Here is a 57,247-nt window from a genome sequence, read left to right as displayed (position 1 = left end):
TGCGGGTGTAGCCGGACGCGGCGGAAGCGCTGGCCGCAGTGGATCGCGGCGTGCGCTCCTGAACTTTTTTACTGCTCATAGGTATAAAGGCATTGCAATGTTAGCGGTCAGGAAATGTTCCTATAGCGGTATTCTAAGGCATAAGGGCAACATCCGGCCCCACGATTCGTCCTGATTCCCTGCTTGCACTATAATCTTGTATTGCTTGCGTGATTGCAATAGCGACACACCTTGTCGCGCTTGCTCGCGCCCCCACATTCGGATTAATCCAACATTACACAGAAATACTGCCATGACGACTCCTAAACACGCCCGCGTATTGATCCTCGGCTCCGGTCCTGCCGGCTACAGCGCCGCCATCTACGCCGCCCGCGCCAACCTGAAGCCGATGCTGGTGACCGGCGTCGAACAAGGCGGCCAGCTGATGACCACCACCGACGTGGAAAACTGGCCAGCCGACCCGATGGGCGTGCAAGGCCCGGACCTGATGCAGCGTTTCCTGCAGCACGCCGAGCGCTTCAACACCGAGATCGTGTTTGACCACATCCACACCGTCAAACTGCAGGAAAAACCGATCCGACTGATCGGCGACAGCCACGAATACACCTGCGACACCCTGATCATCGCCACCGGCGCCTCGGCTCAGTACTTGGGCCTGCCGTCGGAAACCGCCTTCATGGGCAAAGGCGTGTCGGCTTGCGCCACCTGCGACGGCTTCTTCTACCGTGGCCAGCAAGTGGCCGTGGTCGGCGGTGGCAACACCGCGGTTGAAGAGGCGCTGTACCTGTCCAACATCGCCACCAAAGTAACCCTGATCCACCGCCGCGACAAGTTCCGCGCCGAAGCCATTCTGATCGACCGCCTGAACGCCAAAGTCGCCGAAGGCAAGATCGAGATCAAATACAACCACACCCTGCACGAAGTGGTGGGCGACGACGGCGGTGTGACCGGCGTGAAAATCCAGTCGACCGACACCGGCGCGATCACTGATGTGACCGTACACGGCCTGTTCGTGGCGATCGGCCACAAGCCAAACACCGGCATCTTCGAAGGCCAGCTGGAGATGCACAACGGCTACATCAAAACCAAGACCGGCACCGAAGGCATGGCCACCGCCACCAGCGTACCGGGCGTGTTTGCCGCCGGCGATGTGCAGGATCACATCTACCGTCAAGCGATCACCAGCGCCGGCACCGGCTGCATGGCTGCGCTGGATGCCCAGCGCTACCTGGAAGGTCAGGAGTAATTGCAATGAAAGACTTCGCAGACCTGAAATCCCTGGGCAAGCAGCTCAAGGAGCAGGCTGAGACGCGCGCCGTCGCCGAGGCGGAGCGCGTCAAACAGGAAAAAAAGCAGGTAGTGGAAGCCAATATCTTCCAGACCGCACTGGGCGGCGTGAAGCGCATGCCGGTGTCGGACCGCTACGTGCCGCAGAGCGTGCCGAAATCGGTCGCAACCGAGGCTGGGCCCAAGCGCAAGCTGACGCAGGCCGAGGACGATGCGGCCGTGCTGCGCGAGTCGCTGTCCGACCTGTTTGAAGTCGACCATTACCTGGAAGATGATCCGGCGCTGAACTACTCGGCGCCGGGCGTCGGCCCGGACGTTATGAAAAAAATGCGCAAAGGCCATTGGCCGGTGCAGGATGAACTGGACCTGCACGGCATGAACCGCGACCAGGCGCGCGATGCGCTGGGCGCCTTTCTGACCAAATCACAACAGCGCAACCACCGCTGCGTGTGCGTGATCCACGGCCGTGGCTTCGGCTCGCGTGGCCAGGAACCGGTGCTGAAAACGATGGTCCACAGCTGGCTGGTGCAAAAAGGCGTGGTCGCCTTCTGCCAGGCCCGCAACAACGAAGGCGGCGAAGGCGCCCTCATCGTTTTACTGAGAGCCGCGCTCCAGCCTTCGCGCTGACAAGTTCTTGTGTTAACCTACTGGCATTGCAACCTTGTCCATATGCCTAGATGAAGCACGTACCGGTACACGTCTCCCTGATCACCGTCATTGAAATCGTGGCGATATTGGTAGGCGCGCTATCGGGCTTCGTGGAAGCGCGCCGCAAGCGCATGGACATTGTGGGCGTGTTCACGGTAGCGTTCATTGCCGCATTCGGCGGCGGTACGCTGCGCGACATCCTGCTCGACCGGCGACCGCTGTTCTGGGTCATGCACCAGGAATACGCGATCCTGATCTTCGTGCTGGCCCTGCTCGCCACGCCGCTGATGCGCACCGTCAAGCAAATCATTTCCGAACGGGTGATTGTCGTGGCCGACGCCGTCGGCCTCGGCCTGTTTGCCGTGGCCGGCGTGGCGCAGGCACAAGCCGCGCACATGCCGGTGTTCATCGCCTCCATGATGGGCGTGATCACCGGTATCTTCGGCGGCGTGCTGCGTGACATCGTCTGCAATGAAGTACCGATGGTCTTCCGTGATGGCAAACCCTACGCCATCTGCGCCTTCTTCGGCGCCTGGCTTTACATCGGCCTACAATACACCGACATCTCAGACGACACGGCGCTGTGGACCAGCGCCGCCTTCATTACCATCCTGCGGCTGGTGACCTGGAAGTTCGAACTGCACCTCCGAAGCCACCATTAAACCACTACCTTAGAACGCGTAGGTTGCCAGCAGCGTGTAGCGCGGACCGCTCATGAACACCTGGCGGGTGAACTCACCCGAGTGCTGTTGCATGATCTGGCGCGTGTACGAGTTGGTCAGGTTGGTGCCTTCCAGGCCGACACGGAACTTGTCCGTGAAGTCATAGAAGATCGACGCGTCCACCTGGCCATACGCCGCCTGGTACAACGGCAGGCCGAATGCCTGGTCGTTGTTGGTGGTCGGGATCAGGAAACGATCCGCACCGGATGCCGGATTGGTGTTCAGGCCGTTGTTGCCACGGCTGCCCCACTGGTTCACACCCAGCAGGTAACGCGAACGCCAGTTGTAGGCCACCCGCATCGACAGGCCGTGCTGCTCATACATCAGCGCCAGGTTGACGGTGTTGCGCGACAGGCCCTGCAGCGGGGTCTTGCCGAACGCGCGACCATCGGTATCGCAACCGTTGATGCTGAGGTTGAAGTTGGACGAGGCATCGTTACCCGAGCACCATGCTTCAAATACCGGCTTGGTCAGCGTGCGCTCGCTCTGCACGTAGGTCCAGCTGGCCTGGCTGCCGATGCCGCGCAGCCAGTCAGGTACGAAGTCGTAGTACTGCTGGTGGGCGATCTCGAAACCGCGGGCATAGCCCTTGGCGCCGTTGACCGGGCCAGTCACCACGAAGGTCTGGTCCTTGCCGGTGACATCCTTCGCCTTGTATGCATAGTTCTGCGTAATGATGATGTCCTTCAGGTCCTTGTTGAACACAGCCAGGGTCAGCGAACCGGCCTTGGCGAAGTACCACTCGGCGGTCAGGTCGACGTTGGTCGAGGTGGTCGGCCGCAGCATCGGATTACCGTCGCTGGTACCGGTCAGGCTGGTGCCGTCAAAGCGAACTCCGGTCGTGGCGCCCGACGCGTCCTTGGTGACGGTCTGCAAATGCTGCGCGCTCAGCGTGGTCTGCACCTGCAGCTGGTTGAAGTCCGGACGCGACATGCCTTTACCCAGCGCAAAACGGAACTGCAGCTTGTCGCTGGCTTTCATGCGCAGGTTCAGGCTCGGCAGCCAATTGTCGTAGGAATTGCTGTACGACTGCGCTTCGGCAAAACTGGCGATGTTGATCAGCTTGTCCTGGCCAGTGGCGTTGGCGCCGACAGGAATGGTCGGTGTGGTTGGCGCCGTGAACGAGACATAGCCGCTACCGGAACCATTGGTCCGCACATAACGCAGGCCAAGGCTACCGTCGATCGGGAACTTGAGGTCATCCCAGCCGAAGCGCAGTTGCCCATAGGCCGCGTTGGTGCGCTCTTTCTGCGTGTTGGTAGCGGCAGGATCGTCGAAGGTGGCGGCCTTCCACTTGTCGCAGGTGCCCCAGCCCTGGGCCGCTGCCTGCTCGGCGCACAGAACGTCGTGATAAGCGTGGATCTTGCTCCATTCCTGAGGGAAGCCGCGCACCGTCGCCTCGTCGGCGAACAGCATCGCCGGCAGCGTGTATTTGCCGCCGAAGAAGTTGTCGATGGTCTGCAGCGAAGAGCCGCCGGCAAAGCGCGGATCGTTCAGGCGGGCCACGTGCGGAATTTGCCAGCCTTCCATCCACGGGAAGGTAATCGCCTGCCAGTTGTAGAACTTCTGGGCCTTGTTGTTGACGCCTTCGCGATCAGTGGTGCGGAAGCCAAAGCGGACGTCGCGCAGTACCGGATCGTCGAACGAGTACTTGAAGTCGGACTTCCATGCCTTCTGGGTGGCCTCGGCGTGGTCCAGCGCTTCCTGGGTGTAGGCCCAGTAGTAGTTTTTCGGATCGGCCATGTAAGCCGCCGAACCCAGAGTGATCTGCGGCACCCGGCCGGTCATGTCCATGGTCTGGTTCGGCAGGATGAAGCCAGTCGACACGTCGGCGTCGAAGCCTTCGGTGGTCGAGCGCACGTGCTGGAAATCGTTGGTCCAGGTCAGGGCCGGCGAGACGCGCCATTGGACATTCAGCGAGATATCGCGGGTGCCAGATTCACGGGTGTTGATACGCTGCGAGCTGTTGAACGGCGAACCGCCATACGTCGGATTCGAGATGGTGCCACTCTGGAAGGCGCCGTTTTTGTCGAACACCGCGTTGGAGCTGGCCACCTGCTGGTACCACTTGTCTTCCGACGAGGATACGACGTGCTCGTCCAGGTCTTCCTTGTAGCGGGTCTTGAAGTAGGTCAGCCCGGCCGTCAGGTCCTTGTTCGGGCGCCACTGGAAGGCAGCGTAGTCGCCACGGCGGGTACGCTCGAAATCTTGCGAGCGGTAGCCCACGCCCAGTGGTATCCATTGGGTCTTGGACGGATCGTACTTGGCCGGGTCGGTCGAGTTCACGTGCGGGAAATACGGATCGACGCCGACGCCGTCCGAGCGGCTCGGGCTTTCTGCGTGAGCGATATCGATCAGGGCGCCGAATTCGCCCAGCCCGGTGTTCCAGCGGTTCGACAGCAGCAGCGTGCCGGTCGGCGAAGGCTTGCCCTTGCGCAGGGTGGAATACGATTCCGAGAAGCCCAGCGAGCCCTTGAAGCCCTTGTAGTCGAACGGCATCGCCGTGCGCAGGTTGACCAGGCCGGCCACCGCGCCCTCGATCTGTTCTGCCGAAGGATTTTTGTAGACGTCAACGCCCGACATCAGCTCCGGCGCCACGTCGGCAAAGCCGAGCGAGCGGCCACCACCGGCCGAGAACGCATCGCGGCCGTTGACTTCCGAACGCACATAGGTCAGGCCACGCACCGACACCCCGGAGCCCTCGACCGACTGGCGGTTCGGATCGCCCGCCATATTGCGGTCGATGGTGATACCGGCGATACGCTGCAGCACCTCGGTGACCGAACGGTCTGGCAGCTTGCCGATGTCTTCGGCGACGATCGAGTCGACCACCTCGTCCGCATCCTGCTTGAGTTTCTGTGCCGATTGCAGTGCGGCGCGCTGGCCGCTCACCACCACCACATTGCCGGTACTGGCACTATCTGCCGTTTGCGCCCATGCCGGGCTGGCGTGCAGTACGACTGCTTGTGCGACCGCAGCGGCGATTGCTGTTTTCTGTAACTTGTTCAATTGTCTCTCTCCCCTTGTATAGGTGTTTTTTAAGTCGTCAGGCTGTTGTCGGTAATCGTAGAAAAGTTCATGCCTCCATCAGTTTTTGAATTCGATTCGCTGCGGCCGCCTGGCCAGCGACGTAGGCGCCGTGATCCGGCATGCGTTTCACGGTTTGTGCAATCATGTCGCGCAGCTCGGCGAAGTGGCCGTGCACCGCGCGGATGTCGAAGCGGTCGGCCAGCGGGTCATAGCGCTTCGGCGTCACGCCCAGGCCCATCATCATGGCCACGAACGAGGGTTCGGCGAAGCCGCCGCGATCGACGATCGCCACGCGCCCGGTCTCGCGGAACAGCTCGATCTGGTGGCGCAGCGAATCCGGAATCGCCATGTTGGCGCAGTAGCGCCAGAATTCGGAATCGTCACGCGTGGTCAGCTTGTAGTGCAGCGTGATGAAGTCGCGCACCGATTCGTAGCGGATGCCCATGGTGCGGTTGAATTCGTCAGCCAGCGCCGGATTGCAGTCACGGTCAGGGAACAGTTCCAGCAGCTTGCCCACCGCCGTTTCGATCAGGTTGATGCTGGTCGACTCCAGTGGTTCAATGAAGCCGGCCGACAGGCCAATCGCCACCACATTCTTGTCCCAGGACTTGCGGCGGCGTCCGGTGACGAAACGGATCTGGCGCGGCTCATCCAGCGCTTCGCCGTCGAGGCCGTCAAGCAGCACGCGGCGCGCCTGCTCGTCGGTGGTGAAGCCATTGCTGTACACGTGGCCATTGCCGATGCGGTGCTGCAGCGGGATGCGCCACAGCCAGCCGGCTTCCTTGGCGGTGGAGCGGGTGAACGGCGTCAGCTGCGGAGCCGAGGCGCACGGCACCGCCTGCGCGCTGTTGCACGGCAGGTAGTGGCTCCAGTCCTCGTAGCCGGCCTTCAGCGTGCCTTCGATCAGCAGGCCACGGAAGCCCGAGCAGTCGATGAACAAATCGCCCTCAACGCGGCGGCCGTCGCGCAGCTTCACAGCGGTGACAAAGCCGCTCTCCGGATGCTGCTCGACCTCAACGATCATGCCCTCGATGCGCACCGCACCGCGTTCCACGGCGTAGTCGCGCAGATACTTGGCGTACAGGCTGGCGTCGAAGTGGAAGCCGTAGGAGTAGGCGTCGGTCAGGCCAGGCTTTTCCTCACTCGGCGGCACGAACTTGTTATAGCGCGCCATCATCGACGCCAAAGACCAGTTCTCGATCGCCGGCATATTGTTGAAGGTCTGCGCCAGTCGCAGCCAGTGCTGGTGCGCGCCGAAACCAGCCAGCGGCGGGCCGAAGTCGCCGAACTGGTGGAAGAAGCGATTGCCGATGTGGCCCCAGTCCTTGAATTCGATTCCCAGCTTGAAGCTGGCCTGGGTCTTGGCGATAAAGTCGGCGCCATCCAGGCCCAAGGCCTGGTTGTAGACGCGGATCGTCGGCAGGGTCGCTTCGCCGACACCGATGGTGCCGATCTCGGGCGATTCCACCAGCGTCACTTCGCAAGGGACGTCGGGGTGGTTGGCCAGGCGCTGGGCCAGTGGCGCCGCCGTCATCCAGCCGGCCGTACCGCCACCGACGATGACGATCCGGCGGATCGCGCCGCCTTGGGTGTCATTGCTATTCATCTGGTTTCCTCAGAATGGACGAGCTATGACAACGTTTTCATTTTTGGGCGAAAAAGAGCCGAGTTTGGGCGCAGCCAACGCAATGGCCGTTTCTTGTGGCGTTCTCAATTGTATGTCTCCCATGTTTTTATATATCCGGCAACTTAGTGCCAGTAACTGAACGCTAACATTAATACGAACGCCGAACAAATGAATGTTTCGCATATGTCGCTGTTTAACCTCAGTTACTAAACTCCATCAACAAAAGAAAATCCCCGCCGAAGCGGGGATGACTGAACGTTAGTCGGGGATCCGTCCTCCCGGCGGAATGCCGTATCGATCTGCCTGCACATTACCGCTGACGCCATGTGTGCGCACATCGGCAGTAATTGGCAGCATTTCCTTGTCCCAGATTTCCCACTGGGCTTTCAGTTTAGTGAACACTTCGGGGTGGCGCTTGGCCAAATTGGCGCGCTCACGCTGATCCTTGACGACGTCGAACAGGAACTCGTTGCCGCCAATGCGCAGGTATTTCCAGTTGCCGGAGCGGATAGCGCGCTGGGCGTTGGCCTTGTAGCGCCACAGCAGCGTGCGCTCGTTGTTGGCTGCCTGCCCGGTCAGCACGGGCAGCAGGTTCTGGCCATCGGTCGGGTACTGCGGATCAGGCGCACCGCCGGCCGCTGCCAGCAGTGTCGGCAGCCAGTCCATGCTGATTGCCACTTGCTCGCTCACCTGCCCGGCTTTCACCTTGGCCGGCCAGCGCAGAATGGCCGGCACGCGGATGCCGCCTTCCAGCAGTTCGGTTTTCTGTCCAGTGAGCGGCCAGGTTTTCGAGAAGCGCTCGCCACCGTTATCGCTGGTGAAGATGACGATGGTGTTGTCCGCCAGTCCTTTGGTTTCCAGCGCCTTCAGCACGCGGCCGATCGAGGCGTCCAGCGATTCCACCATGCGGCCGTAGGTGGCCAGGTCGCCCCCGTCGTAGTGGAAAATGTTGTCGATGTCGCGCGAGATGGCTTCATCCCCCGGACCTTCCCATGGCCAATGCGGCGCGGTGTAGTGCAGCGACAGCAGGAAGGGCTTGCCGGCTTGCTGCTTGTTGACGAAGTCGACCGCGCGCGCACCCAGCAAATCGGTGTAATAGCCGATCTGGTGCACCGGCACTTCGCCTTCGTACAAGTCTTCCTTCACCAACGGGCCGACGCCCGGCTTGTGAGTGAAGTAGTCGATGGCGCCGCCGTAGTTGCCAAAGAAGCTGTCGTAGCCGCTTTTCAGCGGACCGAAAGTGGGCAGGTAGCCGAGGTGCCACTTGCCAATCAGCGCCGTGCCGTAGCCCTGCTTCTTCAGCAGCGACGGCAAAGTCGGATGCGACGGCGGCAGGCCGATGGTATCGGACGCACCAGCTATCGGCTCCTCCAGCCCGCCACGCAAGCGATACTGGTAGCGGCCGGTGATCAGCGCAAACCGCGTAGCCGAGCACACTGCCGAATTGGCGTAGGCCTGCGTGAAACGCACGCCTTGCGCCGCCAGCTTGTCGAGGTTGGGCGTCTTGTAATCGGTCTGGCCGTAGACGCCGAGGTCGGCGTGGCCCATGTCATCGGCCAGGATGAAAATGATATTCGGCTGTTCCTTCCCGGCCGCCAGCGCGGTCGGCAAGTAGTTGGCCAGCGCCAGCGCAGGAAGCGACTGAAGAATGCGGCGGCGGGTGTTATTCGTCATGTTGCGTGTCTCCGTTTTAGAAATCTGCCTTGGCGGTCAGGCCCAGGGTGCGCGGCGTGCCGATCACGGCGTTGTAGGCGCCGAAGCTGCTGTTCCACAAGCTGGTGTAGTACAGCTTGTCAAATGCATTCTTGGCCCACAGCGATACGTCCCACTTGGCGCCACCGGCCTTGAAGCGCGCGCCGGCCGACAAGTTGGTCAATGCGTACGCTGGAATCTTGGCATATTTCGACGCATCCAGCGTGCCGAAGACTTCGGTACGGTAGGAGGTGTTGGCGTTGAAGTAGCCTTCCACGCCATCGGCCACGGCATGCGCGAACTGCGCGTTCAGGCTGCTGGTCCAGCGTGGCGCATTCACCAGCGCGGCGCGGCCCGACAGGTTGCACGAGGTGGTGGCGATTTCAGGCGGGCACGGCGCATTGGTGTACTTCAGGTATTTGACGTCGTTGAAAGCACCGTTGGCGCCCAGCGTAAAGCCGCGCGCGACCAGGAAGGTGGTTTCCAGTTCCGCACCACGGCTGCGCACATCGCCGGCGTTGGTGATGTACTGCGACTGGGTGGCCGCATCAAACGCATTGTTCTGGTAGCCGCGCACGATGTTGGCGAACAGGCTGGCGTTGACTTGCGCGCGGCGTTCCCAGAAGTTGCTCTTGATGCCCAGCTCGGCGTTGTTGGCCTTCTCGTTGTTGATCTTCAGCGAGGAGATGCCGGCTGCGCCCGGTACAGTCAGGTTGATGCCGCCGGATTTTTCGCCGTGCGACAGCGTGGCGAAGCCCAGCACGTCGGTATCGAATTTGTAGGCCAGGGTCAGCAGGCCGGACGGGCTCAGGTTATTGAGCGCGATGTCGCCGGAATTGAAGGCGCCGTAGCGGGCGTTACGCGATGCCAGTGCGGCGCCAGTAACGTCCGCGCCGCCAGTTGGTGCGTAGCGGATTTCGTAGGCGCGCTTGTCTTCATAGGTGGCGCGCAGGCCAGCAGTCAGGTCCCACTTTGGATCGATGTGCCAGATCGACTGGCCGAACAAGGCGTAGCTGTTGACGCGCAGGTGGCCGTCGGCAAAGCTGGTCAGGTTGGCCCAGGCGCCATTCGGCGTGCCATTGAATTTGTCGGTCAGCGGACCATTGTAGCTGAAGTTGGTGTTGTCGAGGTTCTGGTAGTAGTAATACGCGCCGACCACCGATTCTACTTCGCGGCCTTGCGGCGTGGCCAGGCGCAGCTCTTGCGTAAACTGGCGGTGACGGGCCAGCGCGCCGATGTTAAGGATGATGGGTACGTCGAGGCCGTCGTCATTGCGCGGCGTGAAGTTCCAGAAACGGAAAGCACTGATCGAGGTGAATTTGTAGTCGTTGTCGAGCTTCCAGTTGACCTCGGTCGACAGGCCGCCCTGATGCACGCTGACGTGTGAACCGCTATCGAGGTTCACTTGATACGCGCCCGGATTGTAGATCGGATGCGCGCCCACCGCAGCGGCTTGGGTCAGCCATTTGCCGCTCGGGCCGACGCTGTACAGCACCATGGTGCCGTTGTTGGAATCTTCCTCGTTGTAGTCAGCAATCACGCGGGCGCTGAGCTTGTCGCTTGGTTCCCACAGCAGCTGGGCGCGCACGCCCTGGCGGTCGCCGCCCTGCACGTCCTTGCCGGTGTAGACGTTCTTGATGTAGCCGCCCTCATGGGTTTTGTAGAGCGACAGGCGGCCGGCCAGCGTGTCCGAGAACGCGCCCGAAATGCTGGCCTTGCCCTGCCCGTACTTGTCCTGCCCGGCCGATACCGAGGCCGAGTTCTCGCTGCGGAAAGTCGGCTGCTTGGTGGTGATGTTCAGCACGCCGGCAGTGGTGTTCTTGCCGAACAGCGTGCCTTGCGGACCGCGCAGCAGTTCCAGCTGCTGCACATCCAGCGCGTCGAACGCGGCCATGCCGGGACGGGCCAGGTAGACGTTATCGAGGTACAGGCCAACGCTGCCCTCCAGGCCGTCGCTGGCGGTGTTGTTGCCGAGGCCGCGCACAGCAAAGCTCAGCTGGCGGGCATGCACGAAATTGACCGTGGTGCTGGGCAGCAGCTGCTGCAAATCCTGCACGCGGTAGACGCGGTTGTTTTCCAGCGTCTTGTCGTCCAGCACGCTCATGGTGGTGGGCACGCTTTGCGAGGTCTCGTTGCGGCGGCGGGTGGAGACGGTGACACTGGCAATGACTTGCGACACGTCGGCCGCCACCGCTGCCGAGCCCGCGCCCTCTTGCGCCGCTTCGGCGGCTTCGACAGCGGCGGCACTGGCCGAAACGGCAGTGTCCGAAATTGCCGCCACGGCCAGCGCGGCGGCGTTTTGTGCTTGCGCCGATGGCGCGACAGCCAAGGCGATGCCATAAGCCGCAGCGATGGCGACGGCGAGTTTTTTCTGTTGCATGATTAGTCCGAAAAAAAGTGTAGGAGATCCCGCACGCCGGCTTGGAGGCCGGCGCGTGTTTATAGTTTTAGGAGGAGCGAGCGCTTAGTTGGTAGCTACGCGGAACTTGCCTGGCTCCGGCGGGGTCACCGCTTTTTCGGAACGTGGCGTGCCTTCAGGCACCCAGTTGTACGGCACCGGTTGGGCGCGGTACAACCAATTGCTCAGCACTGGCTTGCCGGCGCCGGCTACCGGCGTCGCTGCAAAGTAAGGGCTGATGTATTCCCAGGCGATGTCGCCTTGCTTCGTGACCTGGAAGATGCGGCCGTTCATGCCTTCATCGATCAGAGTGTTACCGTTCGGCAGGCGGCGTGCGCTGCTGATGAAGGAGCTGTAGAAGCCCCATTCAGGACCGTTCGAATCGCCGCCGGTGTATTCCCACACGATCTGCTTTTTCACCGGATCGATTTCCAGCACGCGCGAGCGCGGCTGCACACCGACGCTGACGCGCGGATAACCAGCCTCGCCCTGGTTATCAAACACCAGAATGTTGCCCGCGCCCGGCAAGCCCGGTTCGATCAGGTGCGCATCATGCTGGCCGATGATCTGGTCCACCGCACGCGGCAGCACACGCGGGCCGCGCGCCTGGGCCGGATAGTCGGGACCGAGATTCCATACGACCTTGCCAGTCTGCTTGTCGATGATGACGATGAAGTTGGCTTCGCGCGAATCGATCAGGATGTTATCGGGATGGAAGCGCTTATCGCCCGCATCAAACCATTTGTTCGGGCCGAGCACGGACATGTTATTGATGTGCAGGTAGTCGAACGGCGCGTTCTTGCCGCGCGGCGAACTACCTTCCTTCACCAGCTTGAGCGAGGCAGCGGTAAAGCCGAATTCATTGAGATGCTCGGACGCTACCCACTTCCACACCACGTCGCCCTGCTTGCTGACTTCATAGATCACGTCATCCAGTACCTGCGGCGAGCCGAAGCCGGCCAGCGGATGCACCAGGTTGGCCAGCACCAGCGTATTGCCGTTCGGCAGACGACGCCAGTCATGGTGCTGCTTGGCACTGCCGCCGGGCACTTGCGCATTGGCCTTGCCCTCTACCGGCGCCGAGTACGCGTCCTGCGCGCTGGCCGCTGCCCCCCACTGCCACACCACGTTGCTATTCCAGTCCAGTTCACCAATCGCTTGATTGCGCAGGCCGTTGCCTTCGTTGGAGGTGCCGGGTGCGCTGGCCAGCTGCACCAGCACATTGCCGCGCTGGCCGCCGGTCAGGGCCGGATCGAGCAGCACCGGTGGGAAGCCTTCGGCATTCCAGCTGTGCACCTCGTTGCCATTCATGTCGATCAGGTGAGTCTTCTTGTCCTGCCCGCTGAAAATCACGTAGCTGTTGTAGGCAGTGGCGGTGTCGTAGCGCGTAACGCCGGTAGGATAAACACTGGGAGCCGCGCTCAAATTGGCGGCGAGGGACAGCAGGGACAGTGCGACGATCTTATTAGTATGCTTGGTCATGACACGAGCTCTCACGGGATGGACAGTGTGTCTATATTACGAAACAGCCTAGAAAACTAGAACTAATATAACCAAGCAAGGATATAAAAAAAATGCCGGATAACCCGGCATTTTTGAGTAAGGCGGAAAACGTTTTAGCTTAGACGGCGTCTGCGCCGGTTTCACCGGTACGGATACGGATGACTTGCTCAACGTTCTGCACGAAGATTTTGCCATCGCCGATTTTGCCAGTGCGCGCAGCCTTGATAATGGCATCCACCACTTGCTCGGCTACGCCGTCATCAACCACCACTTCCACTTTCACTTTCGGCAGGAAATCGACCACGTATTCAGCGCCGCGATACAGTTCGGTATGGCCCTTCTGACGGCCAAAACCTTTTACTTCGGTGACGGTCAGGCCAGTGACGTTGACTTCAGCCAGGGCCTCGCGCACTTCATCCAACTTGAACGGCTTGATTACAGCGGTGATCTGTTTCATGACTTCTCCTGTGAGCTAAAGGTTTATTGTAATCGACAGGCGCGCGCTGTCCATTCACATAAGCTTATTCATTTACTCTTGCACTGGAATGGAGCGTAATTCCTCCAACCATACAACGCTTTGGGCATCGCTAGGCGCGCGCCAGTCGCCGCGCGGCGACAGCGAGCCGCCGCTGCCAACCTTGGGCGCATTCGGCACGCAGCTGCGCTTGAACTGGCTGGTGCGGAAGAAGCGGTCGAGGAAGATGCCGAGGTTTTTCTTGATCGCGCCGAGATCGTACTGGTTGCGCGTGACGTGGCCACCTTCCGGCCAGCGGCCCTGCTCCTTGTCTTTCCACGCCGTGTGCGACAGGAACGCCACCTTGGATGGATTGAAGCCAAAGCGCAGCACGTAGTACAGGTTGAAGTCCTGCAGCTCGTAGGGGCCGATGGTGCTTTCGGTGCGCTGCTCGGGCTGGCCGTCGGCCGTACCGGGCACTAGCTCCGGGCTGATCTCGGTACCAAGTATGTCCAGCAGCACTTGCGCATCGTTGCGGCCGATGACGCCAGACTCGGCAACCCAGCGCACCAGGTGCGAGATCAAGGTCTTCGGCACGCTGGCGTTGACGTTGTAGTGCGACATATGATCGCCCACACCGTAAGTGCACCAGCCCAGCGCCAGCTCGCTCAGGTCGCCGGTGCCGATCACCAGCGCAGCGTTGTGGTTCGCCAAACGGAACAGGTGGTTGGTGCGCTCGCCGGCCTGCACGTTTTCAAATGTGATGTCGTACTGCTCCTTGCCTTCCGCGTAAGGGTGGTTGAGGTCCTTCAGCATCTGGATGCAGCTTGGGCGGATGTCGATTTCCTGCGAAGTGCAACCGACCAGCTTCATTAATGCATGCGCTTGCTTGAGCGTGCGCTCGCTGGTGGCAAAGCCCGGCATGGTGTAGGCCAGGATGTTGGTGCGCGGCAGATTCAGTTTGTCCATCACGCGCGCGCACACCAGCAGCGCGTGCGTCGAGTCCAGCCCGCCGGAGACGCCGATCACCACCTTCTTCAGGCCGCTGTTGGTCAGGCGCTGCGCCAGTGCTTGCACCTGGATGTTGTAGACCTCGTTGCAACGGTCATCGCGGCGGCGCGCATCGGCCGGCACGTATGGGAAGCGTTCGACGCAGCGTTTCAGCGCCAGCGGCTGGTCGCGCTCGATTTCAAGGTGGAAGAACACGGTGCGGAACTTGCCCACTTCCGCCGCATGGCGCTGCACCGATTGCGCGAAGGTGTTCATGCGCATGCGCTCGCGCGACAGGCGTTCCAGGTCGATGTCGGCAAAGGTCAGCGATGGCTCGTCGGTGAAACGCTTGGCTTCGGCCAGCAGTTCGCCGTTCTCGCAGATCACGCCCTGCCCGTCCCATGCCAGGTCGGTGCTGGATTCGCCGCCGCCGGCCGAGGTGTACAGGTAGGCCGCAATGCAGCGCGCCGATTGCTGCGACACCAGCTGGTTGCGGTAGTTGGCCTTACCCACCAGCGCATTCGAGGCCGACAGGTTGACCAGCACGGTGGCGCCAGCCAGCGCGGCAAACGAGGATGGCGGAATCGGCACCCATACGTCTTCGCAAATCTCGACGTGGAATTTGAACAGCGGCATATCGCCCACTTCAAACAGCAGGCCCGAACCGAATTGCACGCGCTCGCCCAGCAGGTCGATTTCGGTGGTGGTGGCGTAATCGCCGCTGCGGAACTGGCGCGCGTCGTAGAACTCGCCGTAGTTGGGCAGGTAGCTCTTCGGCACCACGCCCTGGATCTGGCCGTTGGCGATCACCACCGCGCAGTTGTACAGCTGGTGCTCTACGCGCAGCGGCGCGCCGACCACGATGGCCATTTTCCATTGCAGCGAAGCGTCCAGAATCGCGGCGAGGCCGTCCAGCACGCCGTCCAGCAAGGCGCGCTGATGGAACAGATCGTCGCAGGTGTAAGCGGACAGGCCCAGCTCCGGGAACGCCACCAGCGCCGCGCCTTGTGCGGCGGCCTGCTCGGCCAACAGGATGGTCTGCTCGGCGTTGTAGGCTGGATCGGCAATGCGGCACACCGGCGCGGCAATGGCGACGCGGGCGAAGTCGTGGGTGTACAGATTGAAGAAATTCGAGGCCATGTCAGCTCTTTCGGCACGCAAAATCAAATTATCGCACGGGCAAAGCCGCGCCGCATGCGCTAGACTGGCACAACATTCAGCAAGGAGGCAGTGTGGCGGCAGCAGAGTTTATGATCATCGATTCGATCGCGGATATCGATCCAGCGCAGTGGCAGGCGCTGGCCGGCGACAATCCTACACTCAGCTACAGCTTCCTGCATGCGTTGCACGAGACCGGATGCGCCGCGCCGGACACCGGCTGGGCGCCGCGCTACCTGATCCTGCAGCGCGATGGCGAACTGCACGCGGCCATGCCGCTGTACCTGAAAGACCATAGCCGGGGTGAGTACGTTTTTGACCACGCATGGGCCGACGCCTTCCACCGCAACGGCATCCCCTACTATCCCAAGCTGTTGTCGGCGGTGCCGTTTACGCCGGTAACCGGTGCGCGCCTGCTGGCGCGGACCGCCGAAGACCGCGCACTGCTGGCGCAAGCCGCGCTGCAAGTGGCGCAGCAACTAGGCACGTCCTCGCTGCACATCCTGTTTCCCAACGACGAGGACAAGCAAGCGCTGGCCGAGGCCGGCTACCTGCTGCGCGAAGGCGTGCAATTTCACTGGGAGAACCAGGGCTACGCCGATTTCGACGCCTTCCTCGCCACCATGAAGATGGAAAAGCGCAAGAAGCTGCGGCAAGACCAGCGCCGCGTGCAGGAAGCCGGCATCCATTTCGAGCACCTGGCCGGCACTGCGATCACGGACCAAGTGCTGCGCTTCTTCTACCAGTGCTACGTCTCGACTTATAAGGCGCACTACTCCAGTCCATATTTATCGCTGCGCTTTTTCCAGCGCCTGCTGGCCGAAACACCGGACAGCCTAATGATCGTGCTGGCCAAGCGCGGCGATGCGCCGGTGGCGGTAGCGTTGAATCTGGTCGGCGGCAACATTATGTACGGCCGCTACTGGGGCACGCAGGAATTCGTCTCGGGCTTGCATTTTGAGACCTGCTACATCCAATCCATCGCCTATTGCATCCAGCACGGCATCGCCAGTTTCGAGGGCGGCGCGCAGGGCGTACACAAGATGTCGCGCGGTTTGGTGCCGACACCAACCTGGTCCGCCCACTGGATTGCGGACCAGCGCTTCGCCGACGCCATCGCCGACTTCCTGGCCCAGGAAACCGCGTCGATGAACGACTATATCGACGAGTTAAGCGAGCACATCCCCTTCAAGGCTACCTGAGCCGGCACGGCAAAAAATCAGCTTGATATTTTTAGAGTTTCATGGTAATCTATTTTTAGATGTTTTAAAACCTCTAATTTTGGATAAATATGCCGCTCACCTTACGTAAGCAGGCCGAAGCTGACACGCCGCCGGCCACTCCTGTCAACCACCTGCTGCATGGGCCGCTGCTGCCAACGCTGGCCAAGCTCGCGCTCCCCACCGTCGCGGTGCTGTTCATGACCACCTTGCTGAGCGTGGCAGAAACTTATTTCGTCAGCTCGCTGGGGCTGGACGCGATTGCCGCCGCGTCGCTGGTGGTGCCGGTCATGCTACTGATGACGATGGTGTCCAACGGCGGCATCGGCGGCGGCGTTTCGGCCGCCATTGCCCGCGCCGCCGGCGCTGGCCACCAGCAGGAAGCGGAAAGCCTGGCGTGGCATACCGTGGTTATCGGCGCCGTGGCGGGCGCCCTGTTTTCCGTGGTGTTGCTGGCGGCCGGGCCGGCGCTGTACCGGATCCTGGGCGGTCATGGCGCTTCGCTCGACCAGGCCATCTTGTATTCGAATATCCTGTTTGCAGGCGCGATCCCGTTCTGGATGCTGATGCTGCTGCAAGCCGCTTTGCGCGGCACCGGCAATGTAAAAATACCCGCCCTCGTCATGCTGGGCGGCGTGGTCGGCGGCCTGATCTTGTCGCCAATACTGATCTCCGGCTGGCTCGGTGCGCCGAAAATGGGTGTGGCCGGCGCCGGTGTGGCCCAGGTGCTGTGCAATATCGTCGCGCTGAGCGTGGTGGTGCGCTATATGCGCTCGCCGTCGTCGACCCTGCGCTTGCGGGTTCATCCGTTGCAAGGCCGGCATTTTGCCGCGATTCTGCGCGTCGGCTTGCCTTCGGCTGTCAATGCCGTGATGTCCGCAACAGCGATCACGGCGCTGACCGCAGCAGCCGGCGCCGTCAGCGTCGCCGCCATCGCCGGCTACGGCATCGCCTCCCGGCTCGACATGCTGCTGGTGCCAGTGATGTTCGGCTTTGGCACGGCAGCGCTGACCATGGTCGGCACCAACCTCGGCGCCGGCCAGGTGGCGCGGGCGCGGCGAGCGGCCATCGTCAACGTCGCCGTGGTCGCCGTCATTGTCGGCGCGGTGGGGCTGGTGGTCGCCTTGTTCCCGCAGCTCTGGCTTGGCTTGTTCACCACTGATCCCGCAGTGCAGGCGATCGGCGCCGATTACCTACGCATTGTGGCGCCCTTCTACGCGGTCATCGCCGTCATCTTCGAATTTTACTTTGCGGGGCAAGGCGCCCAGCGCATCTTCTGGCCCATGAGCGCCAGCGTGGTCCGCCTGGGCTTCGCCCTCGCCGCCATGGTACTGGTGCGGCAAGGCGCCATCAGCCTGCGTACCTCCTTCATGCTGGTCGCTGCCAGCCTGGTGGCAGCTGCCGTCATCAGCGGGCTGGGCTTCCTGCGCACTCGCTGGGAACGCTAGTTGCGGCAACAGGCGTTGCGTTGCGTACCATCGCGGTCACCGACGCCTGCGCCTTGCCCAGGATGGCAGTGGCGGCCTCGGCATCTTCAGCCATGCGCGACAGCGATACCGCTCCCACCAGGCACAAGACGATGGCCTCGGCCAAGATGGCATCCTCGCTTACGTGCAGGCGCTGCAACAGCGATGCGATCAGCCTGACCAAGCTGGCATAGCCTTCGGCGGCAGCCACCTTCACCCGAGGGCCGGCATGCCGTAGCTCGCTGGACAGCGCCGCCAGCGGGCACATACGGGAAGGATGCTCCGCCTGCATCTGGTGCAGGTAGCGATACACGATGAGATCCAGCGCCGCTTGCGGCGCCATAGCGGCGGTAACGCGCTCGAACATGGTGTGCAGTTCGCGAAACGCTGCTTCGTTTGCCTCCGCGATCAGCTGCTCCTTCGATTCGAAGTGGCGATAAAACCCGCCTTGCGTCAAGCCTGACGCTTGCATGATGTCGGCCACGCCAGTCGCGTCCAGCCCCCGCCGAAGAAACATATTGGACGCCACAGCGACAATGCGCTTGCGGGTTTCGGCGGTATCGGCTTTCGACTTTCTCATGGGGTACTCCCGGTTTCACTATCACTCCAATATAGATTACGCACGAACTCTATTATTGGCAAGTTCTTTTAATTTTATAAAATCTCCTTGCCAATTTTAGAGTATGCTTGTAATCTATTTTTAGCGTTATGCGATACTCTAAATCCCAACCTTCGAGGCTCCAATGAAACCGATTCCCCTCCCACTGCCCCGCCGCAGCATCATCGGCGCCACGCTCATGCTGGGCCTGGCCGCTTGCAACCACCCGGCGCCGGCGCCTGAGCCACTGGCCAAGGTCGCTTGGTTCACCGCCGAAGCCGGGCAAACCGGTCAATCCACGTTCACCGGCGTGGTCCATGCGCGTACGGAGAGCAATCTCGGCTTCCGTGTGGCTGGCAAAATCGTCGAGCGCCTGGTGGATCCCGGCCAGACGGTGCATAAAGGACAGGCGCTGATGCGTATCGATGCGGTCGACTATGAGCTGGCCTCCAGCGCGGCCCAAGCCGCCGTTGAGGCATCCCAGGCCAAGCAGGTCCAGGCTGTCGCCGAGGAAGCGCGCTTGCGCAAGCTGCTGGCGACCGGCGCCGTATCGACGCAGGCGTATGAACAAGCGAAGGCTGCAGCTGATGCGGCGATTGCCCAGACCCGCGCCGATGCCGCCCGCGCACGCCAGACCGACCATCAGCGCGACTATGCCGTGCTGATCGCCGACATGGACGGCGTGGTGCTTGAGGTACCGGCCGATGTCGGCCAGGTCGTGGCCGCCGGCCAGACCATCGTCAAGCTGGCCCGCGAGGGCGCGCGCGAAGCGCTGGTGTATTTGCCGGAGAACGCGCTGGCACTGGCCAAGCGCCCAGCCACCGCCGCCCTGTACAGCGACGCCGGCCAAGTATTCCCGGCGACGCTGCGCGAACTGGCCGCCGTGGCCGATCCCCAAACCCGCACCTATCTGGCCCGCTACACGCTGGCCGGCGAGGCAGCGCAAGCGCCGCTGGGCGCCACCGTCACCATCCGCATGAATGGCGGTGCCGCTGCACAGGTCGGGGTGCCGGTCAGCGCGCTGGTGGATCAGGGGCGCGGCATGGGCGTGTGGGTGATCGATAGCAAAACCTCCACCGTCACGCTGCGCGCGGTCAAGGTGGCGCAGCTGGGCGAAGAACAGGCGCGGTTGTCGCAAGGCCTGGCGCCGGGCGAACGCGCGGTTGCTTTCGGCGGCCATTTGCTCAAAGCCGGACAGAAAGTTGAATTGCTGGCGCCAGTCGCCACCGGGAGCGGATTATGAGCCGCTTTAACCTCTCCGCCCTGGGCGTGCGCGAACGCGCCATCACTCTGTTCATGATTATCGCCATCGTTGCCGCTGGCGTGTTCGCTTTCCTGCGGCTGGGCCGCGCGGAAGATCCCAGCTACGTCGTGAAAGTCATGACCATCACTGCCGCATGGCCCGGCGCCACTGCGGAAGAAATGCAACGACAGGTGGCCGACCGCCTTGAAAAACGCATGCAGGAACTGGAAACCTACGACCGGGTGGAAACCACCGCGCGTCCCGGCGTCGCCATCATGAAGCTGTACCTGAAGGACAATTCGACCGCCCAGGCAGTCGAAGACAGCTTCTACCAGGTGCGCAAAAAAATGGGCGACGAAGCCTTCAACCTGCCGCGCGGGGTGATCGGTCCCATCGTCAACGATGAATACTCGGACGTCTACTTTGCCCTGTTCTCGCTGAGCGGCAAGCAGCTGCCGCACCGCCAGCTGGTGCTGCAGGCGGAAGATATCCGCCAGCGCTTGCTGCACGTGCCTGGTGTGCAGAAGGTCAACATCCTCGGCGAGCAGCAGCAGAAAATCTTCGTTGAAATTTCCCACCAGCGCCTGGCCACGCTCGGCATCAAAGCGCAGAACGTGATTGACGCTCTTGGAAAACAAAACGATGTGACGTCGGCCGGTTTCATCGAAACCCATGGCCCGCGCGTCCAGCTGCGCCTGGACGGCACCGTCAGCAGCGTGGACGCCATCAAGCAGATCCCGATCGCTGCCGGTGAACGCACGCTCAAGCTGGGTGACGTTGCCGAGGTCAAGCGCGGTTATGAAGATCCGGCCAGCTTTGTCATCCGCAACCAGGGCGAGGCCTCGCTGGACCTGGCCGTCGTCATGAAAAAGCGCTACAACGGCCTGGAGCTGGGCAAGGCGCTGGCCGCCGAACAGAAAAGCATCAGCGCCGCACTGCCGATGGGCCTGGAACTGAAGCTGGAGTCCGACCAGTCGCGCGCCATCAAGGAATCGATCGATGAATTCATGATCAAGTTCGTGGTCGCGCTGGCAGTGGTGATCGTGGTCAGCCTGCTGACGCTCGGCTTCCGCGTTGGCCTGGTGGTGGCGGCAGCAGTGCCGCTGACGCTGGCGGCGGTGTTCGTCATCATGCTGGCCAGCGGCCGCGACTTCGACCGCATCACGCTGGGCGCCCTGATCCTGTCGCTCGGCCTGCTGGTGGACGACGCCATCATCGCCATCGAAATGATGGTGGTCAAAATGGAAGAAGGCTTCGACCGCATCGCTGCCGCCACCCACGCATGGAGCGCGACGGCGGCACCGATGTTGTCGGGCACCCTGCTGACCATCATCGGCTTCCTGCCGGTCGGCTTCGCCCGCTCCACGGCTGGCGAATATGCCGGCAACATCTTCTGGGTGGTGGCGTTCTCGCTGATTACCTCGTGGGTGGTGGCGGTGTATTTCATCCCTTACATGGGCGTCAAGCTGCTGCCTGAGATTCCGGTCAAAAGCGGCGGTCATGATGCCATCTACAACACGCCAAACTACCAGCGCCTGCGCGCGCTGGTGCGCTGGTGCATCGATCACAAATGGCTGGCTGCCGCCACTACTGCCATCGTGTTCGTTGCCGCAGTGCTGGGCATGGGCGCAGTACAGCAGCAATTCTTCCCGGACTCCGAACGTCCGGAACTGACGATAGAAGTGAGCCTGCCGCCCGGCAGCGCCTTCGGCGCCACCGATGCCGTGGTACGCAACATCGAGGCTGCACTGGAAAAAGAACCGGAAGCCAAACACATTGCCAGCTACATCGGCCAGGGCGCGCCGCGCTTCCTGCTGACGATTAATCCGGAACTGCCCAACCCTGCCTATGCACAGATGATCGTGCTGACCGAGAACGCCCAACAACGCAACATCTTGAAGCTCAAAATGCAGAAGATGATCGCCGACGGCCGCTTCCCGCAAGCCCGCGTGCGTGCTACCCAGTTTGTGTTCGGTCCGCCGGTGCCTTACCCAGTGCTGTTCCGCGTGGTGGGACCGGATATCGGCCAGGTGCGCAACATCGCCGAGCAGGTGCGCGCAGTGATGGAACAAAATCCCAATACCCATGGCGCCCATCTGGACTGGGGCAACCGCACGCCGACCGAGCATCTGGTGCTGGACCAGGAGCGCCTGCGCCAGGTGGGACTCAATCCACGCGACGCCGCCAACCAGTTGCAAGCCTTGCTCAACGGCCTGCCATCGACTCAGGTACGGGAAGGCCTGCGTTCGGTTGAAGTCGTCATCCGCAGCCCGCGCAGCGAGGGCGGCAACTTGAAAGATATCGGCAACCTGACGCTGACCACAGCCAGCGGCGCCAGCATCCCGCTGTCGCAAGTCAGCCATATCGAGACCGGCATGGAAGACGCCGTGCTCAAGCGCTACAACCGCGAGCCCTTCATTGCCGTGCAAGCCGATGTGCGCAACGGCATGCAGCCGCCTGACGTCACCAAGGCCATCCTGCCCAAGCTGGACGCCATCAAAGCTACTCTGCCGGACGGTTACCACATCGACGTCGGCGGCGCGGTGGAGGAAAGCGTCAAGGCCAACATCGCGCTGGCCAAGCTGTTCCCGATCATGATTATCCTGATGCTGCTGGTGATCATGCTGCAAGTGCGCTCGTTTGCCACCATGTGGATGGTGTTCGCCACCGCGCCATTGGGACTGGTCGGCGCCGTGCCGACGCTGCTGCTGTTTAACAAGCCGTTTGGCTTCACCGCCATCCTCGGCCTGATCGGCCTGGCCGGCATCCTGATGCGCAACACGCTGATCCTGGTCGACCAGATCCAGCACGACCTGGCCCATGGCGCCACCAAGTATGAGGCCGTCGTGGAGTCCACCGTGCGCCGCGCCCGTCCGGTGATCCTGACCGCCGTGGCGGCGATGCTGGCCTTCATTCCGCTGACCCACTCCAGCTTCTGGGGGCCCCTGGCCTACGTGCTGATCGGCGGCGTCGGCGTCGGCACCCTGCTGACCCTGTTGTTCCTACCGGCCCTGTACTCGCTGTGGTTCAAGGTCAGCAAAGATGGCGGCAGTGTGGACGCCCAGGCTAACGCAAGCACGCAACTCATTGAGAAGGAAGCAGCATGAACACCGTCACCACACTGAAAACCGTGCCGCTGGCACTGGCCGCCCTGCTACTGTCGGCATGCTCGCTGGCGCCGGTCTACGAGCGGCCCGCCTCCCCTGTTGCCGCCGACTGGCCGGCTGCGGTGGCTCCGGCTGTCCAGGCCGGCGACACCGCCGCGCACGAGATCCGCTGGCAGGACTTTTTCCAGGACCAGCGCCTAAAGCAAACCATCGGCCTGGCACTGGAACATAATCGCGACCTGCGCGTGGCCATCCTCAATATCGAGCGCGCCCGCTCGCTGTATCAGGTGCAGGCAGCCGACCGCCTGCCGACGCTCAACGCCGGCCTGTCCGGCGCGCGCCAGCGGGTGCCGGACCTGGTGGCGCCGGGCGGTCACGGCGGCGTATCGAGCAGCTACACTGCCGGCGTTGGCGTCACCGCCTTCGAGTTGGATTTATTCGGCCGCGTGCGCAACCTGAGTGAGGCCGCACTGGACCGCTACGCTGCCACCGAAGAAGCCCGGCGCGCTGCGCAGATCAGCCTGGTGGCGGAAGTGGCTACCGTCTACGAGGCGGTGCTGGCGGATAACCGGCTGCTGGAATTGAGCCAGCAAACGCTGGCCAGCCGCACTGAATCGCACCAGCGCCAACTCCAAATGCGCGAACAAGGCGCCAGTTCGGAGTTCGACCTGCGCCAGTCGGAGTCACTGCTGGAAGCCGCCAAAATCGCGCTGGCGCAAACCACGCGGCAGCGCGCGCTGGATGAAAATGCGTTGACAGTGCTGGTCGGCCGGAACTTGCCTGCGGAACTGCTGCCCGCGCCCGGCACGCACTGGGACAGCAAGGTGATGAACGAACTGCCAGCAGGTTTGCCATCCGGCTTGCTGGCGGCACGTCCGGACATCCGCCGCCAGGAAGCGCTGCTGCGCGCGGCCAACGCCAATATCGGCGTGGCCCGGGCTGCATTCTTCCCGCGCATTTCCCTGACGGGCGCATTCGGCTCATCCAGCAACGAGTTGTCCGGCTTGTTCGATTCGGGTAGCCGGGCGTGGAGCTTCCTGCCGCAGATCTCGCTGCCGCTCTTCGACGGCGGCCGCAATCAAGCCAACCTGGGCGCGGTCAAGGCCGACCGCGACATCGCCGTGGCGCAATACGACAAGACGATCCAGGTCGCCTTCCGCGAAGTGGCCGATGCGTTGGCCGGGCGCGCGACGCTCGGCGAAGAACTGCGTGCAGTGCAGGCGCAGGAAGCGGCCGAGCAAGTGCGCTACAACCTCGCCAGGCAGCGTTACGACGGCGGCCAGTCCAGCTATCTCGAATATCTCGATGCCCAGCGTTCGCTGTTCGCCGTGCAGCAGCAGACCATTCGCACCAGCCTGGCCGAGCGGCAAAATCGCATCGGGCTGTACAAAGCGCTCGGCGGTGGCTGGAGCACCGCCGGGAGCCAGGGCTAAGAGCTATTTGGCTTTGCGTCCATCCAATGCCGCCTTGAGCACCAGCTGCACCGTGCTCTCGGCGTGATTCAAAATGGATTTTTCAGAGGCGGCGGACAGTGCTAGCCGCGAAACGGTCACCGCTCCGACCATGGTCGCCACCAGCGCGTCCGCCACATCAAGGCTTTGCTCAATTTGCAGTTGCTGCAGCAGCCCAGCGAGGTGGCCCACTGTGCGCTTGTAACCCATGTTGGCTGCGGCCTTGATACGCTCGTCGGCATTGGGCAGCTCACTTCCGAGATGCACCAGCGGACACAGATGGTCCTGGTTTTTAGAGAGCCGCTGATGCAGGTAGAGATGCACGATTTTCGTGATGGCCTCAAGCGGCGGCAGGCCGGCCACTTGCTTGCCCATCATGTCGAAGATTTTCTCGAATGCTGCCTCGCTGGCCTCAGCCGCCAGGTGCTCCTTCGATTCGAAGTGCCGATAGAAACCGCCTTGCGTCAGCCCCGCTGCCGCCATGACGTCGGCAATCCCGGTTGCAGCCAGGCCGTTTTGCATGATAACGACTGACGCAGTGTCCACAATTCGTTTTCGCGTTTCCGCAGTTTCGCTTTTCGACTTTCTCATCTCACTCCGCCTACGTGTCTTTAGAGTATATTCTACCTCCAATTACCTGGCCCACTGCCGGCATCTGCCACTCAAAGACTGATAAATCTATAAGGGAAACCCGTAAGCGGTTACAATAGGACTGTTTCCTAGCAAAAACGTGGCAAAAACAGCATGAATGCAGATTTTATAAAACAGCGTAACCGCTTCAAATCCGCCACCATGAAGCGGATCGACGTCAGCGAAGAGTCATACAACAACGTAACGAACATCCTGGCAAGCATCGCCAAACCGTTCCATGTGCGCAAAGGCGAATACCTGCAGCGGGCCGGCGTGCCCGCTACGCAGGTACATTGGCTGGCGAGCGGCGTGGCACGCAGCGGCTTTTTCAACCGTGACGGTGCGGAGATGACCTTGCGCTTCTATCGCGAGGGCGAATCGGCCACCACCCTGACCGACCTCATCAATGGTGAGACCGGCCAGCCGGCGGTGCAGTTCCTGATCGCGGAAACGCCGGTCCACGGCTTCACCATCGATTGGAAGCTGGCGTCCGCGCTGCGCTCGCAGAATGAAGGCATGCAGCAGTATCACTTGAGCATTGCCCTGCACGGCCTGCAGACGCTGGCCCAGCACGCCTATAGCAGCGGCGAGACCTCGGCGCAAGAACGTCTGGTGGCGTTCCGCGAAGAGTATCCGGGGCTGGAAGCGCGCATCTCGCAGCGGGCGATTGCGTCCTACCTCGGCATCACGCCGCAGTACATGTCGCGCCTGCGCCGCGAGGCCGAAGCCGCGTCGGGCGAACCGCGCGCTTAATAAAAAAGCCCCTTGCGGGGCTTTTGACTTACTGTGCTGCCTGGTCTTTCTGGTAGTTCGCAACGCCGGCCAGGATTTCTTCCTTGGCGGCTTCTGGACCGTGCCAGCCTTCGATCTTGACCCATTTGCCTTTTTCCAGGTCTTTGTAGTGCTCGAAGAAGTGCTGGATCTGGCGCAGGCGCAGTTCGTTTAGGTCTTCCGGCTTCTGCCAGTGGCTGTAGATCGACAGTACTTTGTCGACTGGTACGGCCAGCACTTTGGCGTCTTCACCGGCTTCGTCGGTCATTTTCAGTACGCCGATTGGACGGCAACGCACTACCACGCCTGGAATCAGCGGGAATGGGGTGATGACCAGCACGTCCACTGGATCGCCGTCAGCCGACAGGGTGTTTGGTACGTAACCGTAGTTGCATGGGTAGTGCATAGCGGTGCCCATGAAGCGGTCTACGAAGATCGCGCCGGATTCCTTGTCGACTTCATATTTGATCGGATCGGCGTTCATCGGGATTTCAATGATGACGTTGAAATCGTTCGGCAGATCTTTGCCGGAAGATACTTTGTTCAAGCTCATGGGATTTCCTTATATGCAGGCGGTGTTTAACCGCAATATTATAGCGAAGTACGGCCTGCTTGTGCGGCGCAACACCATTGAACATTTGTTATGATAGGGCCTGTCCTTATTTGGAATATGAATATGATCTTCCGCCAGCTGTTCGATCCCACCTCCTCGACCTACACTTACCTGCTCGGTGACGGCGGCGAAGCGGTACTGATCGACCCAGTCTACGAACAAGTGCCGCGCGACCTGGCGCTGTTGCAGGAACTGGGCCTGAAGCTGGTGGCGGCGCTGGACACCCATGTGCATGCCGACCACGTGACCGGCGCATGGCGCTTGCAGCAGCGCTGCGGCAGCAAGATCGCGCTGTCGGCGGTGGCGGGCGCCAGCGGGGTCGATACGCCGCTGCAGCATGGCGACGTGGTGCGCTTCGGTGGCCGTTCGCTGAACGTGCGCGCTACACCGGGCCACACCAGCGGCTGCCTGACTTATGTCCTGGATGACGAGAGCATGGCCTTCACAGGTGACAGCTTGCTGATCCGTGGTTGCGGCCGTACCGATTTCCAGCAAGGCAGTCCGCAGCAGTTGTTCGCTTCGGTGCATGAGCAGATTTTGAGTTTGCCGCTGTCGTGCCTGCTCTACCCTGCACATGATTATCGCGGTATCACGGTGACCAGCGTGGCGGAAGAGCGGCGCTACAACCCGCGCTTGGGCGGCGATGTGGACGTGGGCGATTTCACCGGCCACATGAACAATCTCAACCTGCCGCATCCCAAGCTGATGGCGGTGGCGGTGCCAGCCAACCTGCGCAGCGGCCAGCCGGAAGGCGATGCACCGACCGACACACCAGGCTGGGCGCCGCTGACCTTACGCTTCAGCGGCGTGTGGGAAATCGAAGCAATGGCTTTGCTGGAGCATTTAAGCAAAGTACAGATCGTCGACGTGCGTGAAGCCCCCGAATTCATCGACCGCCTCGGCCACCTGCACGGCGCTACGCTGGTGCCGCTGTCGCAACTGACCGAACGCATGGCCGAGTTCGACAAAGAACAGCCGATTGTCGCGGTCTGCCGCTCCGGCGTACGCTCCGCCCAAGCCAGCGTACTGCTGACCAAAGCCGGCTTCACCAAAGTAGCCAACCTCGCCGGCGGCATGCTCCGCTGGAAAATCGAAGGCTTCCCAGTCGAGTCCGATCCCGCCTAGATCTATCTTTAAACGGCTTGTGCAATAGGAATATTTGCAGTGAAACTGCTACCTCAAAAAACATCCGGCAGAAAAAAAAACAGGCCGGTGAAGACCGGCCTGCTGATTAGAGGATTGTCGCCAGTGCGCACTGGCGGTAGTGGTTGGCAGCGTGTTCTTCCTGCCCCAGCGCTTCGTGCATTTGCGCCAGTTTGAGGTGGGATTCGCGCACCATGCGCGGGTCCGAAGCGTCCGACAGGGCTTGCTCCAGGTAGCGCTGGGCTTTGCCCCACAGTTTTTGTTTCAGGCACAGCGAACCCAAGGTCAGCGCCAGTTCGGCGTCGGTTGGGCGGGCGTTGGCCCAATTCTCGCAATGTTCGATCTGCATCAGCAGCGCTTGCGAACCGGCCGGCGCGGCAGCTTCGCGGTAGGCGCGCACGACGCGATCGTCCCAGTCGGCGGCCAGCGATTCTTCCGCTACCAGACGTGCTTCATCATGAAGGCCGCGTGCATTCAGCGCAGTCGCAGCACGGCAAGCCACGTAGGGCTTGATGCGGTCGGCACTCGGCACGGTGGACCACACGCGCAGCAGCGATTCGGCATCATGGCTGGCGTCGGACAGCAAATCATCGTAAGCCAGCTCGCGCAGGCGCGACGACAAGGCCGGATGCAGCGCGCGATGCTTGTCCAGCGAACGTACCAGGCGCAATACTTCCGGCCAGTTCTTGGCTTGCTGCTGCGCTTTCAGCGACATTTGCAAGGCGTGGATGTGGCGCGTGCCGCTGGTGTTCAGTTCGCGCACGGCTTCCAGTGCCAGCTCCGGCTGGTGGTCATCGACCAGCAGTTCAGTGGTGGTCATCAGGCGCGCGGTTTTCATACCGTTGTCACCCACCAGCTTGGCCAGCCACTGGTCGCGGCGCGATGCCTGGCGCATGCGGTGCGCGGCGCGGGCGCCGATCAGCGCGGCAACACCGGCGTTTTCCGGCAGCTCCGACGCGCGCAGCGCGGCTTTTTCAGCATGGCCGAAACGGCCTTCGAACAGGGCTTTCAGCGCTTCGCGCAGGCCCTTGTTGCCATCACGCTCGCGCTTGTGCTGGCGGTAGGCGGCTACCTTGCCCGGCATCTTGATGGTCGCGCGGAAGGCGCGGATCAGGATGTACAGGAAGGCGAACAGCGCCACTTCCAGCACCACGAAGAAGTTCAGCGACAGGTCGATACGGTGCGGCGGATAAAACAGCACCACATTGCCCGGATTGAAGCGCGCCGTCACGGCAATACCGATGGCGGCGGCCATCATGGCGACTAACCAGAGAAATAAACGCATACTATGGCTTCGCTTTGTAGTTGCGCACAGCGTTCAGGCTGTCGGACAGGGTCGGCATCTCGATGGCGAGATTGCTGCCTTGTACCTGGCGCAGCAGCGCCTGCACGGTCTGGGTGGAACGGGCGCGGGTGTCGAAGTACTTGACCAGCGCTTCCTGCGCCGCGATCAGGTCGGCACGGAAGGCGCTTTCATTACGCGACAGCAGCGCCATACGCGCATTCAGCAGGCGCAGCTTGAGGTTCTCGCGCAGGAAGTAAGCCTGCGTCGGCGACAGCATCAGCGCATCTGGCGTGTCCACATTACGCACGCGGATCAGCTGGCGCACATCGGTCCACATCTCGCTGCTCCAGCCGTTCCAGCCATCTTGCAGCGCTTGCAACCAAGGGCTGGTTTCTTCCTGCTTGACCGGCTTGCCATCCTTGCCGTGGACGACCTTGGCCTTGGCTTTCTTTTCCGGCGGCGCCGGCAGGGTTGGTTTTTCGTCGGACAGCATCGGCAGCGTGTCGATTTGGGCGATGGCGTTATCGAGGCGCAGGGCGACGCCGACCGAATCCACGCTAGGCAGTGCCTTCAGCTTGTCAGTATCACGCGCGATGGCGCGGCGGATGGTGATGAATTGCGGCTTGTCCGAACGCGACAGGCTGCGGTCGGCATTCTGCAGCGCGATCAGCGCGCCCGGCACATTGCCGGCCAGTTGCAGCTGCTGGGAGGCGGTCGACAGCACTTGCTCGATTTCAGTCAGCGCCCACTCGTCGCGGTTTTTGGACAGGTCCTGGTACAGCTGCTCCAGCGCCAGTTGCTGGCTCTGCGCTTCCTGCTGTTTGCTTTCCAGCAGGGCGACCTTGGCTTGCAGCTCCTTGGTACTCTCCTGCACGTTGCGCACCAGGTTACCGGTGTCGGCGTTGGTGGCGTCGCCCTTTTGCAGGCGCAGCGCCATTTCCTCGCGCAGTTTGTTGACGCGCGCGTGCGATGACCAGGTCTGGCCGGCCAGCAGGATGGTCAGCACGATCACGCCCACCAACAGCATTTGCGGCTGTTGCAGGGTTTCGAGCAAACTCGGTTCGGGCGTCGCCGGCGGTTGAGGCACGGGCGGAGTGTCGGCAGGCTTCGCGGACGAAACCGCTGGATCAGGTAAGGTAGGCAAATCGTTCATAGGCATGATTGTAACGCGGCCAGCAGGCGTTCGTCGCCTGATCCGGTGAGCGTTAGCTTGGAAAATCCTAAATTATTTGCCGTTTCGGCAATACGGGCATGGGGCACGATCAGATGCTGTTGTTGCATGACTACAACGCTATTGTGCTGCATCGCGTCAGGGTGTTGCAAGTCCATTTGCGCCAGTAAGCCACAGAGGCCGCGCAGCGCTTCGGAACTGGTGATGATCCAGTCGTTTTGCTGCGCCAGCAAACGGCGCAGGGTGGCGGCCAGTTCGGGCGTCAATTCAGGTACCGAGCGGCAGTAGGCTGGCACCACCTCGACCAGGGCGCCGGCGGCGCGCAGGCCGTCGGCCATCAGCTCGCGGCCGCTGTCGCCGCGGATGATGAGGACTGGCTTGCCGCTCAGGGCTTGCAGGTCCAGCGTTTGCAGCAGGTGTTCGGAATCGCTTTGGGCAGCGTCGCCCGGGCTGACGATATTGGGCACGCCGTGCGCGGCCAAGGCAGCGCGGCTGCCCTCGCCGACTACGGCTGCGGTCACGCCGGCCGGCCATTGCGTGATGTGCGCGAAGGCGGCATCGATGGCGTTGGGTGAGACGAAGGCGACCAGCGCGTACTGGTCTAGCTTCGCCAGCGCGGCCAGCAGTGCCGACTGGTCGGGCAGCGGCGTGATGTCCAGCAGCGGCAATACCTCCACCGTGCGGCCCAGCGCAGCCACGCGGGCCGCCAGCGGCGCGGCTTGCGCCAGCGGACGGGTGATGACGACGGCGCCGGTCATCCTCGGTTCAGGCGTCCGCAGCAGGCGCGGCCAAGGTGGCCGAGCGGGCGTCGGCTTCGGCTTGGGCGGCTTCGCTCAGGCAGGACGACAGGATATCTTCCGCATCCTGCGCGCGCAGCAGCTCGGCTACTTGGGCGCCCAGTGCTTCGGCGTCACCTGCTGCACCACGCACCTCGGCGCTGGCGATGCGTTTGCCGTCCGGGGTAGCGACCATTGCACGCAGGTGCATATCGGCGCCCTCCACCGTGGCGAAGGCCGCCAGTGGCACCTGGCAGCTGCCGCCAAATACTTTCGATACCTTGCGCTCGGCCGTGACGGCTTGCGCGGTGGCTTGGTGGTTCAGCGGCGCGAGAATGGCCATCAGGTCGATGCCGTCATTGCGCTCAGCGATCTCAATCGCCATCGCACCCTGCCCTGCGGCTGGCAGGCTGTTAGCCGGATCCAGCAAAGCGCGGATGCGCTGCGGCAGGCCCAGTCGCTTGAGGCCGGCAGCGGCCAGGATGATGGCGGCATAATCGCCACGATCCAGTTTGCCCAGGCGGGTATCCAGGTTGCCACGCAGCGGTTTGATCACCAGATGCGGATAACGCGCCGCGATCAAAGCCTGGCGGCGCAGGCTGCTGGTGCCGACTACAGCACCGTCCGGCAGCTCGTCCAGTGACGCATAATCATTGGAGACAAAGGCATCACGCGGATCTTCGCGCTCCAGCACAGCGGCTAGCGCAAACCCCTCCGGCAGCTCCATCGGCACATCCTTGAGCGAGTGCACGGCCAAGTCAGCCCGGCCCTCAGCCATCGCAACTTCAAGTTCTTTAACAAACAAGCCCTTGCCGCCGACCTTGGACAAGGTGCGATCCAAAATTTGGTCACCACGGGTCGTCATTCCGACAATTTTGACATCGCACTGCGGATATAATATTGTCAAGCGTTCGCGAACATGTTCGGCCTGCCACATGGCAAGGCGGCTTTCACGTGATGCGATCACCAATCTGGACGGGGGAATTTGTACCAATTCGGATGTTTTCAAAACCAGTTCTTTCGCTGTAGCTGACGCTAACCGGCGCAAGCCAGTAACACGCGCGTGTTTAAGATCACAAATTTTAGCACGCTCACCTTCTCGCAGAACCGGGCCACAAGCCCATGCACCGACATTTATCTCTTTGCGGCTTAACACATGGCAAACCAATCTAGTGCAACCCATCTCACTGCTGAACAACCGGGCGTTGACAAGGACGCGCCTCTGAAAGAAGACATTCGCTTATTAGGTCGCCTGCTGGGCGACGTACTGCGCGACCAGGAAGGCGAGGAAGTCTACGCCGTGGTCGAAACCATCCGGCAAACCGCCGTGCGCTTCCGCCGCGAGGCCGACGCCGGCGCCGCCAAAGAGCTGGATGGCATGCTGAAAATCCTCACCAAGGAACAGACGATTTCCGTGGTGCGCGCATTTTCCTACTTCTCGCACCTGGCCAACATTGCGGAAGACCAGCACCACATCCGCCGCCGCCGCGCCCACCTGCTGGCCGGTTCCAATCCGCAGCAAGGCAGCGTCAACTTCGCGCTGTGCAAGCTGAAAGAAGCCGGCGTCAAGCAAGAAACCGTGTCGACCTTCTTCAAGGACGCGCTGATTGCGCCGGTGCTGACCGCCCACCCGACCGAGGTACAGCGTAAATCCATCCTCGATGCCGAGCACGATATCGCGCGCCTGCTGGCCGAACGCGACCTGCCGCTGACGCCGAAGGAACGCGCCGCCAACCTGCATCTGCTGCGCGCGCGCATCGCGACGCTGTGGCAGACCCGCATGCTGCGCTACTCCAAGCTGACCGTGGCCGACGAGATTGAGAACGCCCTGTCCTACTACCGCATCACCTTCCTGCGCGAACTGCCGGGCTTGTACGACGACATCGAGCAGGACATCGCCCACCACTACGGCGAAAGCGCCGAGATCAACGCGCCCTACGTGCAAATGGGCAGCTGGATCGGCGGCGACCGCGACGGCAATCCTAACGTGAACGGCAACACCATGTCGCACGCGCTGACCCGCCAGGCCACCACCATCCTCGACTTCTACCTGGAAGAAGCGCACACGCTGGGCGCCGAACTGTCGATCTCGACCCTGATGATCGCCTGCTCGCCGGCACTGCAAGCGCTGGCCGACCAGTCGCCGGACACCTCCGACCACCGCGCCGATGAACCATATCGCCGCGCCCTGATCGGTATCTACGCCCGCCTGGCCTCGACCGCGCGCGCACTGGGCGCCACCAACATCCTGCGCAAGGAAGTCGGCCACGCCGAGCCGTACGCCGATGCCGCCGTCTTCGCCGCCGACCTGCAAGTGCTGATCGACTCGCTCAACGCCAACCACGGCGGCGTGCTGGTGCAGCCGCGCCTGGCCACGCTAAAACGCGCTGCCGACATCTTCGGCTTCCACCTGGCCTCGCTGGACATGCGCCAATCGTCGGACATCCACGAGCGCGTGCTGGGCGAGCTGTTCGCCAAGTCCGGCGTGCTGGCCGATTACGCTGCGCTGGATGAAGATGCCAAGGTCAAGCTGCTGCTGAACGAACTGGGCCAGCCGCGCCTGCTGAATTCGCCATACATCAGCTACTCGGCCGAGACGGTGTCCGAGCTGGGCGTGCTGCGTGCCGCGCGCGAGATCCGTGCCCGCTACGGCGTGCGCGCGATCCGCAACTACATCATCTCGCACACCGAAACCGTGTCCGACTTGCTGGAAGTACTGCTGCTGCAGAAAGAGCTGGGCCTGCTGCGCATCGCTGAAAAAGAGCTGGACCTGATGGTGATCCCGCTGTTCGAAACCATCCCCGACCTGCAGCGCGCAGCCGGCATCATGGAAGCCGTGATGGCGATTCCGCTGGTGAAGGAACTGATCGCCAAACAGGGCCAGATCCAGGAAGTTATGCTGGGCTACTCGGATTCCAACAAGGACGGCGGTTTCCTGACCTCCAACTGGGAACTGTACAAAGCCGAGACCCACCTGGTCACCGTGTTTGAAAAAGCCGGCGTCAAGCTGCGTCTGTTCCACGGCCGTGGCGGCACGGTTGGCCGTGGCGGTGGTCCGTCGTACGAAGCGATTCTGGCGCAACCGCACGGCACCGTGAACGGCCAGATCCGCCTGACCGAACAGGGCGAGATCATCGCGTCCAAGTTCTCCAACAAAGACATCGGCCGCCGCAACCTGGAGCTGCTGGTCGCCGCCACGCTGGAAGCCAGCCTGATGCCGCTGTCGGAAGACGCCGCGCACCAGCAACAGCTGCGCGGTTTCGAAGCCGTGATGGCGGAGATTTCTGATCGTGCCTACAAGGCCTACCGCAACCTGGTCTATGAAACCCCGGGCTTCACCGACTACTTCTTTGCCGCCACGCCGATCGCCGAGATCGCCGAGCTGAACCTCGGTTCGCGCCCAGCCTCGCGCAAATCGACCAAGCGCATTGAAGATTTGCGCGCGATTCCATGGGGCTTCTCGTGGGGCCAGTGCCGCCTGCTGCTGCCGGGCTGGTATGGTTTCGCCAGCGCCATCGGCGGCTGGATTGCCGACGGCGACAAGGCCGAACGCCTGGCGCAATTGCAGTCGATGTTCCAGCACTGGCCGCTGTTTGCCACCCTGCTGTCGAACATGGACATGGTGCTGGCCAAGACCGATCTGGCAATCGCTTCGCGCTATGCCGAGCTGGTGCAGGACAAGGAGCTGCGCGAGCGCATCTTCAAGCGCATCACCGACGAGCACGCAGACACGTTGGAGATCCTGCAAAGCATCACCGGTGCGACCGAGCGCCTGGCAGGCAATCCGCTGCTGGCGCGTTCGATCCAGAACCGCTTCGCCTACCTCGATCCGCTGAACCACTTGCAGGTTGAGCTGATCAAGCGCCATCGCGCGCTGTCGAGCGAAAGCAAGGCAGACGAGCGCGTGCATCGCGGCATCCACCTGTCGATCAATGGCGTGGCGGCTGGCCTGCGCAACACCGGCTAAGTTCTCGTAGGCTTAGCCAAATCCCTGGCCTCCTCACGGACGCCGGGGATTTTTCTTTAGAAAAACACAACAAATAACAAAAATACACTACAATCGTTCCGAGCCAATTTGCCCGGAACATCATGACCAACGCATTTGCCTTTCCCGCCTATTCCGAAATCAGCCAGGTCATGGGCTGGTTGCAAGCCGAAACCGGTGAATCGCTGCTGAGCGGCGAAGCCGAGCTACGCAACATCATCGCGCTGATGCCGCATCCGCTGTTCATCAAAAATAGCCAGTCGCAAGTCGTCATGATGAACCAGGCGTGCGAAGTGCTGTGGGGTGTCAGTTCCAGCGAGGCGGTCGGCACCAACGGCAGCACCCACATGCCGCCGGAGCAAATCAAGCTGCTGCGCCAGCATGACCTGCATGCCTTCGCCAGCGGCCAGACCTGCATCGATGAAGCCTACCTGTGGAACAAGGGACGCCAGGGCATGGGCTGGCTGCTGACCTACAAGCGCCCGACCTACCACGGCGACGGCACGCCGCACCTGCTGATTTGCAGCGCCATCGATATCACCGAGCGCAAGCAAAAAGAAGCCGCGCTGGAGCAAGCGCTGGAGCACACCCGGCTGGTCGCTGCCCAGCAGCGCAATGCGGTGGAAAGCCAGCACCGGCGACTGGCGCTGGATACGCAGGATAATCTGGCGCAAAACCTGATGGCCCTCAAGCTGGACATCGCCATGCTGCATGCGCGCACCAGCGATCAGCAACCGCTGCTGCACGAACGGGCGGCACAGGCACTGGACACGCTCAACGCCAGCATCAGCGCGGTGCGCGACATCATCAACGAACTGCATCCGGCCACGCTGGAGCTAGGGCTGTCGGCCGCCATCGAATGGCAGATGCAGCAGATGGCGCGCCGCCAGGGACTGCAATACCGCCTGCTGATTTCGCATGACAGCGCCACGCTGAGCCCGCAGCAAACCAGCGCCCTGTTCCACGTCATGCAAGCCGGCCTGCGCTACCTGGGCGCCGGCGCCCGCGAACTGCAAGCAGAGCTGGACCTGCGACACGAACAACTCGCCATCATCCTCCACAGCGACCGCCCCGCAGGCGCGCCTACGCCCGACGAGGCGCTGATCCTGACCGCCATGGGCGAGCGGCTGGCAGCAATGGACGGCACGCTGTCCTGCCACGGCAGCTTGATGGAAATCAGCCTGCTGCCCGCACCGGCTGGAGTTTAGCGTGGCGCCTGCGCCGTGTACTGCAAGCGCACCACACGGCCGGTACGGTCTTCCACCAGATAGACATTGCCGTCCGGTCCTTGCTTGATGTCGACTGGGGCGCCCATGCCTTGCTTATCCTTGTGGCTCCAATCACCGATTAACTCGACCATCTTGCCCAGCGGCTGGCCTTTGTTGTCCGGCAGTAGCGCCACCAGGCGGTGTCCATGGTCGCGATAGCCATGAAAACCAATGATGAGGCTATTTTTGTAGAGCGCCGGATAGCGCGCTGCCGTGTAAAAGGTCATGCCTAGCGGCGCCGCATGCGCCGGCAGCAGGCGCAATGGCGCCTCATATTTCAAACACACCGCAGACGGATACTCAGGACTGGCACGGTTATCGTCGTAGCAGTAGGGCCAGCCATAATTGGCGCCGCGCCGCACGAGATTGAGTTCGTCATGCGGCAGCTCGTTATCGTTTGCCAGCTTGGGCATGGCCGCCTGGATCGCATCGCGGCCGTTGTCCGCTTGCCATAGCGCGCCGCTGACCGGGTGCAGCGCCAGCGCCATCGAGTTGCGCAAGCCGCTGGCATAGTTCTCCCAGCTGGCCACCATCCCCTGCGGCCAGCGCATTTTATATTTGCGGATCACGCCCAGCGCCTGGGGGCCTTCTGCCTCGGCGCAGCGCTGGGACGGCAGTGGCGCATTTCCCTTCTCGTCTTCGCAGTGATCGCTGGCTGATCCCACATTCACGTACAAATCACCTTGCGCATTAAAGCGCATGGTCGTCAGCAGGTGGCGGCCGAGCCCCGGCAAAGGCGCCACGCCGGACTGTCCGCCGATCACGTCTTCGACCACCTCGGGCTTGCGCGGGTCAAAACGGATGATCCGATGCACAAGCCCGACATACAGCAAGCCATCGGGGCCCAGCGTAATGCCGTTGGGGCGATCCAGTCCGCCCAGTAAACGAAGCCGGTCATACTTGCCTCCCGAGGGTTTAAGCAGCCAGATGCTGCCCCGGCCAGGCTCCCAGTTGCGCATATCGACAATCACGATGTCGCCGTTGGGTAGTGGCTGTATGCCGCGCGGGAATTTGAAACCATCCGCGACGACGGCGGCACAAAAGCCCGGCGGCGTCGCCACCTCCAGCTGCGGGAAGCCGCCGCAATCCGCTGCATGCGCTGGTACCGCCAACATCAGCGCCAGGGCGGCGCCATAGCTCTTCATGCGCGCGGCAGCCAGGCTGGTTTATGCTCGACAAACCACTCGCGCTCCACTGGACCGGTGTATTCAGGCTCCAGCGTACCGAGGGTAATGGCAATGCGGTCCGGCGATTCAGTGCTGCGCCAGAACAGCGTCGAGCCACACACGCGGCAAAAGCTGCGGCGGCCATGGCCGGAGGATGCGTACTCAGTCAGCAACTCCGCGCCCTGCTCGATCACCAGGCCGGAGCTGGGGACATTGGCATATGAACCGGCCGCCGCGCCGTGCTGCTTCTGGAACATGGTGCAATAGCAGTGGCTGGCATGCGCCACCGGCAAGGCCGCGCGATAGCGCACGCCGCCGCACAAACAGCTTCCATGAAGATCCGCTGCACTCATCTTGTCCTCCTGTATCAAACCAGTGCGGCAATGTCCGCCGCGATATGGGTGACAATAACAGGGAATAGCCGGCCACTGCGCCAGTAGTATGCGCCCACCACCAGCCCGAATGCCGCCACCGATGTAAAACCCACCGGCCCCTGGTAGGTGTGGTACAGCACCCGCACCAGCAGCGTGATACCGATCGCATTTGACGCGCCCAGCCGGCGCAGTCCACGCTGCAGGAAGGCCAGCAAGAAGATTTCTTCATACGCGCCGTTCACCAGCGACAACGCCAGCAACGCGCCCAGCGAACGATGGCCTTCCACCAGATCCTGCACCGGCTGCAGCAGGTGCTGCGGCGCCAGCATGGCAATCGCGGAACTGCTGACTGCGGCCAGCATGTACAGCACGGCCGCAACGCCCACGCCACCCCATGACGGGCGCGGCAGCAATGTGGCCAGCGGATATTGCCGCGCGTGCAGTACGCCTAGTGCGGCTGCGGCCATCATCAGCTCGAACAACACGAGTGCCAGCAAGCGGTTATCGGTAAATGCGGCTGCGCCGCTGCCGGACGAGAAGACGGCCAGCGTGGAACTCAGGATCAGCGGGCCAAAACACAGGGCCACGACCACCACCGCTTCGCTGTACGGTGTGTGCGGTACGTTGGCGTGATCGACAAGCACCGGCCGTTGCGGCTGGTCCGGGCGTGTACGCTCCCTGGCGCGGTAAAAGCCGGCCCCAAGCAGCACGCCCAGCGGCCGCACCAATTCCCACACGACGATCCAGAACAGCGAGCCGGTCAACGGCAGCGTGACATCCAGCATGTACAGCACCACCATACCCAGCAGCACCCATACCGCCCGCCACGACAAGCGCTGCGACCAATGCGCAGCAGCGATGCCAGCCGCAATGCCGCCGGCGAAATCCAGCGCCAGCAACCACAACCACGCTGCCGAGCCTGCATCATCCTTGATCCGCACCGCGCCCGGCACTTGCTGGGCGGCGGCCAGAATGTCACGCAGCTCCGAGGCGACGGTCAGCGCCGCCAGCCCGGCCAGCAATCCCAGCCAGACATTCCTGTAGCGCGGCTTGATTGCCTGCGATTCCGCCATGCGTCACCACTTCCTCAAAAGATAATATTTCATAATATACATCAATTGAGGCGAAAAAAAAGCCCTGTGGCTACGCACAGGGCTTTGGTTTAGTTCTGCGTCAGGAACGTTTTCAGTTTGTCCGAGCGCGATGGTTGGCGCAGCTTGCTCATCGCCTTGGCTTCGATCTGGCGGATACGTTCGCGGGTCACGTCGAACTGCTTGCCCACTTCTTCTAGCGTGTGGTCGTTCGACATTTCAACACCGTAGCGCATGCGCAGCACTTTGGCTTCGCGCGGGGTCAGCGAATCCAGCACTTCCTTGATGACGTTGCGCATCGAGGCGTGCAGCGCGGCGTCCAGCGGCGCCAGCGTGGTGTTGTCTTCGATGAAGTCGCCCAGCTGCGAATCGCCGTCCTCGCCCATCGGCGTTTCCATCGAGATCGGCTCTTTGGCGATCTTCATGATTTCGCGGACTTTGTTTTCCGGCATTTCCATCTTCACTGCCAAGGTAGCCAGGTCCGGCTCGCTGCCGGTCTCCTGCATGATCTGGCGCGAGATGCGGTTCATCTTGTTGATGGTCTCGATCATGTGCACCGGCACGCGGATGGTACGGGCCATGTCGGCGATCGAACGGGTGATGGCCTGACGGATCCACCAGGTCGCGTAGGTGGAGAACTTGTAGCCGCGACGGTATTCGAACTTGTCCACCGCCTTCAGCAAACCGATATTACCTTCCTGGATCAGGTCCAGGAACTGCAGGCCGCGGTTGATGTACTTCTTGGCGATCGAGATCACCAGACGCAAGTTGGCCACGGTCATTTCGCGCTTGGCTTGACGCGCACGCTTCTCGCCGGCAGCCATCTGCTTGTTAATCTTGCGCAGGTCGGCCAGCGGCAGCGCCACGCGCGCTTGCAGGTCGATCATCTTGCGCTGCAGCTCTTTCACGGCTGGCACGTTACGACCCAGCACGGTGCTGTACGGGTAGCCGGCATCAACTTCGCCATCTACCCAGTCGAGATCCGTCTCGTTGCCTGGGAAGACTTTGATGAAGTGGGCGCGCGGCATGCCGCAACGGTTCACGCACAGCTCCAGCACAGCGCGCTCGATGTGACGCACTTCTTCCATCTGGCCACGCAGGGTGTCGCACAGTTTTTCAACAACCTTAGCGGTGAAGCGGATGCCCAGCAGTTCTGCCGAGATCGCTTCTTGTGCCGTCACGTAGGCTTTCGAGCCGTAGCCACCAGTGGCCTTGCGCATTTTCTCGAACTGGGCCGCGATGAAGTTGAACTTGTCCAGCGCGGCGATTTTCAGCTGCGCCAGTTGCTCGGTCGAGTAGCCGGCTGCGCCGCCACCGACGTCGCCGTCTTCTTCTTCGTCGTCTTCTTCGTCATCCTCGTCGTCCGAAGCCGAGTGGGCTGGGGCTGGCGCCGGAGCGCTTTCGTTCGGGTCGACAAAGCCGTCGACTACGTCGTCGACTTTCATTTCGTCGGATTCGATCTTGCCGGCCAGCGCGATGATTTCCGCGATGGTGGTTGGGCAAGCCGAAATCGCCTGGATCATGTCCTTCAGGCCTTCTTCGATACGCTTGGCGATTTCGATTTCGCCTTCGCGGGTCAGCAGCGCCACGGCGCCCATTTCACGCATATACATACGCACTGGGTCGGTGGTACGGCCGAAGTCCGAATCCACGGTCGACAGCGCGGTGGCAGCAGCTGCTTCCACTTCGTCGTCCGAGGTCACGGTCGCCACGTTATCGCTCAGCAGCAGCGCTTCCGCATCCGGCGCGCGCTCGTAGATGGCGATGCCCATGTCGTTGAAAGTGGCGATGATGCCTTCGATCGCCTCCGGATCGATGATGTTTTCCGGCAGCTGGTCGTTGATTTCAGCGTAGGTCAGGAAGCCACGCTCGCGGCCCTTGTTGATCAGGTTCTTGATCTGGGTGCGGCGTTTTTCCAGTTCTTCTGCCGACGCTTTCGGATCCAGGCCCAGCAGGTCAGGACCGCCCTTGGCTTTGCGTTCGCGGGCTTTGGAGACCGCTTTCAGTTCGGCACGCTCGACCGCATTCAGCGCAGCGATTTCGTCGTTTTCCGGGGTGAATTCGGACGGCTTGCGGCCACGGCGGCCTGGCACTTTGATGCCTGGCAGCTGATAGCCGGAAGTGTCGATCGACGCCAGCGTGGCGGCGTCGGTCACCTGGTTGACTGCTGGCGCAGCGGTGCCGGCGGTGATGATCACCGGCGCTGGCTCTACTTTAGCTTTAACCAGCTTGGATTTCGGCGCGGCCTTGACGATCACGGCCGGGATTTCGGCGTCGGCGGCAATGCTCTTGCGCGCCACTTTCACGACCTTGACCGAGTCCTCGGCCACGTCGGCCACATCGGCGGCCATGGCCTCGACTGGCGCGGCGGCATCCGCTGCGGCGCTCAGGCGGGTTTTCTTTTTAACTACCGTAACTTTGCTCGCTGCCTCTTCGTTATCGATCACATAAGATAGAGTCGTCTTCGGCACCACCAGCGGCGCAGCGCTCGCACGGGTGGGCTTCTTGACGGACAACGTTAAAGTTTTCGGTTTGGTCATTAAAATCTCTCAAGCGTACTCGTCAAAAATTACAAAAAAGCTAGCCCCGCGCCGACCGCGAAGGTGCGCTTGGGTGGAAATGTTGTAATTTAGCTGACGATTATCTGCGGAATAAAAAAAGCCCGCTTCCAGCCACGGGCTTGTTTCTCTTTTCAGGGAAGATCGCACGGTGTTGCGTTAGTGCGTCGAGCATTATACACAATTTAGGCCGCAGACGCACGTCTTTACGCGCGCCTAAGTCCTTCCTAAGCATGAGCAATTGGACACAGTGGCCTAAAATGCACTGCAATCCTCTGGTCCCCATGATATGCTGACGGTTGTTGCTTAACCTATGAAGTCGATGAACACTAGTCTTACCCCACAGCCACCGGTCGACGAACCAGCCACGGCTGCTTCCGCCCCGGCGCCGGCCGCGCAATCCCCGCGCAGCCTGCTGAAACAACTGCAAACCCAATTCCCGGCATTCCGCGATTTCCTGCCGTTGTCTATCGGTATCGATAAACAGCTGCTGGCCGTGATGCCCGAACTGGACCGCAAGACCATGCGCACCGCGCTCGGTATCCATACCGGCTCGCTGCGCTACCTGAAGGTCATGGAAAAAGCCAAGGTCCGCTACGACCTGGACGGCACGGCGGGCGCCGAAGTGACCGACACCCACCGCGCCCACGCGACCCAGGTGTTGCAGGAACGCTTCAAGAAAGAAGCCGACCGCAAGAAAGCCGAGCGCGAAGCCAAAGCCGCCGAGGAAGCCGCGCGCGTCCGCGTCGACAAGCTGAACCAGCTGGCAGCCAAGTTCTCCAAAAAGGGCTGAGTTGGATAGCCCTATCGTGGCAGAGGTGGCGGCGGACGATAATCTGCCGCCCTACCTCGGTATCCGCATTGCCGATGTGCAGATGGTGGTCACGCCGGACCAGGCCGCCGCTGCGCGCGACGCTTTGCTGGCTTGCGACGCCATCGGCTTCGATACCGAATCCAAGCCGACTTTTACGCGCGGTGAAACCTCCACCGGTCCGCACCTGATTCAATTCGCTAACGAGCACAAAGCCTGGCTGTTCCAGATTGGCGACAGTACCGAGCCGCATATCCGCGCCGTGCTGCTGGCGATTCTGGAGCGTCCGCTGCCGCTGAAGATCGGCTTCGGCCTGTCGGATGACGTCAAGCGCTTATATGCCAAACTCGACATCCGCACCGCTGGTGTGGTCGATATGTCGGTGGTACTGCGCGCGCCGGGCCAGCGCAACGACCTCGGTGCGAAAACGGCGGTGGCCAAGTTCTTCGGCCTCAAGCTGCAAAAATCGAAGAAGATTTCCACCACCAACTGGGCGCTGCCGCGCCTGAACGAAAAGCAGATCTTGTACGCGGCTGACGATGCGCAAGTAGCATTGCGCGTGTACCGCCACTGGATTGGCCTTGGCAATCAACTGCCGACGATCAAACCGTTCAAACTGCCGAAACCGCCCAAAACCGGTATATCCTAGTCATGCGGCCGCCATGCGCCGCCTGAACTCAGGAGGGGTATGCCGATCTTTGCCGCATTCAGTCTTGCCGCCGCACTCAGCACCACAGCACCGGACACGCTGGAACAGCGCGTTGCCGCCTGCCTGGCCTGCCATAGCGTGAAAGAGCGTGGCGACGCTTACTTCCCCCGCATCGCCGGCAAGCCAGCCGGTTACCTGTACAACCAGCTGCGCAATTTCCGCGACGGCCGCCGTCATTATCCGATGATGACCTATATGGTGACACCGCTGCCGGATGCCTATCTGCGCGAGATTGCCGATTACTTCGCCGCCCAGCATCCGCCCTACCCGCCGGCTGCCGCCGGCAGCGGAACCAACGCCAGCGCGGCCCAACTGGCGCGCGGTGAAGCGCTGGTGCGGCAAGGCGATGCAGCGAAAAAAGTGCCGGCCTGCGTGGCCTGCCACGGCGCGGCGCTGGCTGGTGTCGAGCCGGCGATTCCCGGCCTGCTCGGGCTGCCCAGCGACTACATCAACGCCCAGTTCGGCAACTGGAAAAACCAGACCCGCCGCGCCGCCGCGCCCGACTGCATGGCCGACATCGCCGCCCGCCTGAGCGAAGCCGACGTCGCTTCCGTCTCCGCCTGGCTTAGTCAGCAACCACCAGACGCCGCCGCCCGCCCTGCCGCCAACCTGCCCGCCCCGCTGCCAATGAGCTGCGGCAGCATGCCGCCGTCGCAAGGGAGCGCGAAATGAGGAAAATCGTTTATACCGTTTCCGCCATTCTGTTGGCGGCCCTGCTGGTCGCCGCTGGCCTGCTGGCGCAGCAATTCTGTGCGCACGACAGCAGCCCACCATCCGCCATCACCGCCGCGCTGGCGCCCGCTGAACGCATCGCCCGTGGCGCCTATCTCGCCAAGGCAGGAGACTGCATGGCCTGCCACACCGCACGCGGCGGCGTAGCCTACGCCGGCGGCCGCGCGCTGCAAACACCATTCGGCAGCGTGATCTCGCCCAACATCACGTCCGACCGCACCGCCGGCATCGGCAGCTGGTCTGCAGACGATTTCTGGAATGCCCTCCACCACGGCAAAGCCAGGAACGGCCGCCTGCTTTATCCTGCCTTCCCTTACACCAACTACACCCGCATCACGCGCGACGATGCCGACGCCCTGTACGCTTATTTCCAGACCGTGCAAGCCTCCAGTCAGCCCAACCAGCCGCACCAGCTGCGCTTCCCCTATAACCTGCAAGTCTCGCTGGCCGCATGGCGCGTGCTGTTCTTCAAGCCGGAAGCCTTCCAGCCAGACCAAGCGCAATCAGTGGAGTGGAATCGCGGTGCCTACCTCGTGCAAGGCCTCGGCCATTGCAGCGCCTGCCACAGCGCCCGCAATCCGCTCGGCGCGCAGGATGGCGAAAGCTTGTCCGGCGGCCTGATCCCAGCACTCGGCTGGTACGCGCCTTCGCTCAACGTGCGCGGCGACTGGCAGCAAGAGCACCTTGCCGCACTGCTGAAGACCGGCACCTCGCCACGCGCCACCGCCTTTGGACCGATGACCGAAGTGGTCAAGGAAAGCCTGCAATATTTGAATGAGCCTGACATCAACGCCATCACGATCTATTTGAAAGCACTACCGCCCGGCGGCCTCTCGCCCGCCTTCGAACGCGACAGCAGCGCCGAAGCAGTGGCCTATCTCGCAGCCGGCGCCAAACTGTATGAGCGGCATTGCGTGGACTGCCACGGCGCCAGCGGCAACGGCCTGCCGCCAGCCTATCCTCCGCTGGCAGGCAACCGCGCATTGACGATGGAGAGCGCCGTCAACCCCATCCGCATCGTGCTGAATGGCGGCTTTGCGCCGGGCACGGCCGGCAATCCGCGTCCATACAGCATGCCGCCTTTCGGCCACCTGCTGAACGATACGGAAGTGGCGCAAGTAGTCTCCTACCTGCGCAGTGCGTGGGGGAATAATGCGCCGCCGGTCAACAGTGCGGATGTGAACCGCTACCGCGCCGTGCCGCTGGATTGATTACGGCTCGACGAAGCCGATCCGGTCGGTAGTGGCGTTGCGCGCATCCTGCACCGAGATTTTTCCCTCGGCCAGCAGTGCGTGCAGCGAGGTGTTCATGGTGTGGCAGCCCTCGCCCGGCTTGTCTTCCATCCAGATGCGCAGGTTGGAAATCTGGCCTTCCGCAATCATCTCGGTAACTTCCGGATTGTTGGTCAGGCATTCGGTGGCGAGATAGTAGCGCTCGCCCTTCACGGCCGGCAGCAGCGCCTGGCACAGCACGCCGCGCAAGGCGTGCGCCAACGCTTGCGCTTGCGGCTCGGTATTGCCCAGCAGGCGCAGCATCTTTTGCAGACCCAGCTCGGTCGAACGCGCGTGCAGCGAGGCCAGCACCAGCGGGCCGGCTTCTGCCAGCGCCAGCGCTTCCTGCGCCGTTTGCGCATCGCGGATTTCGCCGATGCAGATCACGTCCGGACGCTCGCGCAGCGCATCCAGCGCGCCGAGGTAGAAGCTCTCGACGTCGCCGTCAAAGCCCACTTCGCGCTGGGTAATCACACACTGGCGCTGTGGAATCAGGGTTTCAACCGGATCTTCAATCGTGATGATGTGACCGGAGCGGTGCTTGTTGATGTCGTCCAGCATGGAGGCGATGGTGGTCGACTTGCCCTGGCAAGTGTCGCCAATAATCAACACCAGGCCGGAAGTCAGCTTGGCAAAATTCTGTTCGTGCTCGGCCAGGCCCAGCTTGGCCAGCTGCATCGGCTCTTTCGGGAAGCGGCGGATTACGCAACCGAGGCGCTTGCGGCCCTGGAAGCTGAAACAGTTGGCGCGGATGCGGGCGGTGTGCAAATCAACGGCGCGGTCAAATGCGCGGTCCTGGATGCGCTCGGCCCAGTTGGGCTCGACCACCTCGAAGAATTCCTGCAATTCCTCGCGCGTGATCGGCGAGTCGGTGACGGCGACCAGCCCTTTCGGCTGGCGCAACATCAATGGACTGTTTTGGTGGATCAGGATATCGCTGAAAATCAGCTTGGAGTTCAGCAGGTGCAGGATCTGCTCGACGAGAGTGCCGAAGACCGGGTGGTCTTCGTTCTCAATGTAGCTCAGGGTGCGGATTTGCGACGACTGGTAGTGTTCCATCTCTGTTCTGATCTCCGGTAGGTCCCGGACGATTATAAGAGAAAAACTTGCAAAGTCGAAACTTTTCAGCTGCGCAGTTTGGGGTATTTAAAGCCGGTGCGCAAATCCATACTGCAGCGTGTGCCTTTTTCGGTAACCAGCACGTGATCAGGCGGTTCCTCGCCCGCCAGCGCACGGTAGAACACCGGCAAGCCTTCCGATTTACGGATCAATTCGTCGCAGCGTTCGAACACATTCGGGCAGCCGGTATCGGCCAGCAAGGCTTGCACGATCGGCACTTTCCAGGCGTCGACGCCGGCCGACTGGAACTGGCAGATCAGATAGCCGGCGGTGCCGCCCCAGCTGTCGACCAGCAGGCCCGGCAAGCCGTCTTCATCGCCACGGATGACCGGCACCAGGTCGGTCGGCGCAGCAGCGCGCACAGCGGCGGCACGCTTGGCGATGGCGGCGCGCACGCGGCGCTTCATCATGGCGTGGTCGACCGGCTCGTCTTCCTTGTAGCTCCAGACGCGGGCGCGAATGTCGGAATTCGGATTCCAGGCAGCGCGCGCCAAAAACTGGCGCGATGACGTTTGGATAACGGCGGTGGCGCCAGGTTTGTTTTTTTCTTGCGGGCGTCCGTCGACGCGCTCGATGGCGGTGGCGTAAATCAGGATGTCGCCGGCCAGCAGGCGTTTTTCCTTGCCCTGTTTAATGGTAATAGTAAGCATAGACGAATGATACCTCATGCGCCGCCCATTCCCGGCGCAATGCATTCCACGCCGCTCTGGCTGCAATCCGTCGCAGCGCGCTGTCGGGCGGCGGGTGCAGTCCGTAGGATGCAAGCATCAACACCATTCATTCAGGAGAACCATCATGACCGTACGCCGCCTCGTAGTAACCCTGTTCCTGTCCGCCGGCATGCTGGCCGCCCACGCAGGCCCGCTGAGCTGGATGAGCGGCGCCGAACATGTGCAAGGCAGCGGCAAGATCGTCAAGCAGACCCGCGAGGTCGGGCATTTCAGCGCGCTGTCAGTGGGCGTTAGCGGCGACGTGGATATCCGCCTCGGCAGCACCGAAAGCGTGACGGTGGAAACCGACGACAACATTCAGTCGGCCATCGAAACCGTGGTGGAAAACGGCACGCTGCGCATTCGCCCGCTCAAGAACAATATCAAGCTGGATACCCGCACCATGAAAATCGTGGTGCAGGCGCGCACGCTGGACAAGCTGTCCATCGGTGGCTCCGGCAACGTCACCGCCGACAAGCTGCGCGGCGAAAACCTGACCATTGACGTCGGCGGCTCCGGCTCGATCAGCGTCGGCCAGATGGAGAGCGAGTCGGTGGCGATTGCCTTGGGTGGCAGCGGCAGCCTGAAGGCGGCCGGCAGCACCGAACGCCTGCAAGTGTCGATCGGCGGCTCGGGCCGGGTGCAAGTCGGCCAGCTGCAGGCGCGTGACGCCGTGGTCAGCATCGGCGGCTCCGGCCAAGCCACCGTCTGGGCCAAGAAATCGCTGAACCTGAGCGTGGCCGGTTCGGGCGACATCAACTACTACGGCGATCCTCAAATCAGCAAGAGCATCATGGGCTCCGGCTCCGTCAAACGCCTGGGCGGCGCGCCGCAAAACTGAGCCTTGCCACACAGGGTTGGCGTTTTTCTGGCAAAGTAGAGGGTGTTCGGGCGTCGGTACTGGCGCCCTTTCCTATATCACCGGAGATTTTGCATGACTAACATCACCTACCCTAATGTCCGCCTCCTGATCGGCAACGAATGGACCGACGGCACCGGCGGCAAGACCATTCCGGTCGTGAATCCGGCCACCGGCAAGGAAATCGGCACCGTGGCGCACGCCAGCATCGCCGACCTGGACCGCGCACTGGCTGCGGCCCAAAAAGGTTTCGACGTCTGGCGCAAGGTATCGGCATTTGAGCGCACTGCCACGCTGCGCCGCGCCGCCGCCCTGCTGCGCGAGCGCGCCGACGAGATCGGCCGCCTGCTGACCCAGGAACAAGGCAAGCCGTTGGCTCAGGCCCGCATGGAAGCGCTGGCCGGTGCCGACATCATCGACTGGTTTGCTGCTGAAGGCATGCGTGTGTATGGCCGTATCGTGCCATCGCGTAATCCGAATGCGCAGCAACTGGTACTGAAAGAGCCGGTCGGCCCGGTGGCAGCGTTCACGCCGTGGAACTTCCCGATCAACCAGATCGTGCGCAAGCTAGCAGCTGCGTTGACCACCGGCTGCTCCTTCCTGTGCAAGGCGCCAGAAGAAACCCCGGCCTCGCCAGCAGCGCTGTTCCAGTGCTTCGTGGACGCCGGCGTGCCGGCCGGCGTGGTCGGCCTGGTGTTTGGTGACCCAGCCGAAATTTCCAACTACCTGATTCCACATCCGGTGATCCGCAAAGTGACCTTCACCGGTTCGACCCCGGTCGGCAAGCAGCTGGCCGCACTGGCTGGCGCGCACATGAAGCGCGTGACGATGGAGCTGGGCGGCCATGCACCGGTGATCGTGGCGGAAGACGCCGACGTGGCGCTGGCAGTGGAAGCCGCCGGCGGCGCCAAGTTCCGTAACGCCGGCCAGGTCTGCATCTCGCCGACCCGCTTCCTGGTGCACAACAGCATCAAAGATGAATTCACCCGCGCGATGGTGGCGCATGCCGAGCGTCTGCAACTAGGTAACGGCCTGGTGGAAGGCACGACGCTGGGTCCGCTGGCCAATCCGCGCCGCGTGGCGGCCATGGCGCAGTTTGTGGAAGATGCACGCGCCAAGGGAGCCAATGTGGCGACTGGCGGCGTGCGTGTGGGCAGCGAGGGTAACTTCTTCGCACCGACCATCCTGGCCGATGTGCCGCTGAACGCCAGCGTGTTCAATGACGAGCCGTTTGGTCCGGTGGCGGCGATTCGCGGTTTCGATACGCTGGATGAGGCGATTGCCGAGTCCAACCGCCTGCCGTTTGGTTTGGCTGGTTATGCCTTCACCCGTTCGATCAAGAACGCGCACCAGCTGATGCACAATGTAGAAGTCGGCATGCTGTGGCTGAACCAACCTGCGACGCCAAGCGCAGAGCTGCCGTTTGGCGGCGTGAAGGATTCGGGCTATGGTTCGGAAGGTGGCCCGGAGGCGCTGGAAGCCTACCTCAACACCAAGGCAGTATCGATGGTGGGCGTGTAAGCTTTAGTCAGCCCTCGGCAAACAGTTGTCGAGGGCTGGCGCCTGCGGCTATGGAATTGATCCATGCGCGGAGCTGGCCGCTGTCAGCATCCGCGATCCTTCGCCCAACCTCTTCAGGCACATCACCGGCGAGCAAATCACCCAACACATTGCGCAGCGCCAGCAATTCCCCTTGCTGCATTCCTTGCTGCATTCCTTGCTGCATTCCTTGCTGCATTCCTTGTTCAATGCCTTGCTTTCGAGCCTCATCCGGGCCGGTCATAAGGCGGGCAAAGAACTCGTCATTAAATACTTCTTCAAACGTGTATTTTGGCTTTGATGGCATGGCAAGATCCTCCTCGAGATTCAGGTTAGCGTCGCCTAAGCCGTCTATCAAGGTCAGCTGCAGCCAATTAGAGAGGCTGGTCCTCGCTGGTTCCAGATCAGGATGCTGCATGCGCTCGGCAAAGGCGATGGCAGCAGCACGCATTTCCGCAGCGGTATCGGAGCGCAATACGCGGAACAACAGGCTAACGATATCGCCACGGGCAGCATCGTGGTACTGGTCGATCAGCAGGTAGCGCTGCTGTGCTTGAAACTGCTCCAGCCCATCGGGCGGCAACAGCATCAATTCGGCCAGCTCAGCGGCCGCGTGCCAAGGGCGGCGCCCGTGGTAGAAGACGATCGGTAGCACCGGCGGCAGCTTGCCGTGCTTGCTCAGCTTGTGCTGTGCGATCAGGTCCTGATACAGCAAGCCAATATAGACCTGCATCCGCAACGCCATCCACTTATCCGGCCGCGACTGGAACTCTAGGAGGATGTACACGTACACCCACTCGCCGCCAATGCGCGCCCGCCACACTACATCCTCATGCCGCGCCTTGCCCTGATCGCTCGCGTAGCTGGCGTTGACGCGCTCAAAGGCCTCTACCTCCAACGCTTGCGCCCAAGCGCCCGGCAGCGCGCCCGCCACCAGATCGCGCACGATTTCCGGGTGGGAGAATAATTGCTTGTAGATGTTGTCGCGACTGGCGTTCATGAAAAAATATTCTAGCCGCCGCCATCATTGCCGAGTACGCTAGGCGGCGAGCTGGGTTTGGCTCTCCTCAACAAGACAACTACTTTAGGGAGAAATACTTGAAAGCGATTACCTCGTCTATCCTGATGCTGGCCTGCGCCGCCGCTTACGCCGCAGAGCCCGCCACCATAGCCGTCAAGGCCGCCCACATGGTCGACGTCCGCAACGGCACCCTGGTCGACAACGCCGTGGTGCTGATCAGCGGCGAACGCATCACCGCTGCCGGCAGCCAGCTCGCCATCCCGGCCGGCGCGCAAGTCATCGACCTCGGCAACAAGACCCTGCTGCCCGGCCTGATCGACTCGCACACCCACATCACCGGCGCGCCGGAAGACGCCGGCTACAGCATCATCGCCAAATCGGTCCCACGCATCACGCTGATGGGCGCCAAGAACGCGCTGGTCACGCTGCGCGCCGGCTTCACCACCATCCGCGACGTTGGCGCTGATGCTTACACCGACATCGGCCTGCGCGACGCCATCAACGACGGCGACGTACCGGGCCCGCGTATCCTCGCCTCCGGCCCGCCACTGGGCATCACCGGCGGCCACTGCGACGACACCATGCACGCCCCCGAATACAAGCTCACTGCACTAGGCGTCGCGGACGGCGTCGATGAAGCGCTGAAGGTCACCCGCCGCAACATCAAGTACGGCGCCGACGTCATCAAGATCTGCGCCACCGGCGGCGTGCTGTCCTTCGGTGATGATCCGCGCACCTCGCAATACACGCTGGAAGAATTGAAAGCCATCATCAGCGACGCCCACCGCCTCGGCCGCAAGACCGCCGCCCACGCGCACGGCGGCGATGGCATCAAACTGTCAGTGCTGGCCGGTATCGACTCGATCGAGCATGGTTCCTACATCGACGACGAAGGCATCAAGCTGATGAAGGAGCATAAGACCTACCTGGTGCCAACGCTCTACATCGGCGACTGGCTGCTGGAAAATGCCGAAGCCATCAAGCTGCCCAAGCCGCTACTGGAGAAAGCCAAGGTGGTGATGCCGATCGCCCGCGCCAATATCGCCAAGGCCATCAAGGCCGGCGTACCGATCGCTTTCGGCACCGATGCCGCTGTCTATCCGCACGGCCTGAACGCGCACGAATTCGCCGTGCTGGTGAAATTGGGCATGACGCCGGCGCAAGCGATCCGCACCGCCACCGTCAATGCGGCCGATCTGCTGGGCTGGAGCGATAAGGTAGGCAGCATCGAGGCCGGCAAGTTCGCCGACCTCATCGCCGTGGATGGCGAGCCGCTGAAAGATGTGAAGACGCTGGAGAGCGTCCAGTGGGTGATGAAAGGCGGCGCGGTCGTAAAATAATCAGTGCACGTGCTGCGGCACGCCGGCCGGTGCAGGTAAGACGTCCAGCACCGGCGCGGGCGCTTTCATTTTTTCTCCGGCGATTTCATCCCACGCCACGCTGACCTTGCCGCACTCCTGCACAATGCGGAAGTACAGCTTGCCCGGCTCGCCACTGAGCTTGACCTGCATAACGAATTCATCGAAATAGGCATCGGGCAGCGCGCCACCCTTCCAGCTGATTTCATGCAGCGCGCCGCTGTCAGTGATGGCGATGTTCCAGCCCGCTTTCGGCATAGGCTTGGCGTGCGATGCGCCTTCCGGCAGCGTGACGGTGAGGCCGGTGGTGGCCTTGCCGTCACAACCGTGGCCAACGCGGAAGGCCAGCTTCTGATAAGTGCCTGCAGTTGCGCTTGCCGTATCCAGCGTGACGTGCGCCTGTGCGGCGGTAGCGCACACCAGCGCCAGCAAAGTGAAGCACTTCTTCATCGCAGCCTCCCTCAAAAAATTAACGCTCGGACTTTAATACTTCCCGTTCGATTTCGACGGTGGTGGTGCCGTCGGTGAGCCAGATCTGACCATCTTGAATCGTGCATTGCAGCTGCATGGTGCGCTGGGCCATCTTGCCCAGTTGCTCGGTAGCGTCCGCATTCAGATCGACCACGGTCAGGTTCTTGCAGCGCTCAACTTTGTTGGCCAAGGCTTTCCACCAGATGTGGCTGGTGGCCGCATAGCTGTACACATAGACGTGCTCCGAACGGCCGCAAGCCTTCAGGATCACTTTCTCGTCCGGCTGGCCGACTTCAATCGACAGCTCGATCGCGCCGGTCAAATCCTTGTGCCACAGGTCCGGCTCTTCAACGTCGAACAGGCCTTTGGTAAAGGTCAGCGCGTCGTTGGCGTGAATGGCGAACGCCACCAGGCGCACCATCATGCGCTCGTCGGTTTCGGACGGGTGGCGCGCCAGGGTCAGCTGGTGGGTTTCGTAGTAATTGCGGTCCATGTCCGCAATCGACAGTTCTGCTTTATAAATTGTTGCTTTGAGGGCCATCTAAAAAATCTCTTACTTAAATACGACGGTTTTCGCGCCGTTTTGCAAAATGCGGTGTTCAACAAACCATTTCACTGCACGCGCCAGCACCACGCACTCAACGTCGCGGCCAATGGCGGACAGGGTGTCGGCATCCATCGAGTGATCGACACGCTCGACGTCCTGTTCGATGATCGGACCTTCGTCCAGATCGCCAGTGACAAAGTGCGCGGTCGCGCCGATCAGTTTGACGCCGCGGTGATGCGCCTGCGCGTACGGCTTGGCGCCTTTAAAACTTGGCAAGAACGAGTGGTGAATATTGATCGCCTTCCCTTTCAACGCTTCGCACAGGCCCGGCGACAAGATCTGCATGTAGCGCGCCAGCACTACCAGGTCGACCTTGTGGGTGTTCATCAGCTCGATGATTTTAGCTTCCTGCGCCAGCTTGTCTTCAACCGGCGCACCGGTCGCCAGCGGCAGGTGGTGGAACGGGATATTGTAGCTGGCCGCCAGCTGGTAGAAGTCCATGTGATTCGACACGATGGCTGGAATCTCCACCGGCAGCAGGCCGCTCTTATAGCGGAACAGCAGGTCGTTCAGGCAGTGGCCGATCTTCGACACCATCAGCATCACGCGCGGCTTGTAGTGGGCGTCGCGCAGCTCCCAGTTCAGCCCCATGTCAGCGGCCAGCAGGCCGAAGTCGGCGCGCAGCAGTTCATCGCTGACGTCGCGGTCTTCGCGGGCAAAGTGCACGCGCATGAAGAACAGCTTCGATTCGCTATCGCCAAACTGCGCCGAGTCGATGATGTTGCAGCCATGGTCCGCCAGAAATCCCGAAACGCGATGCACGATTCCGCGCTGGTCCAGGCAAGAGAGTGTCAAAATGTATTCGGGATTGCTCATAAAACCGTTAAAACCGTTGAAGGTTGGACAAAAAGACACCTATTGTCGCACGCTTAGCCTTGGACGACAAAAATAGCACGATCGTGCAATTTAAGATATAGTCATCCCACCCTATACAAGGAGAATATCGATGGAGACAAATCTGCAATTCCGCCTGGCCGCGCGTCCAGTGGGCATGGTCAAGGACAGCGACTGGCAACAGGCCGAAGAGCCGCTGCGCCCGCTGGCCGATGGCGAAATCCGCATCAAGACGCTGTACCTGTCGCTCGATCCGGCCATGCGCGGCTGGATGAATGATGCGAAGTCCTACATCCGCCCAGTGGCTATCGGCGAGGTGATGCGCGCTGGCGGTGTCGGCGTGGTGGTGGAATCCAAATCGCCTAAATTCGCGGTCGGCGACCACGTCTCCGGCGGCACCGGCGTGCAGCGCTTTTGGACCGGCGCGGCCGACGACAAGAGCGGCGCGTTCTTCAAAGTCAATCCGACACTGGCGCCGCTGACCACCTATCTCAACACGCTGGGCATGCCCGGCATGACCGCCTACTTCGGCCTGCTCGAATCGGGTCAGCCTAAAGCCGGCGAGACCGTAGTGGTGTCCGGCGCGGCTGGTGCGGTCGGCCAGACCGTGGGCCAGGTCGCCAAGCAGCTTGGCTGCCGCGTGGTCGGCATCGCCGGCGGCAAGGACAAGTGCGATTTCGTGGTCAACCAACTGGGCTTCGACGCCTGCATCGACTACAAGAATGATTCGGTCAAGGACGGTCTCAAGCAGCATTGTCCGCAAGGCGTGGACGTTTACTTCGACAACGTCGGCGGCGAGATCCTCGACACCATCCTCACCCGCATCAACCTGAAAGCACGCATCGTGATTTGCGGCGCCATCTCGCAGTACAACAACACCACGCCGGTGAAAGGCCCGTCGAACTACCTGTCGCTGCTGGTCAACCGCGCACGCATGGAAGGCATTGTGGTGTTCGACTACGCCGACCGCTACCACGTGGGCGTGGCCGCGCTGGCCGGCTGGATGAAGGAAGGCAAGGTAAAGAGCAAGGAAGACATCGTGCAAGGCATCGAGAACTTCCCGCAAGCGCTGAACATGCTGTTTGAAGGGAAAAACTTCGGCAAGCTGGTACTGCAGGTGGCCACGCCGTAAAAATACTCGGGAACCTTCTGCCCGCGTCGCTGAATAACTGGCCCGATTCCAGCCCGGCAGCCAGTTGCCGCATTAACTGGAACTTCCGTCAAGGTTGCCGCTCTAACCACACAGAGTAGCGGGCCAGCCTGCTGCTTTCTTTCACTTTCGACGGAGGTTGATATGGCAAATAATTCAGCAAGCGACAAACCCAAGGGCACGGCCAAGCGCGGCTTTGCCGCCATGGACGAGGCCACCCAGCGCGCCATCGCCAGCAAAGGCGGGCAAGCGGCGCATCAAAAAGGCACGGCGCACGAGTTCGATTCGGAAGAAGCCCGGCGCGCCGGGCAGAAAGGCGGTGAAGCGGTCAGCCGCGACCGCGAGCACATGGCTGCTATCGGCCGCAAAGGTGGCGAGAGCCGCCAGTCCGCCGCCCGCGCTGCCGCCGAAAAGAACGGCGTGCGCAGCGAACAATCGGCCAAGGGAGGCAACAAACAGTAGCGAGATTTTATGCCGGCGTGCCGATGATCACGCTGGAGGCTTTGAAGATGGCGCTGGCTTCGGCGCCCACTTCAAGGCCCAGCGCTTCGGCACTGTCGCGCGTAACGATGGCGGCGATCACGCCGCCGCCCTGCAGTTCGATGCTCACTTCGGTATTCACCGCGCCCGGCAGCACGCGGCTTACTTTGCCATTGAGACGATTGCGCGCCGACAGTTTGACGTCACCCAGCTCGGTGGCAACGATGACCGACGACGCTTTGATCAGTGCGAACGCTTCCACGCCGGCTTCCAGTCCGAGACTGTCGCTGCTGTCACGCGTGATGGTGGCAACGATGCGCTGGCCACCGACAATCTCCAGCAGCACTTCATCATTGACCGCGCCATGCTTGACCGCCACTACCTTGCCGCTGAACTGGTTACGCGCACTGGTTTTCATCTTCATCCTTTGAATCAGTAAAAAATCGTCGGCCAGCGTGTGTGATTGCGCGCTCAGGTGCGCGATAAAACGCTGGTGCTCCTCGTCGATTTTACGGAAATTTTCCACCAGTTGGGCGCCTCGTTGCGTCAGCCGCGTACCGCCGCCGCCCTTGCCGCCCGCTGCGCGTTCGACCAGCGGTTCGCCGGCCAGGTTGTTCATCGCCTCGATCGCATCCCATGCGCCTTTGTAGCTCATGCCGACCGCCTTGGCTGCAGCCGTGATCGAGCCTTCCGCCGCCACAGCGGCCAGCAGCGCCACGCGGTCCTGGCCGCCCAGCTTCTGGCCGTCGATGGTCAGCCACACATTGCCTTGCAATTCCATCGTCATGCTGGTTTCTCCTCCACGATACGGCCCTGCTCCATGCGCAGCACATGGTCGCCGAAGACACGCACATCTTCCGGATCGTGCGTGATGATGAGCATGGGTATTTCCAGGCGGCGCTGTAGCGCGTCCAGCTCGGCACGCATGCGCTCGCGCAGGCCAGGATCGAGCGCAGCAAACGGCTCATCCAGCAGCAGCGCCGACGGTTGCGGCGCCAGCGCGCGCGCCAAAGCCACACGCTGCCGCTGGCCGCCCGACAGTTGGTGCGGGAACTGATGTGCCACGTGCTCCAGTTCAAACGCTTGCAGCCAGTAGCGGATCGCCTCGCCATCCACGCTCGCACGCGGGTTGCGCCAGCCACGCTGCAGGCCAAAGCCGATATTCTGCCGCACATTCAAATGTGGGAACAGCGCGTAATCCTGGAACAGATAAGCGACATTGCGCTCGCGCGTCGCTACGTTGATGCCGGCCTCCGCGTCAAACAGGCAGCGCCCGGCCAGCTCGATGCGGCCGCGGTCGGGCGTCATTAGGCCTGCCAACGCTTTCATCATCTGGCTCTTGCCGGCGCCGGACGGGCCGTACACCACCACGCGCTGGCTGGTCGAAGCGAAGTGCGCTTTGAGCTGGAATTCCCGTTCGCCGGAACGCAGAGTCTTGCTGATATCGAGGGAAATTTGCATGATCAGGCCAGCGGATTGCGGTTGGGCGTAAGCTTGTTGGCCGTCATCAGCACGGCAATGCACACCAGCGAGGTGATGATCACCAGCAGGTTGGCGTGGTCGTCCTGCCCTGCCTGCACGGCTTCGTAGACGGCGATGGACAGCGTCTGCGTCTTGCCGGGAATGCTGCCGGCCACCATCAGCGTGGCGCCGAATTCACCCATCGAACGGGCGAACGCCAGCAAGGTGCCGCCCAGCACACCACGCCACGCCAGCGGCAAGGTCACGCGCAGGAACACGCCGAACGACGACAGGCCCAGCACGCGCGCCGCCTGCTCCAGCTGCGTATCGATGCTTTCAAACGCAGCGCGCGCGCCCTTCAACACCAGCGGAAACGCCACCACCGCCGCTGCGATCACCGCCGCCTGCCAGGTAAAAATCAAATTGATGCCGAAGTGCTGCTGTAGCCACGCGCCGACCACTCCATTGCGGCCGATGATCACCAGCAGGTAGTAACCCAGCACGGTGGGCGGCATCACCATCGGCAAGGTCAGCAGCGCGTCCAGCAGCTCGCGGCCGATGAAGCGCTTGCGCGCCAGCAGATAGCCGAAGGCGACGCCGAAGATCAAGGCAATCAAGGTGGCCCAGCAAGCTACCTTCAGCGACAAGCGCAACGCCACCCAGGCCGGCTCGAACGACTCCACCTTATGG

50 protein-coding genes (2 of these 50 only partly in view) are annotated in these 57,247 nt (G+C 62.0%); 21 read left to right on the top strand and 29 right to left on the bottom strand.

What is annotated here, in order from left to right; all coding sequences use genetic code 11:
• On the bottom strand, positions 1-79 hold the start of the coding sequence (locus GTP46_RS14480) for a DNA translocase FtsK (protein ID WP_161007340.1). 2,333 nt of this gene lie to the left of the window's left edge; the window shows 79 of its 2,412 coding nt (coding positions 1-79); the start codon lies at positions 77-79; the stop codon falls past the left edge of the window.
• A gap of 213 nt (positions 80-292) precedes the next feature.
• Here GTP46_RS14480 and trxB point away from each other — a divergent pair, with 213 nt between their 5' ends.
• The 3 genes from trxB to GTP46_RS14465 are packed head-to-tail and all read left to right on the top strand — an operon-like array spanning position 293 to position 2,597.
• Entirely contained in the window at positions 293-1,246 is a 954-nt protein-coding gene (trxB, locus tag GTP46_RS14475) for a thioredoxin-disulfide reductase (protein WP_161007339.1), read from the top strand.
• Between the two features lie 5 nt (positions 1,247-1,251).
• Positions 1,252-1,914, top strand: coding sequence for a Smr/MutS family protein (locus GTP46_RS14470; RefSeq protein ID WP_161007338.1), 663 nt, complete (start codon positions 1,252-1,254; stop codon positions 1,912-1,914).
• Between the two features lie 50 nt (positions 1,915-1,964).
• Complete coding sequence (locus tag GTP46_RS14465) at positions 1,965-2,597, top strand: trimeric intracellular cation channel family protein (RefSeq protein ID WP_161007337.1); 633 nt, start codon at positions 1,965-1,967, stop codon at positions 2,595-2,597.
• 9 nt (positions 2,598-2,606) lie between these two features.
• Here GTP46_RS14465 and GTP46_RS14460 read toward each other — a convergent pair whose 3' ends face one another.
• The 7 genes from GTP46_RS14460 to GTP46_RS14430 all read right to left on the bottom strand — a co-directional run bounded on the left by GTP46_RS14460 (position 2,607) and on the right by GTP46_RS14430 (position 15,491).
• Entirely contained in the window at positions 2,607-5,666 is a 3,060-nt protein-coding gene (locus GTP46_RS14460; protein ID WP_161007336.1) for a TonB-dependent receptor, read from the bottom strand.
• A gap of 67 nt (positions 5,667-5,733) precedes the next feature.
• Positions 5,734-7,293 (bottom strand): tryptophan halogenase family protein, encoded by a 1,560-nt coding sequence (locus GTP46_RS14455; protein ID WP_161007335.1) that lies wholly within the window; start codon positions 7,291-7,293, stop codon positions 5,734-5,736.
• A 279-nt stretch (positions 7,294-7,572) separates the two neighbouring features.
• Positions 7,573-8,988, bottom strand: coding sequence for a sulfatase family protein (locus tag GTP46_RS14450; RefSeq protein ID WP_161007334.1), 1,416 nt, complete (start codon positions 8,986-8,988; stop codon positions 7,573-7,575).
• Positions 8,989-9,004: 16 nt separating this feature from the next.
• Positions 9,005-11,386 (bottom strand): TonB-dependent receptor, encoded by a 2,382-nt coding sequence (locus GTP46_RS14445; protein ID WP_161007333.1) that lies wholly within the window; start codon positions 11,384-11,386, stop codon positions 9,005-9,007.
• A gap of 84 nt (positions 11,387-11,470) precedes the next feature.
• Positions 11,471-12,886, bottom strand: coding sequence for an aryl-sulfate sulfotransferase (locus tag GTP46_RS14440; RefSeq protein WP_161007332.1), 1,416 nt, complete (start codon positions 12,884-12,886; stop codon positions 11,471-11,473).
• A 139-nt stretch (positions 12,887-13,025) separates the two neighbouring features.
• Positions 13,026-13,364 (bottom strand): P-II family nitrogen regulator, encoded by a 339-nt coding sequence (locus GTP46_RS14435; RefSeq protein ID WP_008447011.1) that lies wholly within the window; start codon positions 13,362-13,364, stop codon positions 13,026-13,028.
• A gap of 72 nt (positions 13,365-13,436) precedes the next feature.
• Complete coding sequence (locus GTP46_RS14430) at positions 13,437-15,491, bottom strand: NAD(+) synthase (protein ID WP_161007331.1); 2,055 nt, start codon at positions 15,489-15,491, stop codon at positions 13,437-13,439.
• Between the two features lie 110 nt (positions 15,492-15,601).
• On the opposite strand from GTP46_RS14430, the gene GTP46_RS14425 reads away from it, so the two are divergent.
• Positions 15,602-16,711, top strand: coding sequence for a GNAT family N-acetyltransferase (locus GTP46_RS14425; protein WP_161007330.1), 1,110 nt, complete (start codon positions 15,602-15,604; stop codon positions 16,709-16,711).
• 89 nt (positions 16,712-16,800) lie between these two features.
• Entirely contained in the window at positions 16,801-18,177 is a 1,377-nt protein-coding gene (locus GTP46_RS14420) for an MATE family efflux transporter (protein WP_161007329.1), read from the top strand.
• Here GTP46_RS14420 and GTP46_RS14415 read toward each other — a convergent pair.
• Positions 18,137-18,775, bottom strand: coding sequence for a TetR/AcrR family transcriptional regulator (locus tag GTP46_RS14415; RefSeq protein ID WP_161007328.1), 639 nt, complete (start codon positions 18,773-18,775; stop codon positions 18,137-18,139). The two genes, GTP46_RS14420 and GTP46_RS14415, sit on opposite strands and share 41 nt — an antisense overlap.
• A gap of 163 nt (positions 18,776-18,938) precedes the next feature.
• Here GTP46_RS14415 and GTP46_RS14410 point away from each other — a divergent pair, with 163 nt between their 5' ends.
• From GTP46_RS14410 to GTP46_RS14400, 3 genes are read left to right on the top strand one after another with little or no spacing between them, the layout of a single operon-like run.
• The gene (locus GTP46_RS14410) at positions 18,939-20,036 is read left to right on the top strand and encodes an efflux RND transporter periplasmic adaptor subunit (protein ID WP_202414272.1); all 1,098 of its coding nucleotides are present in this window, start codon (positions 18,939-18,941) and stop codon (positions 20,034-20,036) included.
• A complete protein-coding gene (locus GTP46_RS14405) occupies positions 20,033-23,143 on the top strand; it encodes an efflux RND transporter permease subunit (RefSeq protein WP_161007327.1) in 3,111 nt (1,036 codons plus the stop codon). Before GTP46_RS14410 ends, GTP46_RS14405 begins: the two co-directional genes overlap by 4 nt.
• Complete coding sequence (locus tag GTP46_RS14400; protein WP_161007326.1) at positions 23,140-24,576, top strand: efflux transporter outer membrane subunit; 1,437 nt, start codon at positions 23,140-23,142, stop codon at positions 24,574-24,576. Before GTP46_RS14405 ends, GTP46_RS14400 begins: the two co-directional genes overlap by 4 nt.
• A 3-nt stretch (positions 24,577-24,579) precedes the next feature.
• Here GTP46_RS14400 and GTP46_RS14395 read toward each other — a convergent pair whose 3' ends face one another.
• Complete coding sequence (locus tag GTP46_RS14395; RefSeq protein WP_161007325.1) at positions 24,580-25,185, bottom strand: TetR/AcrR family transcriptional regulator; 606 nt, start codon at positions 25,183-25,185, stop codon at positions 24,580-24,582.
• Positions 25,186-25,338: 153 nt separating this feature from the next.
• On the opposite strand from GTP46_RS14395, the gene GTP46_RS14390 reads away from it, so the two are divergent.
• Complete coding sequence (locus GTP46_RS14390; RefSeq protein ID WP_229258944.1) at positions 25,339-25,977, top strand: Crp/Fnr family transcriptional regulator; 639 nt, start codon at positions 25,339-25,341, stop codon at positions 25,975-25,977.
• A gap of 28 nt (positions 25,978-26,005) precedes the next feature.
• Here GTP46_RS14390 and ppa read toward each other — a convergent pair whose 3' ends face one another.
• The gene (gene ppa / locus GTP46_RS14385; protein ID WP_161007324.1) at positions 26,006-26,548 is read right to left on the bottom strand and encodes an inorganic diphosphatase; all 543 of its coding nucleotides are present in this window, start codon (positions 26,546-26,548) and stop codon (positions 26,006-26,008) included.
• Positions 26,549-26,671: 123 nt separating this feature from the next.
• On the opposite strand from ppa, the gene GTP46_RS14380 reads away from it, so the two are divergent.
• The gene (locus GTP46_RS14380; protein WP_161007443.1) at positions 26,672-27,733 is read left to right on the top strand and encodes an MBL fold metallo-hydrolase; all 1,062 of its coding nucleotides are present in this window, start codon (positions 26,672-26,674) and stop codon (positions 27,731-27,733) included.
• Positions 27,734-27,839: 106 nt separating this feature from the next.
• Here GTP46_RS14380 and GTP46_RS14375 read toward each other — a convergent pair whose 3' ends face one another.
• Genes GTP46_RS14375 through hemC form a run of 4 tightly spaced genes read right to left on the bottom strand, consistent with a single transcriptional unit; the run spans position 27,840 to position 31,977 of the window.
• On the bottom strand, positions 27,840-29,036 hold the full coding sequence (locus GTP46_RS14375; RefSeq protein ID WP_161007323.1) for a heme biosynthesis protein HemY: 1,197 nt from the start codon (positions 29,034-29,036) through the stop codon (positions 27,840-27,842).
• A 1-nt stretch (position 29,037) separates the two neighbouring features.
• A complete protein-coding gene (locus GTP46_RS14370) occupies positions 29,038-30,189 on the bottom strand; it encodes a uroporphyrinogen-III C-methyltransferase (protein WP_161007322.1) in 1,152 nt (383 codons plus the stop codon).
• Complete coding sequence (locus GTP46_RS14365; protein WP_161007321.1) at positions 30,186-30,965, bottom strand: uroporphyrinogen-III synthase; 780 nt, start codon at positions 30,963-30,965, stop codon at positions 30,186-30,188. Before GTP46_RS14365 ends, GTP46_RS14370 begins: the two co-directional genes overlap by 4 nt.
• 7 nt (positions 30,966-30,972) lie before the next feature.
• On the bottom strand, positions 30,973-31,977 hold the full coding sequence (gene hemC / locus GTP46_RS14360; protein WP_161007442.1) for a hydroxymethylbilane synthase: 1,005 nt from the start codon (positions 31,975-31,977) through the stop codon (positions 30,973-30,975).
• A gap of 162 nt (positions 31,978-32,139) precedes the next feature.
• Between hemC and ppc the strand changes: the two genes are divergently transcribed.
• On the top strand, positions 32,140-34,950 hold the full coding sequence (gene ppc, locus GTP46_RS14355; protein ID WP_161007320.1) for a phosphoenolpyruvate carboxylase: 2,811 nt from the start codon (positions 32,140-32,142) through the stop codon (positions 34,948-34,950).
• Positions 34,951-35,072: 122 nt separating this feature from the next.
• Positions 35,073-36,176, top strand: a complete 1,104-nt coding sequence (locus GTP46_RS14350) for a PAS domain-containing sensor histidine kinase (protein ID WP_161007319.1) — start codon at positions 35,073-35,075, stop codon at positions 36,174-36,176.
• Here GTP46_RS14350 and GTP46_RS14345 read toward each other — a convergent pair.
• From GTP46_RS14345 to rpoD, 4 genes are all read right to left on the bottom strand, one after another.
• Positions 36,173-37,381: a PQQ-dependent sugar dehydrogenase gene (locus GTP46_RS14345; protein ID WP_229258943.1), complete on the bottom strand. Its 1,209-nt coding sequence runs from the start codon at positions 37,379-37,381 to the stop codon at positions 36,173-36,175. The two genes, GTP46_RS14350 and GTP46_RS14345, sit on opposite strands and share 4 nt — an antisense overlap.
• Entirely contained in the window at positions 37,378-37,755 is a 378-nt protein-coding gene (locus tag GTP46_RS14340) for a GFA family protein (protein WP_161007318.1), read from the bottom strand. The genes GTP46_RS14345 and GTP46_RS14340 overlap by 4 nt, the downstream gene beginning before the upstream one ends.
• 14 nt (positions 37,756-37,769) lie before the next feature.
• Positions 37,770-38,849 carry a CPBP family intramembrane glutamic endopeptidase gene (locus GTP46_RS14335; RefSeq protein WP_161007317.1) on the bottom strand — a complete coding sequence of 360 codons (1,080 nt, stop codon included), beginning with the start codon at positions 38,847-38,849 and terminating at the stop codon, positions 37,770-37,772.
• 89 nt (positions 38,850-38,938) lie between these two features.
• Positions 38,939-41,407, bottom strand: a complete 2,469-nt coding sequence (gene rpoD / locus GTP46_RS14330; RefSeq protein WP_161007316.1) for an RNA polymerase sigma factor RpoD — start codon at positions 41,405-41,407, stop codon at positions 38,939-38,941.
• A 331-nt stretch (positions 41,408-41,738) separates the two neighbouring features.
• Between rpoD and GTP46_RS14325 the strand changes: the two genes are divergently transcribed.
• The 4 genes from GTP46_RS14325 to GTP46_RS14310 all read left to right on the top strand — a co-directional run bounded on the left by GTP46_RS14325 (position 41,739) and on the right by GTP46_RS14310 (position 44,888).
• A complete protein-coding gene (locus tag GTP46_RS14325; protein WP_161007315.1) occupies positions 41,739-42,218 on the top strand; it encodes a ProQ/FINO family protein in 480 nt (159 codons plus the stop codon).
• 82 nt (positions 42,219-42,300) lie between these two features.
• Complete coding sequence (locus GTP46_RS14320; RefSeq protein ID WP_161007440.1) at positions 42,301-42,885, top strand: 3'-5' exonuclease; 585 nt, start codon at positions 42,301-42,303, stop codon at positions 42,883-42,885.
• Positions 42,886-42,924: 39 nt separating this feature from the next.
• Entirely contained in the window at positions 42,925-43,617 is a 693-nt protein-coding gene (locus GTP46_RS14315) for a c-type cytochrome (protein WP_161007314.1), read from the top strand.
• The gene (locus GTP46_RS14310) at positions 43,614-44,888 is read left to right on the top strand and encodes a cytochrome c (RefSeq protein WP_161007313.1); all 1,275 of its coding nucleotides are present in this window, start codon (positions 43,614-43,616) and stop codon (positions 44,886-44,888) included. Before GTP46_RS14315 ends, GTP46_RS14310 begins: the two co-directional genes overlap by 4 nt.
• Here GTP46_RS14310 and GTP46_RS14305 read toward each other — a convergent pair whose 3' ends face one another.
• Positions 44,889-46,007 carry a type IV pilus twitching motility protein PilT gene (locus GTP46_RS14305; protein WP_161007312.1) on the bottom strand — a complete coding sequence of 373 codons (1,119 nt, stop codon included), beginning with the start codon at positions 46,005-46,007 and terminating at the stop codon, positions 44,889-44,891.
• Positions 46,008-46,072: 65 nt separating this feature from the next.
• A complete protein-coding gene (locus tag GTP46_RS14300) occupies positions 46,073-46,717 on the bottom strand; it encodes a class I SAM-dependent rRNA methyltransferase (RefSeq protein WP_161007311.1) in 645 nt (214 codons plus the stop codon).
• A 145-nt stretch (positions 46,718-46,862) separates the two neighbouring features.
• On the opposite strand from GTP46_RS14300, the gene GTP46_RS14295 reads away from it, so the two are divergent.
• Both GTP46_RS14295 and GTP46_RS14290 read left to right on the top strand, forming a co-directional pair.
• Entirely contained in the window at positions 46,863-47,618 is a 756-nt protein-coding gene (locus GTP46_RS14295; protein WP_229258942.1) for a head GIN domain-containing protein, read from the top strand.
• Positions 47,619-47,711: 93 nt separating this feature from the next.
• Positions 47,712-49,157, top strand: coding sequence for an NAD-dependent succinate-semialdehyde dehydrogenase (locus tag GTP46_RS14290; protein ID WP_161007309.1), 1,446 nt, complete (start codon positions 47,712-47,714; stop codon positions 49,155-49,157).
• Positions 49,158-49,164: 7 nt separating this feature from the next.
• Here GTP46_RS14290 and GTP46_RS14285 read toward each other — a convergent pair whose 3' ends face one another.
• Complete coding sequence (locus tag GTP46_RS14285; protein WP_161007308.1) at positions 49,165-50,175, bottom strand: Rpn family recombination-promoting nuclease/putative transposase; 1,011 nt, start codon at positions 50,173-50,175, stop codon at positions 49,165-49,167.
• 98 nt (positions 50,176-50,273) lie between these two features.
• On the opposite strand from GTP46_RS14285, the gene GTP46_RS14280 reads away from it, so the two are divergent.
• Positions 50,274-51,536, top strand: a complete 1,263-nt coding sequence (locus GTP46_RS14280) for a Xaa-Pro dipeptidase (RefSeq protein WP_229258941.1) — start codon at positions 50,274-50,276, stop codon at positions 51,534-51,536.
• Here GTP46_RS14280 and GTP46_RS14275 read toward each other — a convergent pair whose 3' ends face one another.
• From GTP46_RS14275 to purU, 3 genes are read right to left on the bottom strand one after another with little or no spacing between them, the layout of a single operon-like run.
• Positions 51,537-52,004 (bottom strand): YcnI family copper-binding membrane protein, encoded by a 468-nt coding sequence (locus tag GTP46_RS14275; protein WP_161007307.1) that lies wholly within the window; start codon positions 52,002-52,004, stop codon positions 51,537-51,539.
• 19 nt (positions 52,005-52,023) lie between these two features.
• Positions 52,024-52,566: a YaeQ family protein gene (locus tag GTP46_RS14270; RefSeq protein WP_161007306.1), complete on the bottom strand. Its 543-nt coding sequence runs from the start codon at positions 52,564-52,566 to the stop codon at positions 52,024-52,026.
• Between the two features lie 12 nt (positions 52,567-52,578).
• On the bottom strand, positions 52,579-53,448 hold the full coding sequence (purU, locus tag GTP46_RS14265; protein ID WP_161007305.1) for a formyltetrahydrofolate deformylase: 870 nt from the start codon (positions 53,446-53,448) through the stop codon (positions 52,579-52,581).
• Between the two features lie 130 nt (positions 53,449-53,578).
• Here purU and GTP46_RS14260 point away from each other — a divergent pair, with 130 nt between their 5' ends.
• Complete coding sequence (locus GTP46_RS14260; RefSeq protein WP_161007304.1) at positions 53,579-54,598, top strand: NADP-dependent oxidoreductase; 1,020 nt, start codon at positions 53,579-53,581, stop codon at positions 54,596-54,598.
• 162 nt (positions 54,599-54,760) lie between these two features.
• Positions 54,761-55,078, top strand: coding sequence for a KGG domain-containing protein (locus tag GTP46_RS14255; protein ID WP_161007303.1), 318 nt, complete (start codon positions 54,761-54,763; stop codon positions 55,076-55,078).
• 7 nt (positions 55,079-55,085) lie between these two features.
• Here the strand turns inward: GTP46_RS14255 and GTP46_RS14250 are convergent, their stop codons facing one another.
• The 4 genes in view from GTP46_RS14250 to modA are tightly spaced (at most 2 nt apart) and all read right to left on the bottom strand, a layout consistent with a single transcriptional unit that may run on beyond the window.
• Complete coding sequence (locus tag GTP46_RS14250) at positions 55,086-55,877, bottom strand: TOBE domain-containing protein (protein WP_161007438.1); 792 nt, start codon at positions 55,875-55,877, stop codon at positions 55,086-55,088.
• Positions 55,878-55,879: 2 nt separating this feature from the next.
• Positions 55,880-56,557, bottom strand: coding sequence for an ABC transporter ATP-binding protein (locus GTP46_RS14245; protein WP_161007302.1), 678 nt, complete (start codon positions 56,555-56,557; stop codon positions 55,880-55,882).
• A 2-nt stretch (positions 56,558-56,559) separates the two neighbouring features.
• On the bottom strand, positions 56,560-57,240 hold the full coding sequence (modB, locus tag GTP46_RS14240; RefSeq protein WP_161007301.1) for a molybdate ABC transporter permease subunit: 681 nt from the start codon (positions 57,238-57,240) through the stop codon (positions 56,560-56,562).
• Position 57,241: 1 nt separating this feature from the next.
• Positions 57,242-57,247, bottom strand: partial view of a molybdate ABC transporter substrate-binding protein gene (modA, locus tag GTP46_RS14235; RefSeq protein WP_161007300.1) — the 3' portion only. It continues 738 nt past the right edge of the window; only the last 6 of its 744 coding nucleotides appear in the window; its start codon lies beyond the right edge, outside the window; it ends in the stop codon at positions 57,242-57,244.

The organism is Duganella flavida (assembly GCF_009857445.1).
In the GTDB taxonomy this organism is placed as follows: domain Bacteria; phylum Pseudomonadota; class Gammaproteobacteria; order Burkholderiales; family Burkholderiaceae_D; genus Rugamonas; species Rugamonas flavida.
Note: the sequence above shows the minus strand (reverse complement) of the source record. Positions and strands in the feature narration are given on the sequence as shown.

Coding starts and splice junctions, on each gene's coding strand:
- trxB (WP_161007339.1), top strand. CDS start 293: ATGACGACTCCTAAACACGCCCGCGTATTGATCCTCGGCTCCGGTCCT.
- GTP46_RS14470 (WP_161007338.1), top strand. CDS start 1,252: ATGAAAGACTTCGCAGACCTGAAATCCCTGGGCAAGCAGCTCAAGGAG.
- GTP46_RS14465 (WP_161007337.1), top strand. CDS start 1,965: ATGAAGCACGTACCGGTACACGTCTCCCTGATCACCGTCATTGAAATC.
- GTP46_RS14455 (WP_161007335.1), bottom strand. CDS start 7,293: ATGAATAGCAATGACACCCAAGGCGGCGCGATCCGCCGGATCGTCATC.
- GTP46_RS14450 (WP_161007334.1), bottom strand. CDS start 8,988: ATGACGAATAACACCCGCCGCCGCATTCTTCAGTCGCTTCCTGCGCTG.
- GTP46_RS14445 (WP_161007333.1), bottom strand. CDS start 11,386: ATGCAACAGAAAAAACTCGCCGTCGCCATCGCTGCGGCTTATGGCATC.
- GTP46_RS14440 (WP_161007332.1), bottom strand. CDS start 12,886: ATGACCAAGCATACTAATAAGATCGTCGCACTGTCCCTGCTGTCCCTC.
- GTP46_RS14435 (WP_008447011.1), bottom strand. CDS start 13,364: ATGAAACAGATCACCGCTGTAATCAAGCCGTTCAAGTTGGATGAAGTG.
- GTP46_RS14430 (WP_161007331.1), bottom strand. CDS start 15,491: ATGGCCTCGAATTTCTTCAATCTGTACACCCACGACTTCGCCCGCGTC.
- GTP46_RS14425 (WP_161007330.1), top strand. CDS start 15,602: ATGATCATCGATTCGATCGCGGATATCGATCCAGCGCAGTGGCAGGCG.
- GTP46_RS14420 (WP_161007329.1), top strand. CDS start 16,801: ATGCCGCTCACCTTACGTAAGCAGGCCGAAGCTGACACGCCGCCGGCC.
- GTP46_RS14415 (WP_161007328.1), bottom strand. CDS start 18,775: ATGAGAAAGTCGAAAGCCGATACCGCCGAAACCCGCAAGCGCATTGTC.
- GTP46_RS14410 (WP_202414272.1), top strand. CDS start 18,939: ATGAAACCGATTCCCCTCCCACTGCCCCGCCGCAGCATCATCGGCGCC.
- GTP46_RS14405 (WP_161007327.1), top strand. CDS start 20,033: ATGAGCCGCTTTAACCTCTCCGCCCTGGGCGTGCGCGAACGCGCCATC.
- GTP46_RS14400 (WP_161007326.1), top strand. CDS start 23,140: ATGAACACCGTCACCACACTGAAAACCGTGCCGCTGGCACTGGCCGCC.
- GTP46_RS14395 (WP_161007325.1), bottom strand. CDS start 25,185: ATGAGAAAGTCGAAAAGCGAAACTGCGGAAACGCGAAAACGAATTGTG.
- GTP46_RS14390 (WP_229258944.1), top strand. CDS start 25,339: ATGAATGCAGATTTTATAAAACAGCGTAACCGCTTCAAATCCGCCACC.
- ppa (WP_161007324.1), bottom strand. CDS start 26,548: ATGAGCTTGAACAAAGTATCTTCCGGCAAAGATCTGCCGAACGATTTC.
- GTP46_RS14380 (WP_161007443.1), top strand. CDS start 26,672: ATGATCTTCCGCCAGCTGTTCGATCCCACCTCCTCGACCTACACTTAC.
- GTP46_RS14375 (WP_161007323.1), bottom strand. CDS start 29,036: ATGCGTTTATTTCTCTGGTTAGTCGCCATGATGGCCGCCGCCATCGGT.
- GTP46_RS14370 (WP_161007322.1), bottom strand. CDS start 30,189: ATGAACGATTTGCCTACCTTACCTGATCCAGCGGTTTCGTCCGCGAAG.
- GTP46_RS14365 (WP_161007321.1), bottom strand. CDS start 30,965: ATGACCGGCGCCGTCGTCATCACCCGTCCGCTGGCGCAAGCCGCGCCG.
- ppc (WP_161007320.1), top strand. CDS start 32,140: ATGGCAAACCAATCTAGTGCAACCCATCTCACTGCTGAACAACCGGGC.
- GTP46_RS14350 (WP_161007319.1), top strand. CDS start 35,073: ATGACCAACGCATTTGCCTTTCCCGCCTATTCCGAAATCAGCCAGGTC.
- GTP46_RS14345 (WP_229258943.1), bottom strand. CDS start 37,381: ATGAAGAGCTATGGCGCCGCCCTGGCGCTGATGTTGGCGGTACCAGCG.
- GTP46_RS14340 (WP_161007318.1), bottom strand. CDS start 37,755: ATGAGTGCAGCGGATCTTCATGGAAGCTGTTTGTGCGGCGGCGTGCGC.
- GTP46_RS14335 (WP_161007317.1), bottom strand. CDS start 38,849: ATGGCGGAATCGCAGGCAATCAAGCCGCGCTACAGGAATGTCTGGCTG.
- rpoD (WP_161007316.1), bottom strand. CDS start 41,407: ATGACCAAACCGAAAACTTTAACGTTGTCCGTCAAGAAGCCCACCCGT.
- GTP46_RS14325 (WP_161007315.1), top strand. CDS start 41,739: ATGAAGTCGATGAACACTAGTCTTACCCCACAGCCACCGGTCGACGAA.
- GTP46_RS14320 (WP_161007440.1), top strand. CDS start 42,301: ATGGTGGTCACGCCGGACCAGGCCGCCGCTGCGCGCGACGCTTTGCTG.
- GTP46_RS14315 (WP_161007314.1), top strand. CDS start 42,925: ATGCCGATCTTTGCCGCATTCAGTCTTGCCGCCGCACTCAGCACCACA.
- GTP46_RS14310 (WP_161007313.1), top strand. CDS start 43,614: ATGAGGAAAATCGTTTATACCGTTTCCGCCATTCTGTTGGCGGCCCTG.
- GTP46_RS14305 (WP_161007312.1), bottom strand. CDS start 46,007: ATGGAACACTACCAGTCGTCGCAAATCCGCACCCTGAGCTACATTGAG.
- GTP46_RS14300 (WP_161007311.1), bottom strand. CDS start 46,717: ATGCTTACTATTACCATTAAACAGGGCAAGGAAAAACGCCTGCTGGCC.
- GTP46_RS14295 (WP_229258942.1), top strand. CDS start 46,863: ATGACCGTACGCCGCCTCGTAGTAACCCTGTTCCTGTCCGCCGGCATG.
- GTP46_RS14290 (WP_161007309.1), top strand. CDS start 47,712: ATGACTAACATCACCTACCCTAATGTCCGCCTCCTGATCGGCAACGAA.
- GTP46_RS14285 (WP_161007308.1), bottom strand. CDS start 50,175: ATGAACGCCAGTCGCGACAACATCTACAAGCAATTATTCTCCCACCCG.
- GTP46_RS14275 (WP_161007307.1), bottom strand. CDS start 52,004: ATGAAGAAGTGCTTCACTTTGCTGGCGCTGGTGTGCGCTACCGCCGCA.
- GTP46_RS14270 (WP_161007306.1), bottom strand. CDS start 52,566: ATGGCCCTCAAAGCAACAATTTATAAAGCAGAACTGTCGATTGCGGAC.
- purU (WP_161007305.1), bottom strand. CDS start 53,448: ATGAGCAATCCCGAATACATTTTGACACTCTCTTGCCTGGACCAGCGC.
- GTP46_RS14260 (WP_161007304.1), top strand. CDS start 53,579: ATGGAGACAAATCTGCAATTCCGCCTGGCCGCGCGTCCAGTGGGCATG.
- GTP46_RS14255 (WP_161007303.1), top strand. CDS start 54,761: ATGGCAAATAATTCAGCAAGCGACAAACCCAAGGGCACGGCCAAGCGC.
- GTP46_RS14250 (WP_161007438.1), bottom strand. CDS start 55,877: ATGGAATTGCAAGGCAATGTGTGGCTGACCATCGACGGCCAGAAGCTG.
- GTP46_RS14245 (WP_161007302.1), bottom strand. CDS start 56,557: ATGCAAATTTCCCTCGATATCAGCAAGACTCTGCGTTCCGGCGAACGG.